Here is a 54,835-nt window from a genome sequence, read left to right as displayed (position 1 = left end):
ACGTTTCAGCCGGCGATCGACACCTCGGTGGCGATGCGCAACAGCTACGATTTCCGTATCATGGTGGAGCCCGCCGCTTTGATGCTCGACACGTTCGAGATCGACATGGTGGCGCTCGACCGCGCCCGCGCCCGGCATTTGTGGCTCCTGGAACAGGGGGAAATCCTGGCACCGAGCAGCCTGGAATTGTTCGCCATCGATGCGCAGTTCCACGAGATGATGGCCGGTTTCTCCAACAACAGCTTCTTCGTGCAGGCGATCCAGCATCAGAACCGGATGCGCCGGCTCCTGGAATATCAAGGCGTTCAGCCCGTTCAACGAATCGTGACCTGGGTGAAGGAGCATATGGAGATCATGGATGCGCTGTGCGCCAACGACCGCGAGCTTGCGGCGCGGAGGATGCGGTCGCATCTTGAAAACGCCTATGTGTCGACGATGAAACTAACCGCGGAAGCCCAGAAAGCCGCCGCTGCGCGCTCCAAGGCGAAGACCGGCGGGCGACAGAACGCGCCGAGGCGGCGCGAGCGGAACGACGTATCGGCGGAGAGCGATCTCGCCGGATAAGGCGCGCTCGCTCGCCGTCCGGCGATCTTTCTCCTGACCAACGGAGCGCGCGACAAAAGCGCGTTTCCTGCAACCTGGAGCGGAACCAGCCTCCGACTGCCGTGTTTCCTGCCACCGAATGCACTGACGCGCTTGAAGAAATCGGCGCGTCCCCGCGGAGGAGGGATCTGCTCTTGGTTCAGGACACACTGCTTTACAAACTCTCGCAGGCCGGCAAGGCCCAGCGCGTTTTCGTGGCGGCGAAATTGCGCGAAATCGATCTGCATCCGGGCCAGGACGGCGTCCTGATGCTGCTCAAGGAAAAAGGCGCGATGTGCCTTTCCGATGTCGGGCTGCTGCTCGCCATCCAGCCGCCGACGGTGACGAAGATGACGGTGCGTCTGGAGCGCAACGGCTATATCCGCCGGCGTACGGCCCCGCAGGATCAGCGCAAATGCATGATCGAGCTCACCGAGAAGGGTGAGGAAAAGGTCGCCGAGATCGAAGCGCTGTGGCAGCGCGCCGACGCGGACGTGATGCAGTCCGTATCGCCGACCATGCGGGCTTTCCTCGATGAAGCACTTGCCGATCTGGAGGCGAGCCTTTACCGCAAGGCCGGGCGCTGGAAGGCGCCGAGCAATCCGGTCCGCAAGACCGCCGCCTCGGCTTCCGGAGGTGCCGTCAACGGACGCGCGGAGGCCGTTTCCGTGCGTCAGTCTCCCGTTTGACAGAGAGGCCGACGCTCGCGCAACATCACGCGGCTAAGCGCTGGTTCAAGGCAATAGAGATGATCAGACCGCGAGCTCAATCCGGCGGCATTCCTATGGTATCTTCGGGGTTCCCCGTGTCGCAGGACGACGACTATCTGCAAAAGCAGCTCGCGAAGCTCGGCGAGGAGGTTCTCGCCGAGGACGTGCCCGAGCGTCTGCTTCAGGCGCTCACGGGCGGTAGGCCGCCTGAGGGCGAGGCCGCCCCAGAGAGTGGCGAAAAGACGGCGGAGGGAGCCGCTGGAACGCCGGGTGCCGGTTCTCGTTCCAGCAAGCCGAAAAGCGAAGACTAAGCCGCCGAGATCCGTGTGGCGACGGCCGCGGCCCCGTCATGCCCGCGGCGGCGAACGCCTGCGCCGCCCACCCGGCGCATACTCTGATGGTCAGTCGCTCTTCTGGAGATCGTCGATCTCGGCATCGCCGGCCGCTGCGGTCATGGCGTCCGCACCGCCGGGCTCTTGGAGGAGCTGCGTGAGGCGGGCGCGAGCGCGCGAGACGCGCGAGCGCACCGTGCCGATCGGAATATCGAGCATCTCGCCCGCTTCCTCGTAACCGACGCCTTCCACCGCCGTCAAAAGCAGGATCTCGCGATGCTCCGGCGAGAGGTGGGCGAAGGCATGGCGCACCTCCTGGAGAGCGACGGCGGATTCCTGGCCGGGCTTGCTGTGCGTGCTCGCCTCATGCGTCAGATCCTCTTCCACCCGACGCCGGTTGGCGCTCTTGCGCAGATCGTTCTTGTAGATGTTGCGCAGGATGGTGAAGAGCCAGGCTTTGAGATTGGTGCCGTCCTCGTAGCGGTCGAGGGACGCGACGGCGCGCACGAGGCATTCCTGCACGAGATCGTCCGCCCATTCCGGATTTTGGACGAGATATCTCGCAAAGCGGCGCAGATGCGGGATCAGCGCGGCGATCTCGCGACGGACGTTGCCTTTCCGGTCGTCACCGGTCGTCATTTCACCGTTTGCCTGCTCTCTTCCCCAACGCCCGGTTTCGCGCAAGAATCACCCGCGGCGGCAAAGCCTGCCATATTTTGCCGAGGTTTCACGTCTAAGGTCGTTAGACGGCTACGGACTTTCGGCGCCGGCAGCCGCGTTTGAACACTAAGTTCGCCCAGGTTAATGTGTCGGCGCAAGTTTGCCGATAGGCTGTCACCTCATGTCGGACGGCTCGGGGGTAGAGTATGAACACGCAGGTTTCCGACGACGTGAAACACGCGGTGGCTCGTCTTCGCCGCTATGCTTTCTGCCTGTTCGGCTCGCTGCCGCAGGCCGACGAGGTCATCGAACGCTGTCTACGGCGGTTCGATCCGGCGCGGCTCGACGGCAAGACCGATCCCCTCATCACCCTCTTTCGCCATTTCCATGAGGTCGGCGCGTCCGAGATTTCGCCGATGTGGGTCAGCAACGGCCGTGCCATCGGGCAGGAAGTGCTGCATGGCGGTCTCTTGCGTCTGCCGCTGAAAGAACGCGAAGCCATCGCTTTGCGCGCCGTATGCGGGTTCCGCGCCGACGAGGTGGCGACGATCCTCGGCGTGAGCGCGGAGAGAGCGCAAGGTCTCGTCGACGAGGGCTACCGGATGCTCGCCTCGCCGAGCCTGTCGGCGCTGATCATCGAAGATGAGCCGCTCGTTGCCAGCGATATCTCCAGCATCATCTCGAGCATGGGCATCGAGGTGATCGGCACGGCCAGCAAGGAGAGCGAGGCGGTTTTCAAGGCTGCAGAGAAGCGGCCGCATCTCATCCTCGCCGACGTGCGGCTCGCCGAAGGCAACGGGCTCAACGCCGTCAGCACCATCCGCCGCTTTCACGAAGCGCGGGTCATGTATCTGACGGCTTTCCCGAGCGAGGTGCTGCGCTCCGTCGGGGAGCGGGACGCCCTGATCGTCCGCAAGCCGTTCGAGCGGGTCGCCGTCGAAGCCGCCGTGCGCCAGCTCGCCGGCCTTGAAATGGTCTCCTGACGCCGCTGTCAGCGAGGGGATTCTGTCCTCAGCTGTCCGGTCGGGCGGTCCGGCGATCTCGACAAGGTACCGCCTCTCACACCGACGCGAAGCTTTCGAGCGGGCTCGACATCAACAGGCGCACGATTTCAACGAGCGCTCTCTGATCGATCGGTTTCGGCAGATAGGGGGCATCGGCCAAGTCCGGCTCCAGAAGATCCTGCGGGCGATAGGCGCTGGCGATGACATAGGGCACGCCCTTACGGCGCAGATCACGCGCCACTTCCGTTGAAATCTCGTCCTGCAGGTTGAGGTCGAGGAGGGCGACCGCGAAATTCTTCTCCGCCACCATGCGACGCGCTTCGGCGACGTCGGCAGCGAGGCCGACCACCGGCCATCCGGCCGATTCCACGGCTTCCTGCATGACGGAGGCGAGGAGAGGGGAATCCTCGACGATCAGGACCGAACCTTTCGGCAGAGGGGGCGCGGCGCCCTCACTGCCGCTTTGCCGGCCGCGCGCGACAGCCGGCAAATCATGCCGCGGCGCCTCCTTCATCTGCGGAATGCGGAAGGTGCAGAAAACGCCATGCGGGCGGAATTCCAGATGCACCTTTTCGTGAAGCTCGGTCTCCATCATGGAGCGGATGACGAACGTGCCGAAGCCCTCAGCGGCGGGAGGCTGCAGGGCCTCCGGCGCGGTCTCGTCCCAGAAAAAACGATGTCCGCCGTGCAGATCGTCGTATTCCCAGGTGATCCTGAGGCAGCCTCCCGGCGCCGAAAGCGCTCCGAAGCGGGCGGCGTTGGCGGCGAGTTCGTGCAGGCTCAAGGCGAGGCTCTGCGTCAGCCGCGGCGGCAGCATCAGATCGGGCCCCTCGATTGTGAGGCGGGCATTGGCGCGGCCGCCGGCGGTCCTCAAAGCCGCTTCGACCAGGTCGCGCAACAGCGCCCCGTCCCAGCCGGATCGGCTCAAAAGCTCATGCGCATCCGCAAGCGCCTGAATGCGCCCGCGCAGGGAGCGGATGAAGGAATCGATGGAATGCGTCTCGCTGCGGCTTTGCGTGGCGATGGCGCTGATATTGGCGAGCATGTTCTTCACACGGTGATCGAGCTCGGCCAGGAGCACCGTTTGACGCCGCTGGATGTCGAGAAGCTCGCTCACGTCGGACGCGAAGCCGAAGAGGCGGCTCGGGCGCCCTTCCTTGTCGAAGACGAGGTAGGCACGGTCCCAGACGTCGACCCAATGACCATCCGCATGGCGGACGCGGTAGGTCGCCTCAAAACTGTCGCGCTCGCCGCGTCTCAGCTCGGTGCCGAGCGTCCGGAGCCTGTCGCGGTCGTCGGGATGGACGCGCTCAATCCACCAGGGCAGGAACGAGGTGCCGCCATGGCTTTCGCCGATGAGCCTCTCCAGGCCTTCGCTTGCCGTGACGCGCCCCGTCGCCATGTCGCGTTCGTAGACGACGCCCGCCACGGCGCGTAGCGACAGGCGGTACCGGGCGGCGTTGTCGACGAGCTCGGCCTGCGCCTTCTTGGTGGCGCTGATGTCGTAATTGACGCCATAGGCGCGCGTGCACTGGTCGCTGCGATGGCATTCGGCGGCGGAGGCGATCCAACGGATTTCGCCGTCGGGCCGAGTGATGCGAAACTCGGTCGATAAGGGCCGGCCCTCCTCGGTGAGAGCTTTCAGCTCGCGTGAGACACGCTCGCGATCGGCGGGATGGACGAAGGCGAGGGCCTCCTCCTGGCTGAGTGGACCGCTTCGTTCCTGAACGCCGAAAATGTCGAAGGTGGTCTCGTCCCAATAGGAGAGGCCCTCTTCCTTGTGCCAGACCCAGGTGCCGATATGGGCGCTGTCGAGCGCCAGACGCAGGCGCCGTTCTTGCGCCTGCAATTTGGTTTCGGCGCGCTGCCGCTCGATCGCCACGGCCAGAATGTTGGCGACGGCCTGCACGAAGCCGATATCCTCGGCGACGAAGCGCTCGGTCTCACACGCATGCACGCCGAGGGCGCCCCAGGGGTTGTCCTTCTGGCCGATGAGGACGGTCACGCCGCTCTTCACGCCGTGTTCGAGAAAAATGTTGCTCTCTTCGAAGCGGGATTCGTGTGCGATATCGCTGGTGACGACGGGCTGTCCGGAACTCAACGCGAAGGACGCCTTGGAGCCCGTGCGCGCACTGACGAGATGCGTGCCGACGAGGCCCTTCCGCCAGCCGGAGCCGGCAGTCAGAAGGAAGTTCTCACCATCGGGAAGAAGCCGCAAGATTGCGGTGTAGTCGCAGCCGAGCGTCTTGCCGACACCGGAGACCGCCTCGTCTAACAGGTCATCGAGCGGAGCGCCGGCGAGCGCGAGATTGCCGAGGGCGGCGACGATCGCCTGCTGCTCTTCGCGCCGCAACAGGCGCGCCCGCGCATCTTCCTCTTTCGACGAGGAGAAAGGCTGGCGATCTGCCTCAAGAGCCGCGATGCGCGCCTTCAGGTCGGCGTTCTCGCGCTTCAGGTCTTCAAGGCGATCCGCCGCCAGGGGTCTCAGGTTTTCTTCGTGCATTCCCAACCGCTTCTGGCGGCGGAGCATCCGCTGCCTTCCTGCGGTGAACGGCCGATACCCGCCCCGGGTTGCGGTGGGCCGGCGGAGATCTTCGCCGGCCCGGAATTTTACGTCTGCGCCGTAGCGTCAGCCGCCGAGGCTTTCCTTGACGGCCGGCAGGCCTTCCTCACCGGAGAAGGTCTTTACGCCCTCAAGCCATGTGTCGAGTGTCTCGGGATGAGCCTGAAGCCATTCCTTGGCGGCCGCCCGGGCTTCTTTGTTGTCGTTCAGGATCGCGCCCATGATTTCGTTTTCCATCGGCAGCGTGAACTTCAGGTTCTTGAGGAACTGGCCGACATTCGGGCATTCGTCGAGATAGCCTTCGCGGACATTCGTATAAATCGTCGCGCCGCCGTAATCGGGGCCGAAGACATCATCGCCGCCGGAGAGATATTTCAGCTCGAAACTGGCGTTCATCGGATGCGGCTCCCAGCCGAGAAAGACGATCGGCTTGTCGCGCCGCACAGCCCTGCTGACCTGGGCGAGCATGCCCTGCTCGGAAGATTCCACGAGCTCGAAATCGCCAAGGCCGAACTGATCGTCCTCGATCATGCCGAGGATGAGGCGGTTGCCGTCATTGCCGGGTTCGATGCCGTAGATCTTGCCGTCGAGCTCGTCCTTGAACTTGGCGATATCCTCGAAGCTCTTCAGGCCCTTCTCGTAGGTGTAGGCGGGCACGGCGAGCGTGTATTTGGCTCCGGTGAGGTTGGCGGGCTCCAGCGTCTCAACCGAACCCTCCTCGCGGTAGGGCGCGAGGTCGGCCTCCATCGTCGGCAGCCAGGTGCCGAGGAAGACGTCGAGATCGTTGTTCTTTAGCGACGCATAAGTGACCGGCAAGGACAGGACTTTCACGTCCGGCTTGTAGCCGAGGCCTTCCAGCACCACGGAGGCAAGCGCCGTCGTCGTCGTGATGTCGGTCCAGCCGACATCGGAAAAGCGCACCGTCTTGCAGCTATCGGGGGCGCTCTGCGACAGCGCCGGGCCGGCAAGCGACAGGGCGAAGATGCCGCCGGAGAGGGCGGCAAGAAGCTGTCGGGCGATGGGCGTCATTCGGTGTCTCCGTCTTGGTTCTCAAATTGCGTGCCGCGCGGCTCAAGGCGCCAGGCCCGCCGGTGCGGCGGGGTCGTCAGGCGGCCTCCGACGCGGCGGCGGCATCGAAACACCATCGCCGCGGAATGGCAATGTTTGCTTGATTGACTGATCAATCAAAAAAAAGCAGAAGAGCGGCAGGAGACGACAATGCCCCGCATCGGAATGGAACCCGTGCGCCGCAAGGCGCTCATCGACGCCGCCATCGAGGCCATCCACCAGGAAGGCATGGCGCATATCACCATGGGCACGATCGCCAAGCGGGCCGGCGTGTCGGCCGGGCTCGCGCATCATTATTTCGGCGGCAAGGACAAGCTCCTGCTCGCCACCATGCGCCATCTTCTCTCCGAACTCGGCGAGGAGATGCAGCGATGCCTGAAGACCGCGTCGACGCCGCGGGCCCGCATCAGCGCCATCATCGCCGGGAATTTTTCGGAAGCTCAGTTTCGTCCGGCCGTCATCTCCGCCTGGCTCGCCTTCTACGAGGCGGCACAGACGGAGCCCGAAGCGCGGCGGCTTTTGCGCGTCTATACGCGGCGGCTCGAAAGCAATCTCCTGCACGCGCTGCAGGATCTGGTGGCGCGCGAGGAGGCGGTGCGGATTGCCGAAACGCTGGCCGCGCTCATCGATGGCGTGTGGATCCGCCGTTCGCTTGCCGGACCCGCCGATCCCGACGGTGCGGCCGCTCTCCTCGAACATGCCGTCGATGCTCTCCTCAATCGGAAACCTGCTCATGCGTGACGTCGATTTCATCATCATCGGCGCCGGCTCCGCCGGCTGCGTGCTCGCCAACCGGCTGTCCGAGGACGGGCAGAACAGCGTGCTCGTCGTGGAATATGGCGGCAGCGACGTCTCGCCCTTCATCCAGATGCCGGCGGCCTTCTCGATCCCGATGAATACGAGCCGCTACGATTGGGGCTATCGCAGCGAGCCGGAGCCGCATCTCGGCGGCCGGTCGCTCGCCTGCCCGCGTGGCAAGGTGATCGGCGGCTCCTCGTCGATCAACGGCATGGTCTATGTGCGCGGCCATCCGCAGGATTTCGACACCTGGCAGGAGATGGGCGCCGACGGCTGGGGCTATGCCGACGTCGCGCCTTATTTCCAGCGGCTGGAGACGAGCCATGGCGGCGAGGACGGCTGGCGCGGCAGCGATGGGCCGATGCATGTAACGCGCGGCATGATGCGCAATCCGCTTTATTCGGCCTTCATCCGTGCGGGCGCGGAGGCGGGTTATCCGCTGACCTTCGATTACAACGGCTCGGCCCAGGAAGGTTTCGGGCCGATGGAGATGACGGTGTGGCGCGGTCAGCGCTGGTCGTCGGCCCAGGCCTATCTGCGCCCGGCGTTGAAGCGGGCGAACGTCGAGCTCATGAGCAATACGCTGGCGGAGCGCATCGTGTTTGAGGATCGCCGCGCCGTCGGGCTCGTCGTCTCCCGCGGCGGCGCCCGCGAGACGATCCGGGCGCGGCGGGAAATCATCGTCTCCGCCTCGTCGATCAATTCGCCAAAGCTTCTGATGCTTTCGGGGATCGGTCCGGCGGAGCATTTGCGCGAAGAGGGCATCGACGTCGTTGCCGACAGGCCGGGCGTCGGCGCCAATCTCCAGGACCATCTCGAAGTCTATGTGCAGCAGGAATGCCGCAAGCCGGTGACGCTCAACCCGCATCTCGGGCTCGTCGGCCGCGGGCGGATCGGCACGCGCTGGCTTTTGACGCGCACCGGTTTCGGCGCCACCAACCATTTCGAGGCCTGCGCCTTCATCCGCTCCGCGCCGGGCGTCGCATATCCCGACCTGCAGATGCATTTCCTGCCGGCGGCGGTGCGCTATGACGGCAGCGCGGCGGCGAGCGCGCATGGCTACCAGATCCATATCGGGCCGATGCGTTCCCCCTCGCGCGGCTCTGTGCGGTTGAATGGGCCGGATGCTGCGACGGCGCCTGCGATCCGCTTCAACTATATGAGCCACGAGCAGGACTGGCGCGATTTTCGGGCGGCGATCCGGCTGGCGCGCGAGATTTTTGCGCAGCCGGCCTTCGGAGAATTTTCCGGCGCCGAGCTCGCGCCTGGGCCAGGGGTGGTGAGCGACGCAGCTCTCGACGATTTCGTGCGCAGTGAAGTCGAAAGCGCCTATCACCCGTGCGGCACCTGTCGCATGGGGGCGGCCGACGATATTGGCGCCGTCATCGATCCGCAATGCCGGGTGATCGGTGTCGACGGGCTCAGAGTGGCCGATTCCTCCGTCTTCCCGCAGATCACCAACGGCAATCTCAACGCGCCCTCGCTGATGGTGGGCGAGAAGGCGGCCGATCATATTCTGGGGCGCAGCCTTCTGCCGCGCTTCGAGCGCGAGCCGGTTATCGTCTCCGGCTGGGCCGTGAGACAGCGCAGCAAGCTGCCGCATCACGATCTCGCCGCCTGACGGGTGCGGTCATAGGCGCTTCATGGGCGTGTCATGGGCAGGGCCAGTCTGCGGGCCCGGTATGCGCGAGGGAATGGCTGGCCTGCATGTCGGGGCACGGCCGGCGCAAGCTTGAGCCGCTAAAAGGGGGCCGCGCGGGCGCTTTCCACAGGCGAGACCGCGCCCGTTGCGCGGCAGCGTAACCAACGGTTAAGCATAACGCGCACTTACTGTCGCGGAGTTGAAACGCTTTTGAATCAAAGGGCGTTGTCATCTGCGAAGGAGGGACTTTGCCATGGGCGAAGATGCCAAGATCATACTCCTGATGCAGGAAGTCTATCAGCCGGGAGATCCGGCACGCAGCTGCGCCGCCAACGCCCTCATCCGCGCCCTGCGCGCCAAGCGCGACCTGCGCTGCGAGGAAGACCGGATCGCCCGCGAAGTGGCCCTCAGCTCCGGCGCCCATGGGGCCGAAGAGGTGCGGCGGCTCTGCCGGCTCGTCGCGTAAGATCGACGCCTGTGTGTTGAAGGGCGCGCTTCGACGGCCGGGGCGCGGCGGGATCACGCCTTGTAAGGCGCCGGCTTGGCAGCTACATGGGCGAGCGTCCTGCCACCACAGACACCTCGGACCTCCATGCGCGCCATTCTCGACGTTATCCTTCTGATCCTCAATCTTTATACCTGGGTGATCATCGCCAGCGCGATCTTCTCGTGGCTTTACGCCTTCAACGTCGTCAATCCGCGCAATCAGGTGGTCTCGACGATCGGGCGCATGCTGTATCAGCTGACGGAGCCGGTGCTGCGGCCGATCCGGCGCTTCGTGCCGGCCTTCGGCGGTCTCGACATCTCGCCGATCATCGCGATCCTTCTCATCTTTCTGCTGCAGCGGATCATCGTCTATTACATCTATCCCGCCGTCTTTTGAGCGAGCCCTTTAAGGCGACCTCCGAGGGGCTCCTGCTTTCGGTGCGTCTGACGCCGAAGGCCGCCAAGGATGCGCTCGAAGGGGTGGAAGAGCTTGCCGACGGGCGCGCCGTCATCAAGGCGCGCGTGCGGGCCGTGCCGGAAAAGGGCGCGGCCAACAAGGCGCTCGAAAATCTGGTGGCGAAGACGCTCGGTGTGCCGAAGAGTTCGGTGTCGCTTGCAAGCGGCGGAACGAGCCGCGTGAAGGTGCTGTTTCTCGCCGGCGATGCGGACGAACTCACGAAGAAGCTTCAGAGCGTCGTTTGAGCGTTCCGGTGAGCGCTCTGGGCAGCGTTCCGGCAGTTTTCAGAGTTTGAACGAAAAAACCGCGACGGGCATGCGCCGCTCGCCGAACAGCGTCTGCGCCATGGAGCGGATTTCGCCGCCGCGGTGCTCGTAGAATTCGAGGGCGCGGGCGTTTTCCGTCAAGGCGCGGACGATGAGGCGGGTGAAGCCCCGCTCCTTCAAGGTGCGGCACGTCTCTTCGAAGAGCAGGCGTCCGCCGCCGATGCCCTGATATTCCGGCAGGAGATAGAGCTCGTAGATCTCGGCGGTGCGGGCATGGGAGCGCTGTCTGGCAACGCCGAAGGTGGCATAGCCGGCGATCACGCCACCCACTTCCAGAACGAGGACATTGCGCCTGCGGCCGATCACCTCCACCCAGTGGCGGGGTCCGTGGCGGGCGACCATCTGACGGAGCGCCACGGCCGGCAGGATGCCGGCATAGGCCTCGCTCCAGGAACGCTCATGCACATCCGCGATGGCGGTTGCATCGGAATGTTCCGCATAGCGGATATCGATAACGACAGCGCTCATGGGCGAAGCGTAAGCCGCTTCGCCCCTTTCGAGCAATCACTGTCGATACGTCAAGCGGCATCTTTTTTGCTGCGCTCGGCCCGTTTGCGATCGTTCGGATCGAGGATCGCCTTGCGCAGACGGATGGATTGCGGCGTGATTTCAACGAGTTCGTCTTCGGCGATGTAGGACAGCGCCTGCTCCAGGCTGAGCTTCAAAGGCGGCGTCAAAAGCACGGCATCGTCCTTGCCCGCAGAGCGGATATTGGTGAGCTGCTTGCCTTTGAGGACGTTCACCTCGAGATCGTTGCCGCGCGAATGTTCGCCGACGATCATGCCGGGATAGACGGCTTCGCCCGGCCCGATCATCATCGAACCGCGATCCTGCAGGTTGAACAGCGCGTAAGGCACGGCCGCGCCGGTGCCGTTGGAGATCAGGACGCCGCGCTGGCGGCTCGGAATCTCGCCGCGCCAGGGCTGCCATTCGTGGAAGACGCGGTTCATGATCGCCGTGCCGCGCGTGTCGGATAAAAGCTCCGGCTGATAGCCGATGAGGCCGCGGGTCGGGACATAGAAGACGATGCGCGTGCGTCCGCCGCCCGAGGGCTGCATCTGCACCATCTCGCCGCGACGGGTGGACAATTTGTCGATGACGACGCCGGAGAATTCGTCGTCGACGTCGACCGTGACCTCTTCGATCGGTTCCAGCGCCTCGCCGTTCTCGTCCGTTCTGGTGACGACGCGCGGCTTGCCGATGGTCAATTCGAAGCCTTCGCGGCGCATGGTCTCGATCAGGATGGCGAGCTGCAATTCGCCGCGACCGGCGACCTCGAAGGCGTCCTTGTCGGTGGATTCCGTGATCTTCAGCGCGACGTTGCCTTCCGCTTCACGCAAAAGGCGCTCGCGGATCACGCGGCTCTGCACCTTGGAGCCCTCGCGCCCGGCAAGCGGCCCGTCATTGATGCGAAACGACATGGAGAGCGTCGGGGGATCGATCGGATGGGCGGCGATCGGCGTCGTCACCTCCGGATCGGCGAGCGTATCGGCGACGGTCGCCTCGCTCATGCCGGCGAGAGCGACGATGTCGCCGGCCTCGCCCTTGTCGATCGGCTGACGTTCCAGGCCGCGGAAGGCGAGAACCTTGGAGACGCGGAAATTTTCGACCAGGTCGCCCTTGCGCGACAGCGCCTTCACCGTCTGGCCGGGCTTGATCTCGCCGGAACGCACGCGGCCCGTAAGGATGCGGCCGAGGAAGGGATCGGCTTCGAGCGTCGTCGCCAGCATGCGGAACGGGCCTTCCTCGGTGGTCGGCGCGTTGACGTGGCGCACGACGAGATCGAGGAGCGCATTGATGCCCTGATGCTGGCCTTGCGGTGTGTCCGCCATCCAGCCCTGCTTGGCGGAGCCGTAAAGCACGGGGAAGTCGAGCTGCTCTTCGGAGGCGCCGAGAGCGGCGAAGAGATCGAAGACCTCGTTGAGGACATAGTCGGGGCGGGCATCGCCCTTGTCGACCTTGTTGATGACGACGATCGGCTTCAGCCCGGCGGCGAGCGCCTTGGTGAGCACGAATTTCGTCTGCGGCATCGGGCCTTCGGCCGCGTCCACCAGGAGGAGGGCGCCGTCGACCATATTGAGGATGCGCTCCACCTCGCCGCCGAAATCGGCATGGCCTGGCGTATCCACAATGTTGATGCGCGCGTCGTTCCAGACGAGCGACGTCACCTTGGCGAGAATGGTGATGCCACGCTCGCGCTCCAGCGCGTTGGAATCCATGGCGCGCTCGGCGACACGCAGCCCCTCGCGAAAGGAGCCCGAGCTCTTGAGGAGCACGTCGATGAGCGTCGTCTTGCCATGATCGACATGCGCGATGATGGCGATGTTACGTAGAGTCTTTGTCATGAGGGCCTTTATATGTGCGCCGCCCATACTCCATTCCAGTCATGGAAGACAGGGGTTGTGGCGCAAACATGGTCCGAAGCGCGGAAAAGGCGCCTCAGAAGGGCCCTTTGACACATTTTTTCGGATTTTTCACGCGCCCCTTAACGCCTCATTGAGGCTTCTTGCAGGTTTCTCGCGAAATGCAGCGCATTTTAATCGCTTCCTGGCTTTTTGGGTCGAAGATGCAAGCCACATGACGGCTCGAAGAGACAAAAGAAAACGTCATCGTAAGGCGTTAACTATGCTCGGACGATATCGAACAAGGTGTTCGCGCTGGCGTAGCGACGAAGACGGCGCGACGGCGGTGGAATTCGCGCTGATTTCGCCCCTCCTGATCTTCATGATGATGGGGGTCGTCGAGCTCGGGCTTTATCTTTCCGCCGAAAGCGTGCTGGAGCATGCGAGCTATACCGCGACCCGGCTCGGGCGCACGGGCTATACCGATAAAGACAACAAGCTCACGCGCGAACAGACGATCCGCGCGGCCCTCGAGGGCGATGCGAGCGTTCTGATCGACCCGGCCAAGGTCAAGATCAGCAGCCGCTCTTTTACCGATTTCGACGAAATGACCGCAGGCCCAGAGCCGTTCATCGACGCCAACGGCAATGGCGTGCGCGACGATGGCGAGAACTACACCGACCTCAACGGCAACGGAAAATACGACGATAATTCCGGCACTGCCGGCTATGGCGGGAAGAACACCGTCGTCGTCTACACCATCACCTATCCCTGGAAGTTCATCACGCCGATGATCGGCTCAATTCTCGGCGGCAGCGACAACACTCTCGATATCACCGTGCATGCGGTGGTGAAGAACGAGCCTTTCTGATGCGACCGATCCTGAACCTGGCCTGGGGGATATCACGGCGCGTAGCACGCCGGGTATCTGCGCGACTGCGCGCCTTGCGGCGCAACGAGGCGGGTGTGGCCGCGCTCGAATTCGCGCTTTCGGCGCCCTTCCTCGTGATCCTGACGCTCGGCGGCTTTGAAATGAGCCGCTATATCCTGGTGCAGCAGAAGGCCGACAAGATGGCCTTCACCGTCGCCGACGCCGTGGCCCGCGACAAGACCCTCACCTATTCGATGGCCGACCAGCTGTTCCAGGCGTCGACCGAGTTGATGAAGCCGCTCGATTTCAGCGACCACGGCCTCGTCATCCTGAGCGCCGTCGCCCGCGACAGCGAGGAGACCAAGATCCGGGTCAAATGGCAGTGCAAGGGCGGCGGGACACTCGATGTGGCGAGCCGCGTCGGCGATATCGGCGACATCGCCGACGTGCCGGGCGACCTCGAGCTCGATCCCAAGGATTATCTCATCATCACCGAGGTGTTCTACGAGTGGACGCCGACATTCGGCAGCTACTTCTTCGGTGACCACGGTATCTACAAATACGCCATGTTCCGCCCCCGTCTGGGGCAGCTGACGACGACAGCGGGATGTTCGTGATGTTGTGTTCTCTCCGTCGCCACTTTCACCGCTATCTGCGCCGGGAAGACGGTTCCGTCACGCCGCTGATCGGGTTCTCGGCGCTCGGGCTGATCGTCCTGATGGGCTTTGCCGTCGATGTCGGGCGCGCGCAGTTCGTTCAGGCGAAGCTCCTGAATGCGGCCGATGCCGGCGGGCTTGCGGCCGGATCGCGGATCAACTCGACCAATGTGCAGGAAGAGGTGGAGCAGTTCGTCCGGGCGAACTTTCCTGACGGCTATGCGGATGCCCATATCACCGACGTCAAGGCCACGGTGAATGCGGCGCAGACCACGATCACCGTGAATGCCTCGGCGAAGGTGCCGACCACGTTCATGCGCCTCCTCGGCTTCAAGTCGCTGACGGTGAGCGCCCATTCGGAGGTCACGCGCGAGATGGGCGGTCTCGAAGTCGTGATGGTGCTCGACAATACGGGGTCGATGCGATCGAGCCTCGGGTCGTTGAAAACGGCGGCGAAGACGCTGGTCGATATCCTGTTCGGAGACGATGCCGTCGCTGAGAACCTCTATGTGGGCCTGGTGCCGTTCTCGCAGGGCGTAAATATCGGGGGAGCAAACACGGGCTGGATCATAGAGAATGTCACAGATCCAAGTGACCCTTATTACCGCGACTACGGTCAGTCAGCAGGCGGAGCGTGGGGCGGCTGCGTGGAGGCGCGCACCGGTGGCCAGGACGTGACGGATACGCCGCCCATGCACGACGACACGGTCAAGCCTCCTATCGAATCCCGTTTTCATGTGTATCTCTGGCCTGACTCTACCAAAAATGACTGGAATAATTCAACTAGATACTGCACGGGTTATGAGGTTTGGGACGAATGCTATTGGGGTGAGTGGAAGGTTACTAAGCCGACTGCGTATTATACGCCGTATAATAATTCTTGGCGGAGCCCAAACAAATATTGCCCTGAGGCCGTGACACCAATGACGCCCGTCAAGTCGACGATCGAGGCCGGTATCAACAGGATGACGACAGACGGCAATACCCACATCAATCTCGGTGCGGTCTGGGGCTGGCGGATGTTGTCACCGCGTTGGCGCGGCTACTGGGGCGGAGATATGGGCACAAACGGCTTGCCACTCGACTACAACAATGAACTGATGGATAAGGCCGCCATCATTATGACAGATGGTGAAAACACTTGGGGCGAAGAATATTCTGCTTATGGCCCAGAGTCCGAACAACGTCTGGGGTACAGCAATCCCAAGGGCGAGTTGAACAAACGTCTCGAGCAGGTTTGCACCTCGATGAAAAATGCCGGGATTCTCGTCTACACGATCGCCTTCAACAAGCCGGGTTATTCGACCGAGCAGATGATGCGACGCTGTGCGTCGCAGGACAGCTTCTACTTCGATTCCCCGGATACCTCGGCCTTGCAGACGGCGTTCAAACAGATCGGCGATTCGCTTTCCAATCTGCGCGTCAGTCGCTGATCGGGGTTTGTTCGGCTCCGCCCGCGGGATTGCGGAGCGCTGCTGCCGGGGCGGTTGGGCGCGCCCGGTGACCGGGTTCGCAACGACCTATTGCGGTACGACGGGGCCGGTGCCGCGGCTTGGTGGTGAGGCGGTGTCGGTGGCGCCGCGGATCATCATCAGCTCGTCGATGTTGTCGGCGGTGATGTAGCCGATGAAGCGGCCACCTTCGGTGCGGCCGGCCAGGCTGATGCCGCCCTCTACGACGCCGACCGCCGGCGCCATGCCGGCCTGGAGGCGCTTCAGCGCATCGCTGAGGCGGGCGCGCGCGGCAATCACCGGAATATCGGTCGTCATGACATGCAGGACGGGGGCGTCCGGCCCTTCCGTTGCGAGCTTTTCGATCAGCGTCGCGCGGGTGAGGATGCCGCGCAGACGACCGCCGCCATCGACGACCGGGAATTCATGCTGTGTGGTGCGCAGAAGAAGCTCGGCCGCCTCGCCCAAGGTCGCGGAGGGGGCGAGGGATTCGAACTCGCTGATCATGGCATCGCGCACCCTGAGACCGCGCGCGGCATCTTCGAGGCCGACGGAGCGCGCCTCCGCATTGCCGGCGAGGAAGATGAAGGCGGCGATGAGGAGAAGGATCGGATTGCCGTAAAGGGCGAGAAAGCCGAAGCCGACCGCAATGCCCTGGCCGATGCGCGCCGCCATCGTGGTGGCGGCCGGGCGGCTCAGCTTGAAGGAGAGGGCCGCGCGCAGGACGCGCCCGCCATCCATCGGGAAGGCCGGGATGAGGTTGAAGAGGGCGAGGAAGAGATTGACGCCGGCAAGGCGGGCCAAAAAGCTCACCTGCGGATTGTCGAGCGAGGCGAGCGAGGCCGTATCGACGGCGCCGCCGAGGGCGAGGATCAAGACGGCGGCGATGACGATGTTGACGGCCGGGCCGGCGAGCGCGACGAGGATCTCCTCGCGCGGATTTTCCGGCATGCGTTCGAGACGGGCGAGCCCGCCGATCGGCAGAAGCGTGATGTCGGGCGTCTTGATGCCGTAGCGCCGCGCCGTCAGCGCGTGACCGAATTCATGCGCGACGACGCAGGCGAATATCGCCAGGATGAAGAGAACGCCGTCAATGGCGGCCGCGGCCCCGCCCATCTGGTAATGCGCGAACCCGATCCACGCCAACAAGAGAAAGAAGGTTGCGTGGATGCGGATTTCCGAGCCGAAGAGCCGGCCGATGGGAAAGGACCAGGACATAGGAAATAAATGGCCCTGGTCCTCTCAAATTGCAAAGATATGCGGACTTGCCGTCAGCCTTTCGTTAGCTTTTCAGACGGTCGCGCATGCCGAGCGTCCGAAGGCGCAGGGCGTTCAGGCGGATGAAGCCCGCCGCATCGCGCTGGTCGTAGGCGCCGCGATCGTCCTCGAAGGTGACGAGTTCGTCATTGTAGAGCGATTGCGCGCTCGCCCGGCCGATGACGATGACATTGCCCTTGTAGAGCTTCAGGCGGACGGTGCCTTCGACCTTCTCCTGGCTCTTGTCGGCGAGCGCCTGGATCATCTCGCGCTCCGGCGCATACCAGAAGCCGTTGTAGACGAGCTCGGCGTATTTCGGCATCAGCTCGTCTTTGAGATGGGCCGCGCCGCGGTCGAGCGTGATCGATTCCATCGCCCGGTGAGCCTGCAGCAGGATGGTGCCGCCCGGCGTCTCGTAGATGCCGCGGCTCTTCATGCCGACGAAGCGGTTTTCGACGAGATCGACGCGGCCGATGCCGTTGTCGCGGCCGAGATCGTTGAGGGCCGCCAGAAGCTCATGCGGCTTCATCGCCTTGCCGTCGATCGACACGGGGTCGCCGTTCTTGAAGGCGATCTCGATGATCGTCGCCTTGTCGGGCGCTTCTTCCGGTGAGACGGAGCGCTGGAAGACATAGGCCGGCGGCTCTTCGTTCGGGTCTTCCAGGACTTTGCCTTCCGAAGACGAATGCAGGAGGTTCGCATCGACGGAGAAGGGCGCCTCGCCGCGCTTGTCCTTCGGCACGGGGATCTGGTTCTTTTCGGCGAAGTCGATCAAGTCGGTGCGCGACTTGAAGTCCCATTCGCGCCAGGGGGCGATCACCTTGATGTCGGGATCGAGCGCATAGGCGCTGAGCTCGAAACGGACCTGGTCGTTGCCCTTGCCGGTGGCGCCATGGGCGATCGCATCGGCGCCGGTCTCGTGGGCGATCTCGACGAGGCGCTTGGAGATGAGCGGGCGCGCGATCGAGGTGCCGAGAAGGTAGACGCCTTCATAGACGGCGTTCATGCGGAACATCGGGAAAACGAAGTCGCGGACGAATTCCTCGCGCAGATCCTCGATGTAGATTTCCTTGATGCCGAGCATCTCCGCCTTCTTGCGGGCCGGCTCGAGCTCGTCGCCCTGACCGAGATCGGCGGTGAAGGTCACCACCTCGCAGTCATAGGTGACTTTCAGCCATTTCAGGATGATGGAGGTGTCGAGGCCGCCGGAATAGGCGAGCACCACTTTCTTGACGTCGGAAGCCATGGAAATCCGCTTGTTGCGCAGGGTTATAATCGGCCGCGCACTATAGGCCGGGTGCGGTGCGGTGCAAGACGTGAGGCCCGGCTTGATGGCGACGAACGGGGGCCTGTGGCCTTATGCGCGGGTCGAGAAGACAAACCGCCCGGCCGCGCGCAGTCGGCGCCCGAGAATGGTGAGGGCGGCGGTGACGCCGCGATCGATCTCGGGCTGGAACCGGTAGAGCACCGGCAAGCGCAGAACGATCATGACGAGGAAGGTGACGAGCCAGGCGACGAGAACGTCGCTCAAAAAATGCCCGCCCATGGCGAGGCGCGTCCACGAGACGATGAGGAGGAGCCCGAAAGTCGCGAGAAAGACGGGCAGACGCCAGGCCCTCGGCACAACGAAGACGAGCGCGATCAGCCAGAAGGCGGAGGCCGCCTCGCCGGAGGCGAACGAGCAGTTGGAATGGCAGGTGCCGGAGAGATCGCCGACGCGGGCGAAGACCTCTTCGCCGCCGAATTCGAAGAGATGACGGGGGCGCGGGCGCGCCGAGAACGTCTTGAGAAGGCCGTTGATGAGAAGCCCCGGCCCGATCGCCAGAACGAGATAGAGGAAGACCGGCTTGTGCGGGCGCACGAGCATCGGCCTGTCCGGCCATAGGAGTTTGGCGAGGAAGGGCAGGCCGATGGCGATGGCGATAAAGATTTCGAGGCCGCGGCCGACATTGCGCCAGAAGGGCGGTGCGCCCGTCGCCGTGAATCCATGGCTGCTATCGAAGAAGAGCCTGGCGACCGCGAGATCGATGGCGGGAAAGGCCGCGAAGACGAGGAGGATCGCAAGAAGTGCGGAGAGCGCCGTCATCGTCGGGCGCCGCTTCACGAAGTCTACTGCGTCGGCCACACGGCGACCGCGGCGCGCGGGCGGTGGCAGAAGCACGGGAAGATCCGGCAAAGGCCGCGATCCGGCCGTGCGGACGGCGGGCATCAGCCGCAAAACCGGCGCAAAAAACGGGTGGCGCGTGACATCGGCAAGAGGCATGAATGCGGTCCTCAGGAGACGCGTATGGACTTTCTTCCTTCGCTGGCGGTCATCGCCACCTTCACCTTCGCGGCCGGCGTGCTCATCATTACGCCCGGGCCCGATATGACGCTGTTTCTCAGCCGAACGCTGACGCAGGGACGTGCGGCCGGACTTGCCGCCATGCTGGGCGCGACCTCGGGCCTCGTGGTGCACACGATGCTCGCGGCCTTCGGCCTGTCGGCGCTCCTCGCCGCCTCGCCCAAGGCTTTCCTCGCGGTGAAGATTGTCGGAGCGCTCTATCTTCTCTACCTCGCGTTCCAGGCAATCCGCCGTGGTTCGGCTTTGACACTCGATACGAGCCTGCGCTCCAGACAGCCGCTCGTGAAGAGCTGGCTTGCAGGTTTCGGCATCAATCTCCTCAATCCGAAGATCGTTCTGTTCTTCGTGACCTTCCTGCCGCAGTTCATTTCGGTAAACGACCCGCACGCCTGTGCCAAGCTCGCGTTTCTCGGATCTTATTTTATCTGTCTCGGCGTCCCCTCCTGCGCAGCAATGGTGCTTGCCGCCGACCGCGTTTCTGCCACTTTGCGCCGTTCGCGCAAGATTTCGCGTGCGATCGACTGGCTTTGTGCCAGCATTTTCGGCGCCTTCGCCTTCCGCATCCTTTTGGCGCGCGGTCAATAAGGCGGTCGGGTCTGCGGCCATGCGAAAAATTCCGGAGATTTTCACGCCGCGCCTAACCTTGCGACCATTGCGGATCGATGACGCACCCGCGATCCAGAGCAGATTTCCGCAGTTTGAGATCGTCCGCTATCTGAACGCGGTGGTGCCGTGGCCCTATCCCGAGGACGGGGCGCTCACCTACATCCGCGACGTGGCGCTGCCGGCGATCGAGGCCGGGCGCGAATGGCACTGGACGCTCCGCCCCAAGGCGGGGCCGGACGAGGCGATCGGCGTGATCAGCCTGAGGCGGGACAGCGACGACGATCATCGCGGCTTCTGGCTGGCGCCCGAATGGCAGGGGCAGGGCCTGATGAGCGAGGCGACCGAGGCCGTCGGCGCATTCTGGTTCGAGACGCTCGGCGAGCCTTTGCTGCGTGTTTCCAAGGCGGTTGCGAACGAGCGCTCCAGGCGTGTCTCCGAGCGCGGCGGCATGCGCCTCGTCGCGGTGACGGAGCGCAATTTTGTCAGCGGCCGCCTGCCCTCGGAGATCTGGGAAATCACGCGCGGGGAATGGCGTGCGGAGCGCCACAAGGCGATGCGCGAAGAAGGCCGAGAGAGAGGCTAGTCCTTCCTGCCGGCATCCTTTGCCGCGAGCGCGCCCATCGCCGACCAGTCGAGATTTTCCCCGCCATGGGCGAGAAGCCGCAGGAAGCGGTCGTGCAAGAGGCTTGCGATCGGCAGCGGCACGTTGAGGGCATCGCCCGCCTGCATGGCGAGATCGACGTCCTTCTTGCCGAGGGGTGCCGGGAAGCCGGCCGGCTCGAAGTTCTCCTCCACGATGAGGCCGCCATAGGTCTTGTAGACGGGGGCGCCGAAAATCGTCGAGGTGAGAAGCTCCAGATAGGCTTTCTTGTCGACGCCGCCTTTGTCGACGAGGGCAATCGCTTCGCCGAGGGATTCAATCACCGAGGCGATGAGGAAATTGCCGGAGAGTTTCACGAGGCTCGCGCCCTTCGGCTCCTCCGATATGGCGAAGGTGCGCTGGCCGATCGCCTCGAAGAGCGGTTTCGCCGTCTCGATGGCGGCCGCGGCGCCGCCGGCGACGACGAAGAGCTTGCCGGCGGCGGCCATGTCCGGACGCCCGAAGACAGGGGCTGAAAGAAACGCCTGGCCTTTTTCGGCATGGGATGCGGCGAGCCGCTCCGCCATCGCGACGCTGATCGTGCTCGAGGAGATGTGGAGCGCGCCCTTGGGCAGGTTTTCCAGGATGCCGTCGGGGCCGTCGACGATTCCTGCGAGCGCCTTGTCGTCCGGCAGCATGGTGAAGACGGCCTCGCCGCGGCAGGCGTCGGCGATCGTGTCAGCGACTGTTGCACCGTCTCCGGCAAGGGCTTCCGCCTTGGAACGCGTGCGGTTGTAGAGTGTGACCTGGTGACCGGCGGCGATGAGGTTTTTCGCCATGCCGGTGCCCATCTGGCCCAATCCGATGAAGCCGATGTCCATATCGAAACCTTTCCGTATTTGTGAGGTGCCGTATCGGGATGCCGCGAGGGCGCGGGCGACGGCACGGTCCGTGTGCCTTCATCTGGAGCGGGGCCTTGGGGCGCCAATGGTTCGGCTCGCGGCAAATTCGCGGAGCTGCCCTTACGCTTCGTCAGAGAGAATGGCGCCTGGCGGGGTTGCCGCCTCCTCGCGCAGCCGCGTGATGATCCAATCGCAGAAGACGCGCACCTTGCGCGGCGGGCGCCGGGTCTCGGGATAGACGACGTAATAGCCCCAATCGGATGACGCGAGGAGCGGGAAGGGCTGGACGAGGCGTCCGTCTGCCATCTCCTCGCGGAAAAAGGCCGGTTCGAGAATCGCGACGCCCTGTCCGGCAATGGCCGCGCGGGCGGCGAGATGCTGGGACAGAAGATGCAGGCCTGAGCGTTCCTCGATGTCGCCGGCCTCGATGCCGGCGAGGCGGAACCAGTCCGTCCACCAGGAATCCGATGGATCGATCAAGGGAAGCTCGAGAAGGTCGGCGGGTTTTGGCGCCGGGCCGAGGCGCGCGGCAAGTGCGGGGCTCATCATCGGCGAGAAGGCGATGTCGCGCAGCTTATGGGTCGTAAGCCCCGGCCAGCCGCCACGGCCTGCCCGCAGCCCGAGATCGACGGAATCGCGCGCGAAATCCGTCAATTGGTTGCTGGTGTCGAGACGCACGGCGATTTCCGGATGGGCAAGCTGAAAGAAGCCGAGCCTTGGAACGAGCCAGGTGGTCGCGAAGGTGGGGACGGCGCTCACCGAGAGGATGTGTTCGCTGGTGACGGCAAAGGCGGCGAAGCTCTCCCGCAACCCTTCAAAGGCGCGCAGCACGGCCGGGGCAAGGCGGGCGCCCGCCTCCGTCAGCTCGACGCCGCGCGCCCGGCGCACGAAGAGGCGCGTGCCGAGGCGCTCTTCCAGAAGCTTGATCTGATAGCTGACGGCCGCCTGCGTCATGGCGAGCTCTTCGGCGGCCGCCGTGAAGTTCAGATGCCGCGCGGCGGCCTCGAAAACACGGATTGCGGTCACCGGAGGAAGGGAAGAAGGCATAAATACACCTTATTGCAAGGCGCGGATTATTGGTTGGATTGGAGGCCTCTGCAAGGCTTAGGAACGACCATCACTCAGGAGAGACCTGTTCAGGAGATGGGCGATGTTCGCAGAAACATGCGCGTCCGGACGCCCAGTCCGGCGCATCCAATGGTTTGCGGCTCTCATGGCGCAATTTATGGCTTGGCGGGCGAGGCCGCGACGGCTCGATCTCGACGAGATGCCGGAAGCGCGGTTGCGCGATATCGGCTTTCTCGACGGGCGGCCGCATGCGCCGCGCGATCCGATGCGCGATTGAGAGGGATGATTGGGGTAGGGTCCGCCCTGTCCGTCCGGGCGGGGTCAGGCCGCGAGGGGATAGGCTTCTTCCATGATGTAGGGGCCGCCGCCTCTGGAATCGCGCGAGGAGAGAAGCACGAAGCGACCGACCTCGAAGGGGGGCGTGCGGAAATCGCCGCGGAGCGCCAGATAGGCCGCGACATCGCCCTGGCTCGCCGTCTTGAGGCGGGCGAGCGTCACATGCGGGCTGAATTTGCGCCGGTCGGGCTCGAGGCCGAGACGCTGCAGGCGGCGTTCCAGATCGGCCTGCAGTTCGCGCAGCTTGTCGCCGGCGGAGACGCCCGCCCAGACCGAATGGGGTTTGCGTCCGCCAAAGGTGCCGAGCCCCGACAAGGAGAGTTCGAAACCCTGCCGGCTCACCTGCGCCAGCGTGCCGGCGACCTCGTTCGCCGTGCGGTGGTCGACATCACCGATGAAGCGGAGGGTGATGTGGTAGTTCTCCGGGTCGATCCAGCGCGCTCCCGGCAGGCCGCCGCGCAACAGGGAGAGCGAGAAGGCGATGTCGGAGGGAAGCTCGAGCGCCGTGAAGAGGCGGGGCATGACGGTCTCCCATGCGGGGCCTTCGGGCCGGTTCGGCTGTGCCTTGCGAATCACGCATGGGCACCGCGACTGCTCCCTATTCTAGGGCCAGATGGGGAAAGGAAAGAAGGGGACCAAAAAGACCAGACGTGACGCCGTGCCCGATCCGGGCGGCGAACACGATGAAAGTCTGGACAAGAAAAAGGCCGGGCAAGAAAAAGGCCGGGCAAGAAAAAGGCCGGACTGACCGGCCTTTAAGGTGTTACCTCTGGGGGATTGAACCTACTCGGAACAATATTCGGCGGAACCGGAGTTCGGGGGCTGGGGGCGAACCGTCGCCCCGGCTCCGACGAATTATATATGAGGCAGTCTCAATCTCGCTTTCCAGAGTGGCGTGCGAAGGGCTGAATTCCGGCGACAATATGAAATTTCTTTCCCGCGACGGGACGTTCAACCAATCTAGCCTTGCCTGCCTGCCGCGATTGCCGCTTTAATGAACGGCTATCAGGAGGCTTGCTTGAGCGAGACAGAAGACGGGTCTAGGGCCGCGCTGCGGACAGGTTTCGCAGCGCATTCGAGCGAGAAAACGAGCGGGCATTCGTCGGTGCATCCCGGGGGGCATCCGTCGACGCATTCTGGGACGCATTCCGGTGGAAAGTCGGGCGCCAACAAGGCGCTGGTCGCCTTCCACCGCACCGAACTCGACGTCATCCTCAGAGTTTACGGGCGGCGCGTGGCGGAAGGCGAATGGCGCGATTACGCCATCGACCATCTGGCGGATCGGGCGATTTTCTCGATCTTCCGGCGCGCCAGCGAAATGCCGCTCTACAAGGTGGAGAAGGTGCCCGCTCTCGCTCGCAAACAGGGCGCCTACCGGGTGGTGGCGACCGGCGGCACGATCCTGAAGCGCGGCCACGATCTGGCGCAGGTTTTGAAGATTCTCGACAAGCCGAAGCTGAAGCTCGTTTCGGGCTGAGCTGCCGGCGCTGCCTGGCGGCCGATCCTAAGACACCGGAAGCCCGGGATCGCGATCGGGCAGGGTGCTGCCGCCCTCGCCGAGTTCCTTTTGCATCCACACCGTGTCGAGCCAGCGGCCGAACTTGAAGCCCGAGGCGGTGATGGTGCCGGCATTGCGGAAGCCCAAGGCCGCGTGCAGGCCGACGGAGGCGACATGGCGGCTGCCGTCGCCGATGACGGCGACCATCTGACGAAAGCCGCGCCGTTCCGATTCCTGAATGAGCGCTTCGAGCAGGCGCCGGCCTATCCCCTGACGGTGCGCCTCGGGATGAATGTAGATCGCGTCTTCGACCATGTAGCGATAGGCGCGGCGGGCGCGAAAGGCGCCGGCATAGGCGTAGCCCAGGATCTCATCGCCACGAAGCGCCACGAGGTAGGGATGGCCGCCCGCCAGGATCGTCTCGAAACGCGACAGCATCTCGGCTTCGTCGGGGGCATCGAGCTCGTAGCTCGCCGTGCCGTGAAGGACGGCATGGGCGTAGATCTTGGTGATGGCCGGGATATCGGCCGCTTCGGCGGCACGAATGGTGAGAGAGGCTGGCGTGTCCATCGTTTCGCCATAGCGCTTTGCGCGATCAGCGTCGATGGGAGAAAGCGCACACAAAAACGGCGCCCGAAGGCGCCGTTCGAAGCTTTTTCAAAAACCTCTTTCCGCTTAGTTGCGGTTGCCCATGAACTGAAGCAGGAACATGAAGAGGTTGATGAAGTCGAGGTAGAGCTGCAGGGCGCCCATGATGGAGGCACGGCCCGCGGCCACCGTATCGCCGGACACGTAATCATACGTGTTCTTCAGCCGCTGCGTGTCGTAGGCGGTGAGGCCTGCGAAGAGCAGGACACCGATCGCCGAGACGGCAAACTGCAGCGCCGACGAGGCGAGGAAGATGTTCACGATCGAGGCGATGATGATGCCGATCAGGCCCATCACCAGGAACGAGCCCCAGCCCGACAGATCCTTCTTGGTGGTGTAACCCCACAAAGAGAGGCCACCGAAGGCCGCCGCCGTGACGAAGAACGTCTGCACGATCGACTGGCCGGTGAAGACCAGGAAGATCGTCGACAGGGACAGACCCATCACCGCCGCGAAGGCGAGGAACACCATCCGCGCCGTTCCCGGCTGCATGCGGTTGATGCCGGCCGAAAAGCCGAACACGAAGAGAAGCGGGGCGAACATGATCACCCACTTCAGCGGGCTCGCATAAACGGCCTGGCCGAAGGGCGTCAGCATCGCGCCACCCGCCGTCTGCTCGACGGCGAAATAGAACGTGGCGAAGGCGGCAACGCCGGTGACGGCAAGGCCCATCGCCATGTTGTTGTAGATGCCGAGCATGAAGGCACGCAGGCCCTCGTCGATGCCAGCGCGGGCGCCGGCCCGGGATACTGTGCTCGAGCGATCGACAGTCTGGTACTGCCGGTCGAATTCAGCCATCGAATTCCTCCTGTTGGGGTGCTCCGCCTAAGCTAAAAACGGGCGTCGCTCCGCATATGGCAATGGGACAAGTCCATCACAAGACCTGTCCGTCCTGGAAGAAATTAACATCACGCAAGGTTAAGCGAAACATTCTCCCCGATCACAGATTGCGGAGGAAGGGCGCGGGGCGCACCGAGAGGATGCGCCAGGTGCCGGCAAGGCCGAGCCCGATCGTCACGACGAGCGCGATGATGGCGGCAAGTGCGGCCACCCAGGGGAAGAGCGTGAAGCGGAAATCCATGAGCACCGAGACGACGAGCCAAGCGGCGCCGGCGCCGGCCAGGAGCGCGAAAAAGCCGGTTGCGAGGCCGAGGAGCCCGTATTCCACGGCAAAGGCCGTCATCAGCTGACGCCTCGTGGCACCGAGCGCTTTCAGGATGACGGCGTCCTGGCGGCGCTGGCGGTGGCCGGCGGCGAGCGCGCCGGCGAGCACCAGCATGGAGACGACGAGGGCGAGCGAGGCGGCGATGCGGACGGCGAGCGCCAATTGCCGCACGACGGAATTGACGGCCTCGATCGCATCCTTCACCCGCACGGAGGTGACGCCCGGAAAGGCGCTCGTGACCTCGCGCAGCACGTCTCCCGAAAGCTCTTCGGGGCCTCCGTCCGGCAAAGTGAGGGTTGCCAGATGCGTGTGCGGCGCGCCGGCGAAGGTGTTGGGCGAAAACACCATGACGAAGTTGATGGCGAGCGATTCCCATTCCACGGAGCGGAAATTGGCGATCTTCGCGGTGATGGAGCGGCCGAGGACGTTGACGGTGACGGTATCGCCGAGCTCAAGGCCGAGGCCGCGGGCAAGCTCGCCGTCGAAGGAGACGAGGGGCTCTCCCGCATAATCTTCAGGCCACCATTCGCCCTCTTCGATGCGCGAATTCTCGGGAAGGTCGCTCGAATAGGTGATGCCGCGGTCGCCGCGCAGCACCCAGCCGGAGCCTTCTTCGGGCTCGATCTCCGAAGCCGGGGTGCCGTGAAGCTCGGTGATGCGGCCGCGCAGCATCGGCACGGTCTGGATGGCGCCGTCGGGCGCCGCCTTGCGCAGGAGGGTGATGAACGGTTCGCGCTCGGCGTTCTGGATGTCGACGAAGAAGAAATCCGGCGCCTCGTCGGCGATGCGCCCGGTCAGTTGGGCGCGCATATTGGTGTCGATCAAAGCGAGCGTGACGAGGAGCGTGAGGCCGAGACCGAGCGAGAGAACGACGCTGCCGGTCAAGGCGCCCGGGCGCTGGATGTTGCGAATGGCGAGCCGCAAGGTGGTGTTGCGGATGGTGCCGGCATGAGCGGCCGCCCAGACGATGGCGAAGGCGATGAGGCGCAGGACGAAGAAGACGACGATGACGCCCGCCACGAACCAGGCGGCGATATGCCAGTCGGCTGACAGGAGGATGGCGATCGCCGCGAGGCCGGCGAGAAGGCCGAGCTGCAGGAGGCGGATCGACAGAGCCGGTTTTGCGGCAAAATGCGCGGAACGGTCGGCAAACAGGCTGGACGCTTTGAGATCGCGGGCCCGGCCGAGCGGCCAGAGCGAGAAGGAAAGAGCGACGAGAAGCCCGTAGAGGGCGGCGAGCGCCAGCTCGCGCGGGTAGAGCGCGGGGACGGCCGAGAGCGGCAGAATGTTGGAGAGGGCGGCAAGGGCCACGAAGGGAAGGATGGCGCCGACCGCGAGGCCGATCGCGATGCCGAGGGCGGCGAGAATGAGGATCTGCGTCAGATAGGTGCGGAAGACGAAGCTGCGCGAGGCGCCGAGGCATTTGAGCGTGGCGATCGCAGGCCGCTTCAGATCGACGAAGCTTGCGACCGCATTGCCGACGCCGACACCGCCGACGACGAGGGCCGTGAGGCCGACGAGGGTCAGAAACTGGGCGAACCGGTCGATGTTGTCGGAAAGCCGCGGCGAGGCGTTGTCGCGCGAGCGCATGCGCCAGCCGGCTTCGGGGAAGCGCTCGTCGGCTCTGTCGCGGATCGCGGCGAGGCGTTCATCCGAGGCGCCGGGCAGGATCAGGCGGTATTCGTAGGTGATCAGGCTGCCCGGCCGCACGAGGCCTGTGGCCTCCAGCGTTTTTTCGGAGACGAGAAGGCGGGGGCCGAAGCCGATGCCGTCGGAGAGGCGGTCGGGCTCCGTCTCGGCGACGCCGCGGATCGCGACTTTCGTGGCGCCGAGCGCCACCTCGTCGCCCACGCTGAGGCTGAGCCGCTCCATCAGCTCCGGCGCGGCGACGGCGCCCGCGACGCCGTTCTGAGTGGAGAGTGCGTCTTGAACATCGCCGCCGCCGGCAAGCGCAAAGGTGCCGAGCTGCGGATAGCCCGGCCCGACCGCTTTCAGCTCGACGAGCGTCTGGTCGGAGCCGTCGAGACGGCGGGCCATCGCCCGCATATTGGAGACGAGCGCGAGCGTGCCGCCGGCATCGTCGGCCGCCTTCGTGAGGAAGGCATATTCGTCCGGGTTCGCCTGACGGTGGATGAGCGAGAAGGAGATGTCGCCGCCGAGGATGGTGCGGCCCTCATGGGCGATGCCTTCCGTCAGGGCGCGCGAGACAGAATTGACGCCGGCGATCGCCGCGACGCCGAGCGCGATGCAGGCGAGGAAGACGTAGAAGCCGGCAAGACCGCCTCTCAGCTCGCGCAGCGCAAAGCGCAGCGAGGTGGTTGCGGGGGCGCGGCGAGGGTCGGGGGAGGAAGAGGCTGTCATCGGCCGCTCAGGCCGGGCTCGCTACGGCGCGTTCGCGCGCCGGCACTGCCTTGTCGCCGCTGACCGGCTCGATATGGCCGCTCGCGATCCTCACGGTCCGGTCGCAGCGCTCGGCGAGCGCCCGGTCATGGGTGACGAGGAGAAGGGTGGTGGCATGCTCGCGCACTGTCTCGAAAAGAAGATCGGCGATTTCGCGGCCGGTGTCTTCGTCGAGATTGCCGGTCGGCTCGTCGGCGATCAGGATCGCAGGCTCGGTGACGAGGGCGCGGGCGATCGCCACGCGCTGCTGCTCGCCGCCCGACAGCGCCGCCGGATAATGGGAGAGGCGCTCGCCGAGGCCGACGCGCGCCAGCATTTTTTCGGCGCGGGCGAAGGCGTCCGATTTTCCGGCGAGTTCGAGCGGCACGGCGACGTTTTCCAGCGCCGTCATCGTCTGCATCAGATGAAAAGCCTGAAAGACGAAGCCGATCTTGTCGCCGCGGAAGGCGGCGAGTGCGTCTTCGTCCATCTCGGCATAATCGCGCCCGGCCACGGCGACACGGCCGCGGTCGACGCGCTCGAGCCCCGCGACCACCATCAGAAGCGTCGATTTGCCGGAGCCCGACGGGCCGATGAGGCCGATCATCTCGCCAGGGGCGGCGACGAGGCTCGCCTGCCTCAGAACATGGACTTGGGAGCGGCCGGTGCCGAGCGTCAGCTCTGCACCGTCGATCAGAATGGCCGGTTCACGCACGCTTATGAAAACCTATATCCGCCTTCGGGCACGGCTGCGCATATGGGGCTTCGCATATGACATTCAAAATTTTCGGGGGCGTTTCTGGGGGCCAGGGTGGCCCGGGTCACGTTCCTTTGAGCAAAGGTGGTGCGAGGACAGGTGGTGCGGGCCGGATCTGGCCGGCGCTCGGGCTCGCTCTCATCATGGGAGGGATCTTGGGCGGCGGACTTGTGGGCACGCGGGCGCAGGCGGCCGAGCCCGTGGAGATCGTCGCCTTCGGCGACAGCCTGACGGCGGGCTATGGCCTTGCCTCCGGTGCGGGCTTTGCCGATCAGCTGCAGGCGCGTCTCGACGAAGAGGGGATCGCGGCCAAGGTGATCAATGCCGGCGTTTCCGGCGATACGGCGACCGGCGGGCAGCAGCGTCTCGAATGGTCGGTGCCGGAGACGGCCGATGCCGTCATCGTCGAACTCGGCGCCAATGATGCGCTCCGGGGGGTCGACCCGAAGGTGACGCGCGAGGCGCTGACCAAGATCGTCACGCGCTTACAAGAGCGCGGCCAGAAGGTGCTTCTCGCCGGCATGTACGCCCCGCCCAATCTCGGCGACGAATATGGCGAGGCTTTCAACGCGATCTATCCCGATCTCGCGAAAGAGACGGGCGTTCTCTTCTATCCGTTCTTCCTCGACGGCGTGGCGCTCGACGACAGCCTGAAACAGCCGGACGGGCTGCATCCGACGAAAGAGGGTGTGACGGTCATCGTCGACCATATTCTGCCGAAGGTGAAGGAGCTGATCGAAGAGGTGCGCCAGGAGAAGGCGCCGGAGTGAGGGCGGGCTCTCTCTTGGAAGATGTGAGGAGGTACAAAGCGAGCAACCACAAAACGTGGTGTGGTGCACATTTTGTGGATGACATTTCTGTTTCCACAATATATTGAATCAATTGCTGTTGACGAAGGTGCGACAGGTCTGGTTGTCGCATCAACGAATCAGTTAAAAAGAGCGTGCGCTGCGTTACGGAATGCAATCGTGAGACGAGCAAGCGGACCAATCGCCGCTGGGACACGGGCAACCAAGACGCCGTCGTATTCGGCCCAGGCGAGTGCCTTTAGCCTCGCTTTGGCTTCGTCGGCATCCTTTGCGACAATGTCCACGGTGTAGGATCTGCTCTGGAAACGGTAGCTGAACAGATGCGTGGCGTATTCTGAAACTGCCATGAAGGAGGTTCCTATATGGCGAATATCCCTGGTTACTACGAAGTGTACCAGTCCGGTGGTCAATGGCGTTGGCGCTTTAAGGCCAACAATCACGAGATCATCGCGCAAGGAGAGTCATACTGGAATAAGTCCGACTGCCTGAACGCAGTCGGATTGATGAAGGGCTCTTACAACGCCCCTGTCTACGACGCGTAGTAGAGACCCTTCACCCATCCCGTAAGATGGAGAGGCGGCTAGCCCGCCTCTCTTTTTTTATCCAAGCAAATGGAAGTTACCCTGTCCACTCGCTTGATTCGCATTTATTTGTACATTGATGTACATTCAGGGTCAATGGGACGTAAGCGGACCACCGGTGCACGTTTCCAGCTTGGCGCCGCATGGGATGAAAAGCTGGACGACTTTTGTGAGGCTGCTTGGGGCGCGTCAGCTACAGATATTGTGAGACACGCAGTCGATCGGTTTATCGAGCAAGAGCTTGAGCGGAATGAGGGAATTCGGAAAAGCTATGAAGGTATCCGGAGGCGCCGCCGCTTAAAGGAAACTCTGTCTATTGAGCCTTCTACCAGGACCTCGACTACAGCCCGGACAGGGGATGATTGAGGCTGCTGCCGAAACAGGTGGGAGCGATCCTGCGGATTGTCGTATGCTAACGGATAAGCCGCGAGGCTCATATGAGTGGCCTCAGCCCTGCGCCTCGGCGTGCAGCGTGCCGGCGCCGAGGATGCGGCCGGGGCCTTTGTCGCTTTCGATCTGCAGGATGATGGCGCAGCCTTTGCCGGGCCCTTCCATGACGGCTTCTGTCGGAAGAACGAGCTTCATCGCGTTGCCGTCCCACATGCCGATCGGCTCGTTGTCGAGGACGACATTGCGGTAGGTGAGGGTGCGGCCGCGGTTTTCGCCGGAGCGGATCGGCACATCGACCTTCTTCAGGAAGGTGACGAGGCGCACGGTCACCATGCCGTCCTGCGGAGGCGTGCCGGCGCCGATGTCGACGTTGAGGCGCTCATGGCTGCGGGAGAGAGAGACCGAGACCGGGAGATGCGCCGTGGCGAGCAGCGAGGTGATCTTGTGGCGGTTGCTGCCGACATAATGGCCGTGGCCGTTGACGACCATCTGCGGGGTGTAGACCTTGCCGTCGCCGCGTACCGCCGCATAGGCGCGCTGACGGGCGGTGTTTTCGGGCTGGGCGAGCGTGTCCTTCCAGCCGAGATAGTCCCAGTAATCGACCGGCAGCGACAGGATGATGAGATCGTCGTGGGTCGACAATTCGTTGAGAAAGGCGTCGGCCGGCGGACAGGCGGAACAGCCCTGGCTCGTGAAGAGCTCGATGACGGCCTTCGTCCCTGATCCGGGTGTGGCGGCTTGCGCGCTTTCGGCCTTGGCCGGCGCGGCTGCGATCGCAACGCCGAGCATGACAGCGAGCGTGGCGGGCAGGGCGAAAGGAAGCAGGCGGAAATAGCGATGCATGACGCGGCGCACTATGCCCGCTCCTCCCCCAAAAGAGTGTCACAAGGGGGTGAGCGCACACCCTTGTGACATGTCTTGAACCGTCGAGACCAGAAGATCCCTATGCGGCTTCTTTGTCGCTCACGAGGTTGCGCAGCACATAGTGCAGAATTCCCCCGTGGCGGTAGTAGTCGAGCTCGTCTTCCGTGTCGATGCGCACCATGAGCGGCACCTCCTCGGTGCGGCCGTCGGCGAAGGTGATCCTGGCCGTCACCTCGCTGCGCGGACGGATATCCGTGAGGCCCGCGATCGACACTTCCTCGTCGCCCTTGATGCCGAGCGACTGCCAGGAGGTGTCGTCCTTGAAGACGAGCGGCAGGACGCCCATGCCGATCAGGTTCGAGCGGTGGATGCGCTCGAAGCTCTCCGCGATCACGGCGCGCACGCCGAGAAGACGGGTGCCCTTCGCCGCCCAGTCGCGCGACGAGCCGGTGCCGTATTCCTTGCCGGCGAAGATGACGAGCGGCACGCCCTCTTCCTCGTAGCGCATCGCGGCCGTGTAGATCGGCAGCTCCTCGCCGGAGGGATAGTGACGCGTCATGCCGCCTTCGATGCCGTCCAGCATCTGGTTCTTGATGCGGATGTTGGCGAAGGTGCCGCGCATCATCACTTCGTGGTTGCCGCGCCGCGAGCCATAGGAGTTGAACTCGATCGGCCGCACCTGATGTGACACCAGATAGTCGCCGGCGGGGCTGTCGCGCTTGATGGCGCCCGCGGGCGAGATGTGGTCGGTCGTGATGGAATCGAGGAAGAGGCCCAGAATGCGCGCCTTTTCCACGTCCTCCACCGGCTTCGGCGTCTTGTCCATGCCTTCGAAGAAGGGCGGGTTCTGGACGTAGGTCGACGATGATGGCCAGGTGTAGGTCATGCCGCCTTCGACCTTGATCCCCTGCCAGCGCTTGTCGCCGCGGAAGACGTCGCCGTAGCGGGTGCGGAACATCTCCTCCGAGATCACCTGGCGAACGATCTCGGCGACCTCCTTCGAGCTCGGCCAGATGTCCTTCAGGTAGACGGGGTTGCCCTCTCTGTCCTCGCCGAGCGGTTCCTCGGTGACGTTGAGGCGGAGCGAGCCGGCCAGCGCATAGGCGACGACGAGCGGCGGCGAGGCGAGATAATTCGCCCGCACATCCGGATTGACGCGACCTTCGAAGTTGCGGTTGCCCGAGAGGACCGAGCAGGCGACGAGATCGTTTTCGGCAATGGTTGCGGAAATCGCCTCCGGCAGCGGCCCGGAATTGCCGATGCAGGTGGTGCAGCCATAGCCGACGAGATCGAAGCCGAGCGCGTCGAGATCTTCCTGCAGACCCGATTTCGCCAGATAGTCGGTGACGACCTGCGAACCCGGGGCGAGCGAGGTTTTCACCCACGGCTTCACCTCCAGGCCCTTCTCGCGCGCCTTGCGGGCGAGAAGCCCGGCGGCGATCAGAACGCTCGGATTGGAGGTGTTGGTGCACGAGGTGATCGCGGCAATGACCACGTCGCCGTCGCGCAGATGATATTCCATCCCCTCGACCGGATAGGACGGCACGTCCATGACGCCTTCGGCGCCCTCGTCCATGTAACGGGCCTCGCCGGTGCTTTCCGGCGGCTCCTGCGAGCTCTTCTTGCCGCCGCGCAATTCGCCGAGGGCGCTTTCGAAGGCGCCTGCGGCGTCCGTCAGAGGCACCCGGTCCTGCGGCCGCTTCGGACCGGCAAGCGAGGGAACCACCGTGGAGAGGTCGAGCGTCAAGGTGTCGGTGAAATGGGGATCGGGCGTGTCGTCGAAGCGGAACATGCCCTGCGCCTTGGCATAGGCCTCCACCAGCTCGACGCGATGCGGATCGCGCCCGGTCGCCTTCAGGTATTTGAGCGTGTCGTTGTCGATCGGGAAGAAACCGCAGGTGGCACCATATTCCGGCGCCATATTGCTGATCGTGGCCTGATCTTCGAGCGAGAGGTTGGACAGGCCCTCACCGAAGAATTCCACGAACTTGCCGACGACGCCCTTCTTTCTGAGCATCTGGGTGACGGTCAGAACGAGGTCGGTCGCGGTCGTGCCTTCCGGCAGGCGGCCGGTGAGGCCGAAGCCGATGACTTCCGGGATGAGCATGGAGATCGGCTGGCCGAGCATGGCGGCCTCCGCCTCGATGCCGCCGACGCCCCAGCCGAGAACGGAGAGGCCGTTGACCATCGTCGTATGGGAATCGGTGCCGACGAGGGTATCCGGGAAGGCAAACGTTTCGCCGTCTTCCTCACGCGTCCACACCGTCTGGGCGAGATATTCGAGGTTCACCTGGTGGCAGATGCCGGTGCCCGGAGGAACGACGCGGAAATTCTCGAACGCGCCCTGGCCCCAGCGCAGGAACTGATAGCGCTCGCCGTTGCGCTCGTATTCCATCTCGACGTTTTTCTCGAAGGATTCCGGCGTGCCGAAATAATCGACCATCACGGAATGGTCGATGACGAGGTCGACCGGGACGAGCGGGTTGATGACGTTCGGGTCGCCGCCGAGATGCGTCGTGGCGTCGCGCATGGCAGCGAGATCGACGACGGCGGGCACGCCGGTGAAGTCCTGCATGAGGACGCGCGCCGGACGATAGGCGATCTCACGCGAGGAGCGGCGCTCCTTCAGCCATTCGGCGACGGCCTTGATGTCGTCGGCGGTGACGCTGCGCCCGTCTTCGAAGCGCAGGAGGTTTTCCAAGAGGACTTTGAGCGAGAAGGGCAGGCGGGAAACGCCGTCGAGCCCGTTCTTTTCCGCTTCAGTCAGAGAGAAATAGGTATAGGTCCGCCCATCGACTTCGAGCTGTTTTCGGGCCTTGAAACTGTCGAGAGATTTGGTCACGCGAGGCTCCTTTGATCGCACAATGAGGCCGGCCGCTCTTGGGCCAATGCCTCTCCTCCGGTGCGGTTCCGGCTGATTTTTTGGAGGCCGGCGGAGAGGAGCGCCTGCCGCCGCCGGTTGCCGGGGATATAGAATATTCTTAAAGCGGAGACCAGCCGCGCAAGCGGCCGATGCCGCAGAGAACGACACTTGGTCCAAAATTCCTTTCCCAGCCCGATTTCCGTGAACGCCGAAGAGCTCGCCTGCGAACGCGGGGGGCGGCCGATTTTCGAAGGCGTCAGCTTTTCGCTGTCAGGCGGCGAAGTGCTCGCCATCATCGGCCCGAACGGCACCGGCAAATCGAGCCTGTTGCGCATGATCGCAGGGCTTCTGTTCCCGGTCGCCGGTTCCGTGACGATCACGGCCGGCACGCTGGAGGAGGGGTTTTTGCACTTCCTCGCCTATGGCGACGGGCTCAGAAGCGTCTTCACGGTGGAAGAAAACCTGAAGCTCTGGTCGCGCATCTATGGGGGCGAGACGGGCGGCGAGGCGATCTACGACGCGCTCGAAGAAGTGGGCCTCGCGCATGCCATGCATCTGCCGGCGCGGGCGCTCTCGACCGGACAGCGGCGACGCGCCGGGCTTGCGCGGCTCGTCTTGTCGAAGCGGCCCGTCTGGCTTCTCGACGAGCCGACCTCGGGCCTCGACCGCGACGGCGAGGCGGTGCTCGGCGGGCTGATGCGGACGCATCTCGATGCCGGCGGCGCCATCATCGCGGCGACCCATCTCACCCTTCCCGTGCCGCCGACCCGCACGCTCGAGCTGCAATGAGAAAGCCTTCATGAGCGCCTTTTCCGCCATCATCGGACAGACGGTCAAAGCGAGCTTCCGCGCCGGCGGCGGCGCGCTCACCGGCCTCCTCTTCTTTCTGACCGTCGTCACCGTGTTTCCGTTCGGCGTCGGCCCGGATCTCAATCTTCTTGCCCGCATCGGGCCGGCGGTTCTGTGGATCGGGGTGCTGCTGTCGCTGCTTCTCGGGCTCGACCGGCTCTTCGGCCAGGACCGCGAGGACGGGGCGCTCGAACTCATCATGGTGTCGGGCGAGCCCCTGGCGCTCTTCGTCTTCGCGCGCGCGGCCGGCTACTGGCTGGCGCACGGTTTGCCGATCGTGGTCGTGGCGCCGATCCTCGGCCTCATCCTCAATCTCAACGCGCTGTCGCTTGCGGCCGTCACGGCGACGCTCGTCGTCGGCTCGCCGGCCCTTGCCATGATCGGCGCGGTGGGCGGGGCGCTGACGGCGGGGCTTGCCCGCGGCGGCATGCTGGCGGCGATCCTGGTTTTGCCGCTCTCGATCCCGGTGCTGATCTTCGGGGTCGCGGCCGTCAACGGGGCAATCGCCGACCCGGACCCGTTCCTCGCGCCCTTCCTGATTTTGTGCGCGTTCACGATGTTTTCAGCGGTTCTGGCGCCGATTGCGGGCGCAGCGGCACTTCGTCTCGGTCTCGATTGATCTAGCTCATGGCTGGTTGAGCCTGGACGTGAAAGCAAGTGGTGTTTGCTGTCACTCTAGAATGGTCCTAAAGTCTTCTCATGGGTACCATCTCCAGCCTCGCCAATCCGACACGCTTCCTGTCGTGGTCGGCACGTATCCTGCCCTTCGTCACCGTTCTCGCGGTGGTGACGCTGGCCATCGGCCTCTACCTGTCGCTGGTGGCTTCGCCGCCGGATTATCAGCAGGGCGACAGCGTGCGCATCATGTATGTGCATGTGCCGGCCTCCTGGCTTGCGATGTTCTGTTACCTGGTGATGGCGGGCGCGGCTCTCGGCACGCTCGTCTGGCGCCATCCGCTGGCCGATGTGTCGGCGCGGGCGGCAGCCCCGATCGGGGCGGCGTTCACCTTCCTCGCGCTCTTTACCGGCTCCGTCTGGGGCAAGCCGATGTGGGGCACCTGGTGGGTGTGGGACGCGCGGCTCACCTCGGTTCTCGTGCTCTTCATCATGTATCTCGGGCTTTTGGCCCTGTGGCGCGCCTTCGATGATCCGACGCGGGCGGCGAAGGTCGCGGCCGTCCTCATCCTCGTCGGTTTCGTCAACATCCCGATCATCAAGTTCTCGGTCGATTGGTGGAACACGCTGCATCAATCGGCGAGCGTCATCCGCCTAGACGGGCCGTCGATCGCGCCGTCGATGCTGTGGCCGCTCGTGGTGATGGCCGTCGCCTACACACTTATTTTTGTCGCCCTGCATCTTGCGGCGATGCGTGCGGAGATCTATCGGCGCAGGGCGCGCACGACGGAGATCCTGATCGCGGCCCGCCGCCCGAGCACGGCCGTCAGGCCCGCCGCCGCGCATTAGAGGTCGCCATGACGCATCTGCCTTTCATCCTCGCAGCCTATGGTGCGAGCGCGCTCGTTCTTATCGGCCTCATCGTGTGGGTCGTGGCCGATACGCGCATTCAGAAGCGTCGGCTCAACGAATTGGAAAAGGCCGGCCCCAGGCGCCGCCGCTCGACGACACAAGGCCTATGAAACCTCCCATCAAGACGACGAGCAAACGAAGCAATTCGCCCGCGATGAAACGCGTCTGGCTCGTTTTGCTGCTCGTTCTGTTCATGGCTCTCGTGGCCATCTTCTGGAAACAGCTCGGCGAGGACGCCTCGCAGGTTCCCTCCGCCCTCATCGGCAAGGAAGTGCCCGATTTCGATCTTCCGCCGCTTTACGAAGACGGCAAGGGCCTCAAGACCGCCGATCTCGAAGAGGGCGTGCATCTCGTCAATATCTGGGCATCCTGGTGCGGCCCGTGCCGCGGCGAGCATCCGGTGCTGATGCAATTGTCGGAAGACGACCGCTTCGACGTCACCAGCATCAATTACAAGGACGAGGGCGAAAACGCCCGCCGCTTCCTCGGGACGCTCGGCAATCCCTTCGATCGCATCGCGACGGATTCGACCGGGCGCACGGCGATCGATTGGGGCGTCTACGGCGTGCCGGAGACGTTCATCGTGCGCGACGGCATCATCGTCTACAAGAATGTCGGCCCGCTCAACACCAAGGCCTTCCAGACGGATTTCATGCCGGCGTTGGAGAAGGCGATCTCCGAGGAAGAGGCCGAAAAAAGCGGCGGTCAGCAGCCGACGAGCTGAGTGCTCCTGAGCCGAGTTGGCCTGCGCTGAGTTGGCCTGCGCTGAGTTGGCATGGGCCGAGTTGGCTCGCGCTGAGCGGACGATAAGCTGAGCGGATGCGTGGAACCGAAGCCGGGGGTCAGCCCCGGCTTTCGTGTTTTATGCCTGCCGGCCGCTTATGCCGGCACTTCGTCTTCCTGCACCTCGTCGGTGGCGCGGCGGACTTCGTGCGTCAGGGCTTCCGGCAGGCCGAGCCTTGCCGCCAGCATGTCGAGATAGGCTTTCTCCGCCGGATGGTCGGGATCGATGGCGAGCAGCGAGGCGGCGTAGACTTCGGTGGCCACTTCCTGGTTTGGCGTTCGCTCGACGAGATCGTCGATGGAGAGCGGGCGGCGCATCTCGTCGAAGAGAAGGCCCTTGTCCTCGCTGTCGAGATCGAGCGCCTCGATGCGCCCGTAGATGGCTTCCTGCTCGTCCTGGTCGATATAGCCGTCGGCCTTCGCCGCGGCGATCATGGCAGACAGGATCAGGCGGGCGCGGTCTTCCGCCTCGCGACCTTCCGGTTGAAAGGCGGTGCCTTCGGGCGAGGGGAGCTCCTGGGCCGGCTGATGGGCGATTTGCGGCTGTTGCTGCTGCGGGGGCAGGCTGCCGTCGTTTTTCGCCTGGTGGCTCTGCCAGGCCTTGTAGGCGAGGCCCGCAACGAGGGCCATGCCGCCATATTTCACGGCCTTGCCGCCGAGTTTCCGGCCGCGCTTGGAGCCGAGAAGATAGGTCGCGAGACCGCCGGCGAGCGCACCCTTCAGAGCCGAATTGCCCTGGCCGCCGAGAAACCCGCCGATCTGATCCTGGATCGAACCGCCGGACGTCTGCCGCTGGCTTGCCGGCGTGCCGGCGCCCTGTTGTGCACTCCCGCCCGTGCCGAGAAACTGGTCGAGAAGCTTCTGCGCGTCGATCATCAACGGTCCCTTTCGTTCTGGTGTCGGCGAAGGCCGACCGAGACCGATATCGTCATCGCCTTTCCGCGTCGCAACGGCGATGACGTATGCGTGATCTCGAGGCTTGCTGCAGCCGCGCGAGGGGCGGCCTACTTGTCGCCGCCGAGCGGCTCCAGCGAGTGCCGGGTGATGAGCGGCATCTGCGTCAGCGTGAAGACGATGGTGAGCGGCATGATGCCGAAGACCTTGAAGCTCACCCAGAAGTCGGTGGAGAAATTGCGCCACACCACCTCGTTCAGGATGGCGAGGGCGAAGAAGAAGAGGCCCCAGCGGAAGGTCAATTTGCGCCAGCCCTCGGCATCGAGCCGGAAGACGCTGTCGAAGACATAGCCGAGGAAGGAGCGGCCGAAGGCGAGGCCGCCCAGAAGGATGGTGCCGAAGAGCGCGTTGACGATCGTCGGCTTCATTTTGATGAAGACCTCGTCATGCAGGATGAGCGTCAAGGTGCCGAAGACGAGGACGACGATGCCGGTGACGAGCGGCATGATGGCGAGCTTCTTCGTCAGCCAATAGGAGACGCCGAGCGAGATGGCGATCGCCACCATGAAGGAGGCGGTGGCGACGAAAATGTCGAAGCGCGCATTGGCGAAAAAGAAGACGACCAGCGGGCCGAGCTCCAACAGGAGCTTGACGAGCGGCGGCAGGTGATCGCGGCCGGGATCGCCCGGTTCGCGCTCGAAGATCGACATGGCGGTCCTTCGTCAGCGTTGCGCTTCTATGTGCGGAGGGCGCCGCAAAGTGTCAATCGCGCCCTCCTTGCGGCGTTTACATGCCGGCAATGGCACGGGCGAAATCTTCCGCCTTGAAGGGCTGCAGATCGTCGATGCCTTCGCCGACGCCGATGAAATGCACCGGCAGAGCGTGTTTTGCGGCGATCGCGACGAGAATGCCGCCGCGGGCGGTGCCGTCGAGCTTGGTCATGACGAGGCCGGTGACGCCGGCGCGCTGGCCGAAAATCTCCACCTGCGAGAGGGCGTTCTGCCCGGTCGTCGCATCGAGCGTCAGAAGCGTCGTGTGCGGTGCGCTCGGATCGTGCTTCTTGATGACGCGCACGACCTTTTCGAGCTCGTCCATCAATTCGGCGCGGTTCTGCAGACGCCCGGCCGTGTCGATGATGAGGACATCGCTTCCCTCTTTCTTCGCCGCCTGCATGGCATCGAAGACGAGGCCGGCCGCATCGGCGCCCTGTTCGCGCGAAATGACGGTGCTCTTGGTGCGCTCGCCCCAGATCTTCAGCTGCTCGATGGCGGCGGCGCGAAACGTGTCGCCGGCGGCGAGCATGACGCTCCGCCCCTCGGCGCGGAGCTTCGCCGCGAGCTTGCCGATCGTTGTCGTCTTGCCGGAGCCGTTGACGCCCACGACCAGGATGACGAAGGGCTTTTTGGCGGCATCGATGGCAAGCGGCTCGGTGACCGGGCCCAGGACTTTTGCCACCTCCTCGGCGAGGATGTTGCGGATCTCGTCTTCGCCGACCGTCTTGTCGTAGCGCTCGCGGGCGAGGCGCTCGGTGATCGCGGTCGCGGTCGCCACGCCGAGATCGGCCTGGATCAGGATGTCTTCCAGATCCTCCAGCGTCTCGTCGTCGAGCCGGCGCTTGGTGAAGGTGCCGGTGATGCGCGAGGTGATGGTGCTCGAGGATTTCGACAGGCCGGCACGCAGGCGCTGCAGCCAGTTCTGACGCGGCAATTCGGTGGCGACGGGGAGGGTTTCGGATTTTGCGGGCTCTTCGGCCGGCTCGTGCTCGGCGGTCTCCGCCTCGCCGACGTCCTCGCCGGTCTCGGTCACAGGAGCTGCGGCGAGCCCGGCTTCCTCGTCGGCAGAGGTTTCGGCAGCGGCAGGGCGGTGCTTTTCGGCGGTGTCCTCGCCCTCCGGCGCGAGGCCGATATCGGTTTCCGTCGTCTGCGGGCCGCGATCCTTCGTTTCGAGCTGGTGGGCGGCGGGATGGGTTTCGTGCTCAGGTTCTGCGGCCGGCGTCTCAACGGGGGCGGGGGTTGAGGCTGCGGCTGCGGGCTGAAGGCCGCGCTCCTCGTCCTGCGCAGACGTGTCTTCTGCAGGTTCCTCCGCTGTGGTCGTCTCCTGAGACGCAGCGTTGTCGGCGGGGACTTCCTTTTCTGCCGGCTCTTCTGGCGCTTCGGGCTTGCGGGCGGCAGGCTCTTCCTCGTCTTCCGCTGGAGCCTCCGGCTCCTTGACCGGGTGTTCGGTGAAAGAGGCCGCTTCCGCGTCGGCATCGGCTGGCGCGGCCGCGGGGCGGTGGAGGTCGGCGTCCGGCGCCTCCGCCTCTTCGACGATGCCGATATCGGTGTCGGTCGTCTGCGGTCCGCGGTTCTCGGTTTCGAGCTGGTGGCTGGCGAGCCGCTCTTTGTCCTCGGGCCGGTCCTCCTCTGGGAGCGCCTCTTCTGGCAGGGCCCTTGCGGATCTCGCTTCGCTTTCTTCCGCGGCCTCCGCGTCCGTCAGCTGCGTCTCGTCGCGCTCGGCCTCCTTTTCGGGGATATCGTTGCCTTCGCCGAAAAGGATGCGCTTGAAGAAGCCACGCTTCTCTTTTGCCATTATGCGGCCTCCGCCAGCTGCTGGCCCTGCAACATGCCAGCCTCGATGCCGGCGATGCGCACGTTCAAAATGTCTCCGGCCGTGCCTGCGGATCCGAGGCGCACCGGCGCGAATTGTTCGGTGCGGGCGGAGCCTTCCTTCTCCACCAGCACGCGGCGCTCATGGCCGAGCTCGCTTTCGAGGAACCGCCGCTCGGCGACTTCGCCCGCTTCCCGGAGGCGGCGTGCGCGCTCTTTGATCTCCTGGCGCTCGAGCATCGGCATGCGTGCCGCCGGCGTGCCCTTGCGCGGCGAGAAGGGGAAGACGTGCAGGAAGGTGAGACCGCAATCCTCGATGAGGCGGAGAGAGTTCTGAAACATCTTCTCCGTCTCGGTCGGGAAGCCCGCGATGAGATCGGCGCCGAAGACGATGTCGGGACGCAGCCGGCGCGCTTCCTCGCAGAAGCGGATTGCATCGTCGCGCAGATGCCGGCGCTTCATGCGCTTTAAAATCATGTCGTCGCCGGCCTGCAGCGACAGATGCAGATGCGGCATCAGCCGCTCTTCCTCGGCGATCGCGCGCATGAGGTCGGGATCGGCCTCGATGGAATCGATGGAGGAGAGGCGCAGGCGGGCGAGCTCCGGCACATGGCGCAGGATGGTGCGCACGAGACGGCCGAGGCGCGGCGCGCCCGGCAGATCGGCGCCCCAGGAGGTGAGGTCGACGCCGGTCAGAACGATTTCGGGATAGCCCGCGGCGACGAGGCGGCGGACTTCCTCCACGACCGGGCCCATGGCGACAGAGCGGGAATTGCCGCGGCCATAGGGGATGATGCAGAAGGTGCAGCGATGGTCGCAGCCGTTCTGCACCTGCACGAAGGCGCGGGTGCGGCCCTCGAAGGCATCGACGAATTGCGGCGCGGTTTCGCGGATCGCCATGATGTCGGAGACGACGATCTTTTCCGGCGGCGGCAGATCCATGGGCGAACGCGCGACGCGGGCCCAGGCGGAGCGCTCGGTCTTTTCGGCATTGCCGAGAACGAGATCGACCTCGGCCATCTCGGCGAACATTTCCGGATCGGTCTGCGCGGCGCAGCCGGTGACGACGATGCGGCGGCCGGGATTCTCGCGCCGTGCCTTGCGGATCGCCTGACGCGCCTGGCGCACGGCCTCTGCCGTGACGGCGCAGGTGTTGACGATGATGGCGTCGGAAAGCTCTTCGCCCGCCTCGCGGCGCATCACCTCGGATTCGTAGGTGTTGAGCCGGCAGCCGAAGGTGAGGATGTCGAGGCTCATTCGGCCGCCTCCTCGGCGCGCTGCCAGGCGCCCGTCTCAGGATCGAAAGTTCCCGCAAATTCCGTCTCGGCGGGGCCGGTCATCCAGATGTGGTCGCGCTCGTCCCAGCGGATCGTGAGTTCGCCGCCCGGCATGGCGATCACCGCCTCGCGGGCCGAACGGCCGGTGCGGGCGGCGGTGACGAGCGTGGCGCAGGCGCCGGTGCCGCAGGCGCGCGTCAGGCCGGCGCCGCGCTCCCAGATGCGGATGCGGATGCGGTTCGGTGTCTCCACATGGGCGACGGTGATGTTGGCGCGCTCCGGGAAGATCGGATGGTTTTCGAGAAGCGGACCGAAACGCTCGATCTGATGCGCGTCCACATCGTCGACGAAGAAGACGGCGTGCGGGTTGCCGACATTGACGACGGCCGGCGAATGCAGAACCGGCGCATCGACCGGACCGATCTGCAGTTCGATCGCACGGGTGTCGTGGAATTCCTCGGCAAGCGGGATCGATTGCCAGTCGAATTTCGGCACGCCCATATCGACGGAAATCGCCTCGCCGGAGATCTGGCCGATGAGAAGGCCGGCGCGCGTCTCGATCGAGGCATGGGGCTTGCCTGTCTCCGCCATGACGAGGGAGGCGACGCAGCGCGTGGCATTGCCGCAGGCCGCAACCTCGCCGCCATCGGCATTGTCGATGCGCATGAAGACATCGGCACCTGAAGGCGAACGCTCCAAGGTGATGAACTGGTCGAAGCCGACCCCTGTTTTTCGATCGGCGAGTTTCCTGATGATTTCAGGCGCCGGACGCACGCCTCCCGCACGCGTGTCGACGACCATGAAGTCGTTGGCGAGACCGTTCATTTTCAAAAAGGGCGTGTTCATGGGCGCCTATATGGGCGAAACCGGGACAGAACGCCAGATGAGGCGAAAACTGGCAAAGCGCCATTTTGTCTTGGGTCTTCCTGGGATGCCGGCGCGTCCTCCGATTTGCGGCGCTGAGATGGCGCCCGCGGCGCATCCTGCGGCGCATTGGGCGGAACCAACGCCCCGGCCGCCGATTATTCGGCCAAGGGATTCATGAACAACGACAGACCACACAGCCAGCATGCCCGCGATCCGCGCGGCCGCGATGCCCGCCAGCCGACACAGATCCCGTTTCTGGGCTGGAAAGACATTTTCTGGCGCGTGAGCCAGGAGATCGGCGAGGACCGCGTTTCGCTCGTGGCGGGCGGCGTCACCTTCTATCTGCTTCTCGCCGCCTTTCCGGCGCTCGGCGCGCTCGTTTCCATCTACGGGATTTACAACGATCCGGCCAATCTCGCCTCGCAGCTGCAGGCGTTGCAGGCGGTGATGCCGCAGGCGGGCATGGACATTCTGCAGCAAGAGCTGTCGCGGCTCGTGACGGCGAAATCCTCCTCGCTCAGTTTCGCGTTTCTGACCACGCTCGCTCTGTCGCTGTGGAGTGCCAATAAGGGTGTGAAGTCGCTCTTTCAGGCGCTCAACGTCGCTTATGAGGAGAAGGAGAAGAGGAATTTCTTCGTCCTCAACGTCGTGTCGCTCGCCTTCACGCTCGGCTTTCTGATCCTCATCATCCTGTTCTTGAGTGCCACGATCGTGGTGCCGGCCGTGCTCGCCTATCTCGGCCTCCATCAGGGATGGCTGGTCGCCTCGATCCGGTGGCCGATCCTGCTTCTGGTCGCGGCCTTTTCGATCGGCATCCTCTATCGCTATGGGCCGAGCCGGCGGCCGTCGCGCTGGCGCTGGGTGACCTGGGGCGGGACGATCACCGCCGTGGTGTGGATCGCGGCCTCGATCATGTTCTCCTGGTACATCGCGAATTTCGCCGATTACAACGCCACCTACGGATCGCTCGGGGCGGTGATCGGCATCATGATGTGGATCTGGGTGTCGGTATTCGTGCTTCTGGCGGGCGCCGAACTCAACGCCGAGATGGAGCATCAGACCGCCCGCGATACGACCTTGTCGCCGGAAAAGCCGATCGGGCTCCGCGGCGCGCATATGGCCGATACGGTCGGCAAGGGGCTCGACGGGTCGGGCGGCGGTGCCGGCATCGACCTCTTCGGCACGCGTCAGCCGCTCGGACGAGACCGCCCGTTTAGCTTCGGCGAGTTGATCACGCTCGGGATTCCCTTCGTTTTGATCGCCATCCTTCTCACCCCGCCGAAACGACGGGCGACGAAGAGCGGACCGCATTCGGCGAAGCGGGACAGCGTGTCCGATAAGAAGCGCGGAAAGAGTGCCAAGGACAAAAGCGCCAAAGACGGGCGGCGGTCGGCGTCCGGGAGTGTTCTCGCGTCGGTTCTGCGTCTGGCCGCGGCGCAGGCCGCCAAGCGCTGAGCGAAGACGGATTTCTCGGAGGAAGAGAGCGGCGGCTGAGCCGCTCGGGGTTCCCGCCGGGGGAAGGCGAGAACCCGTCGAAAACGTGCCGCCGGGCGATGGCTGATGCCGGTTGCCGGCGACACGCGTCGTCAGGTTTGGACATACTTCGCCGCGGAGACGACGACCTCGATGAGGGTGTCCTTGCCGAGTTCGGCGACGCCGATCGTGGCGCGGGTCGGCAGATGCTCGGCCGGCAGCCAGGCGAGCCAGGCCTCGTTCATGCCGTCCTTCTGGGAAAAGTCGGAAATGTAGATCATCGCCGTCAGGAGCTTCTCCTTGGAGGAGCCGACCTTGGCCAGAAGATCGTCGATCTTCTTGCAGATCTCTTCCGTCTGCCCCTTCATGTCCTTGCTCATATCGTCGGCGACGAGGCCGCCGAAATAGAGAACGCCGTTATGCTCCACGACGCGATGGTTGATCTTCGTCTGGATGTGACGCTGGATCATTGTGTGTCCTTGCTTGGTTTTGGAGGGGGGTGAGGCCCGCTTCAGGACTTGGCGAAGCGGGTGATGGAGAACGGTGCGATCGGAGCGTTGGTGTGCCCGGTCGCGATCAGTTCCGCCATGATCTCGCCGACGGCCGGGCCCAGCTGGAAGCCATGGGCGGAAAAGCCGAAAGCGTGGAAGGCGTTTTCGTGGGTCGACGAGGGTCCGATGACCGGAATGTCGTCGGGCATGCGGCCTTCGATGCCGGCCCAGGAGCGGACGATGGTGGCGCTCTTCATGATCGGAAAAATGCCGATCGCCGTCTCCGCCGAATAGCGCAGCTGCGAGAAGCGCATCTCGGATTTGTTGGTCTTCGGATCGGGATAGCCGCGGCGTCCGCCGCCGATGATGACGGTGCCGTTTTCCGCCTGCTTGAACGACAGCGGGCGGCCACAGCCGCCGACGACGGCATCGCAGAAGCGCTTCATGCGCGCCGTCACGATCATCATCGGCGCAATCGCCTCGATGGGGGCATGCTCGCCGAGCTGTCTGGCGATTTCGCCCGCCCAGGCGCCGGCGCAGTTGAGGAGATTGCGCCCCGTAAAGGTGCCGGCCGAAGTGTCGACGTGCCAGTCCTTCCCGTCGCGGCGCACTTTCTCGACGCGCGTCTTCTCGAAGAACTGGACGCCGAGCGCGCGCGCCTTGCGCTGAAAGGCGAAGGTCGTGGTGTAGGGGATGGCGAAGCCGTCATCGAGGCTTGCGAGCCCGCCGACGCAATGCGGGGCGACGGCGGGGAGGAGACGCCGCAATTCCTGCTGATCGACGATGACCTCGTGGGTGAAGCCCAGTTCGCGGAGATCGGCAGTCCGCTTTTCGAGCGTCTCGAGCTCCGCTTCGGTCTCCGCCACCTTGATCTGCGGGCAACGCTGAAAGCCGCAATCGTCGTCGACGAGATCCCCGATCCGGTGCCAGATCTCCATCGCGCGCACCGAGATCGGCACCTCGGCATAATTCCGGCCGAGGCGGCGCACGCCGCCGGCATTGACGCCGGAGGCATGGCGGCCGGCATTGTCCTTTTCGATGACGATCACCGACAGGCCGCGTTTGGCGGCGTGCAGTGCGGCCGAGCAGCCGTGCAGGCCGCCGCCGACGACGATGAGATCCGCCATAGGCGTGCCGGTCACGGTCGTGTCCTCAGTGTACGGCTGCGGATTCATCAGCGAGATCGGCCGGAACGGCTTCCTCGCTTTCGAGGGCTGCGAGCTCCGACAGGAGGAGCGGCTTCAGGGGCGGTCGGATGCGGTAATAGCCGATCTCCGAGATCGGTTCGCCGCGCCGGCTGGCGATGATCTCGCTGACGGCGAGCCCGCACATGCGGCCCTGACAGGGGCCCATGCCGCTGCGCAGGAAAGACTTCACCTGGTTGGGGCCCGGCGCGCCGAGATCGACGGCCTTGCGGATGTCGCCGGCCGTCACCTCCTCGCAGCGGCAGACGAGGGTGTCGTCGGCGGGGGCGAGAATTTCCGGCGAGGGCGCGTAAAGGGTTTCCAGAAGCGGCCGGATCTTGGCCTCGCGCATGAGCGCATCGGTGACGGAGCGGCGCTCCTGGGCGTTGCCGCGACCGGCCTTTTCCGCGATCCTGAGGCCCGCGAGGCGGCCGCGCAGCCTGGCGGCAACCGCGCCGCCGATGCCCGCACCGTCGCCTGCCACATAGACGTCGGCCATGGTCGTCTCGAAATACTCGTCGACCTTCGGCACGAAGCAATGCTGGCTCTTGTTCCATTCGTGATCGCAGCGCAGAAGGCGCGTGACCTGCTGGTTCGGCACGATGCCCTGGTGGAGCGCGACGGAGGTGGTTTCGAGACGGTGGGATTTGCCGCCGCTCGTGAAGGTCACGGCCTCCGCCTTGCCATTGCCCTCGATGCGGATTCCGGTCGCATCGCGGTAGATCGGCACGCCGGCGCGGCGCAGCGACAGCATCATCGCCATGCCCTTCACGAGATAGGATGCGGCTCCGAGGGCTGCCGGAAGATGCTTGAGCGCTGCCACGTAGCGGCTCTGCGGCACGGTCTCCACGATGGCACGCGGCTTGACGCCGGCCTTCAGCATCTGCGCGGCAATCAGCGACAGGAGCGGACCTGAGCCGACGAAGACGACATCGTCGGAGACGACGCCGTTCGCCTTCAAGAGGATCTGCAGAGCGCCGGCCGTGGTGACGCCCGGAAGCGTCCAGCCCGGCATCGGCGTCGGCCGCTCGATGGCGCCCGTCGCCACCACGATGGCGCCGGCCTGGATGTGTTTGGAGCCTTGGCCGAGCGACACGTCGATGCCGAGGGCGCTGTCGATGTTCCAGACGGTGGCGCCGGGGAGATATTCGGCGCTGCACGCGCGGAAGGCTTTGGCGATGTCGCGGCCGGCGGCATAATCGGCGCCGAGGACCTTTGTGCGCTTCTCGTCGCTCGTCTCGATGCCGCGATAGATCTGGCCGCCGGGTGCCGGCTGTTCGTCGAGAACGATCGCGGAGAGCCCGGCCTTGGTGACTTCGACAGCGGCGGCAATGCCGGCCGGACCGGCGCCGATGATGGCGACGTCGTAGCGGTTTTTCGTCGTTGCGCTCATCAGGAGATCACCTCCGCGCTGCCCGACTGGCGGCGCACCTGCATGCCCTCTTCGACCTGCACCATGCAGGCCTGGCGGTTCGGCACGCCGTCGATCTCGACGAGGCAGTCGAAGCACACACCCATCAGGCAGAAGGGGCCGCGGGGCGTCTCGGTGACCGGCGTGGTGCGGAAAATGCGTTCGTCGGCCGCGAGAAGAGCCGCCGCGATCGTGTCGCCGGTGCGGGCCTTCAGGGCCTTGCCTTCGAAAGTGAAGGAGAGGGAGGGAGCGCCCGTCTCCTCAGCGCGCTTGAACATTGAATCTCCTTGCTGAAAAGGCGGCCATCTCATCGTCGAGCCGGCCGCGGGCGATCATCGGCGCGAGCGCCATCGCATGGGCGCCGGCGAGCGTGACGCCGGAATGGCAATTGACGCTGAAGGCGCCGGGGTGGGTTTCGGATTGCTGATAGATCGGATGGCCGTCGGGGCTCATCACCCGCAGCGCTGCCCATGAGCGCACGACGCGCAGATCTTTCAGAAACGGGAAGGCGCGCAGCGCGCGGGCGGCGATGTCCGCCATGATGCGCGGCTTCGAAGTGGTGTCGAAGCCTTCATCCTCGTGGCTGTCGCCGATCATGATGGAGCCTTCGTCGGTCTGGCGCACGACATGCGTCGGCTTGGTGAAGAGAGGCGCAGTGCGCTCCGTCACCAGGATCTGGCCCTTGAGCGGTTCGACGGGAATATCGAGGCCGACCATTTCGCCCAGATCGCGATTTCCGAGGCCGGCGGCGAGGACGACCTTGGCGCCGGTGAAGGTGCCGGCCGGCGTGCGCACGGCAAAGTGGCCGCCGTCGCGCTCGATCTCAATGCCGCGGGCGTTCGGATGATAGCGGCCGCCGTGCTTCAGGAGGCCGGCATGCAGAGCGCGCATCAGATAGAGCGGGCTCGCGTGGCCGTCATGCGGCGAATAGGTGCCGCCGACGACATCGGGGCCGAGGCCCGGCAGCATGTCGTCGAGCTCGGCGCGGCTCAAAACCCGGCCGCCGTAATATTCCGCACCATGCTCCTGGTTCATGCGGTTGAGGATCTTAACCTGTTCCTCAAGCTCTTCCTCGTCGACGCAGACATGCACGCCGCCGGGCTTGTGATAGGCGGTGGAGACGCCCGTCTCCTCCAGGAGGTTGTCGGAAAATTCCGGCCACACATCCGCCGAACGGCGCGTCCAGCGCGCATATTCAGGCATTTTGAGACCCTTCGTCTGTACCCAGACGAGGCCGAAATTGCCGCGTGAAGCGCGAAAGGCGACGTCGCCCTCGTCGAGGAGATCGACCTTTTCGCCCTCGCGGGCGAGGCCATAGGCGATGGCGGCGCCGACGAGGCCGCCGCCGATGACGATGGTGTCTGCCTTCATCGTGCGCCCTCGCCGATGAGGAGGCGATCGAGGCCGTAGATGCGGTCGACGAGGAACATGAGACCCACGGTAAACAGGATGGCGACCGTGGAGATTGAGGCGACGAGGGGGTCCGTCGTCTGCGTGATGTGGGAGAAGAGACGCACTGGCAATGTCGTTGTGGTGGGGCTGACGATGAACACCGTCACGGTGAGTTCGTCGAAGCTGGTGATGAAGGCAAGGACCCAGCCGCCGATCACGCCCGGCATGATGGCCGGAAGCGTGACGCGGCGAAAGACGGTCCAGTCGGAGGCGCCGAGCGACACCGCCGCCTGTTCCTGCGACCGGTCGAGGCCGGTCACCGAGGCGAGAACGAGGCGCAGGATGAAGGGCATGATGATGATCGCATGACAGAGCATCAGCCCGACGAAGGTGCCGTTGACGTTGAGGAAGCTGAGAAAGCGCAGGAAGGCGATGCCGAGAACCACGGTCGGCACCGTCAAAGGCGACAGGAAGAAGGCCTGAAGCACGTCACGGCCTGGAAAGCGGCCGCGGCCGATGGCGAGCGCCGCCGGCACGGCGAAGATGGAGGAGACGGTCGCGGAGGCGACACCGAGCTGGAGGCTGATCCAGGCCGCTTCGATGAAGTCGGGATTGTCGAGGATCGCCCGGAACCAGCGCAGCGACAGGCCGCTCGGGGGAAACTCCAGAAAGCCTTCCGGCGTGAAGGAGACGCCGATGACGACGACGAGCGGCGCCAGCATGAAGGTTGCGAAAAGAACGCTGAAGCCTTTGGCGAAGAGGCCGTTGTGTCTCATTCGAAGACCCCCGCAAAACGGCGTTCGACGAGCCGGTTCCAGCCGACCATGATGGCGAGCACCGAGACCAGAAGAAGGATCGCGATCGCCGCGCCGAGCGGCCAGTTCAAGGTGTTCAGGAACTCGTCATAGACGGTGGTGGAAACGACCTTGACGCGGCGGCCGCCAAGGATGGCCGGCGTGGCGAAGGCGCTCGCCGACAGCGAAAAGACGATGAGGGAGCCCGACAGGATGCCCGGCATCGCCTGCGGCAGGACGATCCTGCGAAAGATGGTCCAGGGCCGGGCGCCGAGCGATTCCGCGGCACTTTCCGTCGCCGGATCGGTGCGCTGGAGGGCGGCCCAGATGGCGAGGATCATGAACGGCACCATGACATGGACGAGGGCGAGGACGATGCCGCCCGAGGTGTACATCATGCGGATCGGCGAGGTGATGAGGCCGAGGTCACGCAGCGTGTCGTTGATGACGCCCTTGTTGCCGAGAAGGATCGCCCAGCCGAGCGTCCTCACCACGACGGAGATGAGGAGCGGGCCGAGCACGACGAGGAGCATCACGGAGCGCCAGAACGGGTGCATGCGCGACAGGAAATAGGCCTGCGGCAGACCGATCGCGGCACAGATGAGCGTGGTGGCGAGCGCGATCGCGAAGGTGCGCCCGAAAATCTCGTAGAAATAGCCGTCGCTCAGGACCTCGACGTAATTCTCCAGCGAGAAGGTCGGGGCGATGCCGCCATAAAATGAGAAGCTGTGAAAGCTGAGGATGAAGGTCATCACCAGCGGCACCAGCAGCAAAACGAGAAAGAGCAGGAGCGCCGGGGCGCTCAGGATCCAGGGCCTGGATTTCGCTTGACGTGTCATGCCGCGCCATCCTCCTTCGGCAGGAGGCGCAGATGATGGGGCGTCCAGGCGAGATGCACGGTCTCGCCGTGTTCCGGCTCGCGCTGGCCGCGGTTGCGGCGCACGACGAGGAGAGGTCCGAGCGGCGTCTCGATGCGGAAGAGCCACTGGTCGCCGAGGAAGATGCGCTCGATCACCGGGCCTGAGACGACGGCCTCGCCCGCCTCGACGATTTCGATGCGTTCCGGGCGCAGGGAGACGGTGATCGGGCCGGGCCTCAGATGGGCGGGCGGACCGGCAAGCTCCATGCCGTTGCAGTCGAGCGCGGAGCCTTCGTCATTCGTCGTCTTCAGCGTGGCGGCAAGGCTGTTGGTCTTGCCGAGGAAGGTCGAGATGAAGGAGGATTTCGGGTTTTCGTAGACGTGGAAGGGCGTTTCTTGCTGCATCAGCCGGCCGTGATGCATGACCGCGACACGGTCTGAGAGCGCCATCGCCTCGTTCTGGTCGTGGGTGACGAGAAGCGTCGTCACGCCCGCTTCCTGCTGGATGCGGCGGAGTTCGAGCTGCATTTCCTCGCGCAGCTTGGCGTCGAGATTGGAGAGCGGCTCGTCGAGGAGAAGGAGCTCCGGCTCGATGACGAGGGCACGGGCGAGCGCCACGCGCTGGCGCTGGCCGCCGGACATCGCCCGGGGATAGCGCTTGGCGAGATGGGCAAGCTGCACGAGCTCCAGCGCTCCGGCGACCTTGCGCGCACGCTCCTTCTTGTCGATGCCGCGCATCTCCAGGCCAAAGGCGACGTTTTCTTCCACCGTCATATGCGGGAAGAGCGCATAGGTCTGGAAGACGATGCCGAGACCGCGGTTGCGCGCCGGCACCTCTTCCAGGTGGCGGCCGTTGAGCATGATGTGTCCGGAGGTCGGCTTTTCGAAGCCGGCGATCATCTGCAGCGTCGTGGTCTTGCCGCAGCCGGAGGGACCGAGGAGGGAGACGAACTCGCCTTTCTCGACGGCGAGCGAAAAATCTTCGACGGCCACGACTTCGCCGAAGCGTTTGGTCAGACCGCTAAGCTGAAGGAAAGGCATCTGTGAACTCGCAAAGCCGGCAGTACAGGGGCGAAGGCGGGAGTGCCGAGCACTCCCGCAATGCCGTTCAACTCAGCGCTCGACCTCGCGCGCCCAGCGTTTGGTCCACTCTTCGCGGTTCGGGTTGATCGTATCCCAGTCGACGGCGACGAGGTTTTCGATCTGCTCGGGCCCATAGGGCAGGAAGGAGGCCTGCTCTTCGGTCAGTTCCGCTTTCCGGTTGACCGGGCCGGAGCCCATGACGTCGGCGAGCTTCACCTGAACTTCCGGCGTCAGGAGATATTGGATGAACTCGTTGGCGACTTCAGGAACGTTGCTTTCCACCACCGGGCAGGCCGCGAGCATGAGGGCGACGGCGCCTTCCTTCGGATAGGCGAATTTCGCCGGGAAGCCCGTATCGGCGAGCGACTTGGTGCGGCCCGAACCCCAGATCGACAGAGCGATTTCCTGCGACTGGAAGAGCTCCGACATCTTGCCGGAGGACGGCTCGAAGACGAGGACGTTCGGCGCGACGTCATCGGCCATCACCTCAAAGCCCGGATCGATGTCCTTCTCACCGCCGCCGCTGAGCCGCGCCATCATGATGAGGGTGTGCAGACCGTAGGTGTTGTTGATCGGCGGGATCGACAGGATGCCTTCGTATTTCGGATCCTTCAGGTCTTCCCAGCTTGCGGGGGGATCCCAGCCTTCGCGCTCGAACCATTCGGTGTTGTAGGTGAAACCGGTCGCGACGAAGCCGATGCCGATGGAATTGGGGCCGAGCTTGGCGAGATCGTAGACGTCGTCGAAGGCCGCCGCCTTGCTCATCGGGGCGCAGAAGCCGAGGGCGTCCGCCTGATACATCGGGCCGTCGTCGAGAATGACGACGTCGAGCTCCTGATTGCCCTTCTGCGCCTGCAGGCGCGCAAGGTTTTCGGTGGAATTGCCGGCGACGAACTGGATCGTCACGTCATGCGTCTTCTCAAATTCGGGGAAGACGACTTCCTTCATCAAGGTTTCGAAAGAGCCGCCATAGCCGCCGACGACGAGGGTATCCTGCGCCTGGGCGGTCTGAACGGCTAGGAGGGAGCTTGCGGCCGCAAGCGCCATGATGACCGGTTTCATTGAGAACCCCTCTGTATTCTTTTGAGACATGATCATTGAATGGGCGTTTTCCGGGTGTTTCAAATGAGATTATATGTACACCTCATTCCCAAAGGTTATGAGGTGCGCCTTGGCGAAGCCCAATATCCGGCAGGTCGAAGCCTTCAACGCCGTCATGAAGGCCGGGTCCGTGACCAAAGCGGCGGAAGGATTGTTCGTCAGCCAGCCGGCCGTGAGCAAGTTGCTGCACGCCTTCGAAGTGGCCTGCGATCTGCCGCTCTTCACCCGCACCAAGGGCCGTGTCGTGCCGACGCCGGAGGCCCGGCAATTGTTCGTCGAGACCTCCAAGCTCGAGCAGGGGCTGACGCGCGTGCACGAGGCGGCGCGCGCCATCCGCGAATTGCAGCGCGGCGAGATCTCCATCGTCGCCTTTCCGGCGATGAGCATGCGGCTCATTCCGCGCAAGGTGGGCGAGCTTTTGTGCGACCGCCCCGACGTGCTTCTCTCCCTCTTCACGCGCACCTCGCGCAGCGTCGAGAATTCGATGATCACGCGTGCGGCGGATTTCGGCATCTCGCTCGTGCCGACGAGCAATCCGGCGCTGCATTGCGAGCCGTTCTCCAACATCTCCATGATCTGCGCGCTGCGCCGCGAGCATCCTCTGGCGCGCAAGGCGGCGATCTCGCTTGAAAGCATCGCCGGGGAGCGTCTCGTGGCGCTCGGGCGGGACGATCTTTCCTATCCGCTCATCGACGAGGCGTTTCAGCGTGCGGGGCTGGCGATGCGGCCGGCAGCCGAAGTGCAGATGGCGGATGCGGCCTGCAGCATGGTGGCGTCCGGCTGCGGGGTGGCGATCGTGCCCTCACTCGTGTCTTTCGAGGCGGACTTTCCGGATGTCGTGTTCCGCCCGCTCACCGAGCCGATCGCCATGACGACCTGGCTTTTGACGTCCACCTATCAGGAGCTGTCGCAGCTGGCGCTCGAGCTGATGGACGAGATCCGGGGTGCGGTGGAGGAGCTGGAGGCGGAGCTGCACGGCACGCTCGGCTGCGACCCGGCCGCCGATTCGCGGTTTGCGGGCGCGGCGCATCCTTGACTTGTGGCGCGCTGCCGCTTAGGTGAGCGACACTCTATAAAAGGGCCAGATTTACGACCCGCCGACCGGAACGGGATTCCGGAGGTCACCATCCGCCAGCGAAGGTTCGCCCGCGGATGCAATTTGCATTGAACGCTCGAGACGCGCCATGTTCGATACCCTATCAGATCGCCTTTCAGGCATCTTCGACAAGATCACCGGCCGCGGAGCACTTTCCGAGAAGGACGTCTCGGA

Annotated in this window: 58 protein-coding genes (2 of these 58 only partly in view); 26 read left to right on the top strand and 32 right to left on the bottom strand. The window is 64.5% G+C overall.

The genetic code is table 11. The annotated features are described in order from the left end of the window. The 3 genes from NYQ83_RS14635 to NYQ83_RS14625 form a co-directional block, all read left to right on the top strand. Positions 1–564, top strand: partial view of a GntR family transcriptional regulator gene (locus tag NYQ83_RS14635; protein ID WP_261215561.1) — the 3' portion only. 462 nt of this gene lie to the left of the window's left edge; the window shows 564 of its 1,026 coding nt (coding positions 463–1,026); the start codon falls outside the window, past its left edge; its stop codon occupies positions 562–564. Positions 565–737: 173 nt separating this feature from the next. Next, a complete protein-coding gene (locus NYQ83_RS14630) occupies positions 738–1,271 on the top strand; it encodes a MarR family winged helix-turn-helix transcriptional regulator (RefSeq protein ID WP_128290638.1) in 534 nt (177 codons plus the stop codon). 116 nt (positions 1,272–1,387) lie between these two features. Next, entirely contained in the window at positions 1,388–1,603 is a 216-nt protein-coding gene (locus tag NYQ83_RS14625; RefSeq protein ID WP_261215559.1) for a hypothetical protein, read from the top strand. Between the two features lie 90 nt (positions 1,604–1,693). Here NYQ83_RS14625 and NYQ83_RS14620 read toward each other — a convergent pair whose 3' ends face one another. Further along, on the bottom strand, positions 1,694–2,263 hold the full coding sequence (locus tag NYQ83_RS14620; RefSeq protein ID WP_205649799.1) for a sigma-70 family RNA polymerase sigma factor: 570 nt from the start codon (positions 2,261–2,263) through the stop codon (positions 1,694–1,696). A 227-nt stretch (positions 2,264–2,490) separates the two neighbouring features. Between NYQ83_RS14620 and NYQ83_RS14615 the strand changes: the two genes are divergently transcribed. Next, on the top strand, positions 2,491–3,267 hold the full coding sequence (locus NYQ83_RS14615) for a response regulator (protein WP_128290640.1): 777 nt from the start codon (positions 2,491–2,493) through the stop codon (positions 3,265–3,267). A gap of 76 nt (positions 3,268–3,343) precedes the next feature. On the opposite strand, the gene NYQ83_RS14610 is transcribed toward NYQ83_RS14615, so the two are convergent. Next, positions 3,344–5,791, bottom strand: a complete 2,448-nt coding sequence (locus NYQ83_RS14610) for a PAS domain-containing protein (RefSeq protein WP_261215555.1) — start codon at positions 5,789–5,791, stop codon at positions 3,344–3,346. Between the two features lie 126 nt (positions 5,792–5,917). Next, complete coding sequence (locus NYQ83_RS14605; protein WP_261215554.1) at positions 5,918–6,880, bottom strand: choline ABC transporter substrate-binding protein; 963 nt, start codon at positions 6,878–6,880, stop codon at positions 5,918–5,920. Positions 6,881–7,069: 189 nt separating this feature from the next. Between NYQ83_RS14605 and betI the strand changes: the two genes are divergently transcribed. The 5 genes from betI (at position 7,070) to NYQ83_RS14580 (ending at position 10,547) form a co-directional block, all read left to right on the top strand. Further along, positions 7,070–7,660 (top strand): transcriptional regulator BetI, encoded by a 591-nt coding sequence (gene betI / locus NYQ83_RS14600; protein WP_128290643.1) that lies wholly within the window; start codon positions 7,070–7,072, stop codon positions 7,658–7,660. Next, on the top strand, positions 7,653–9,338 hold the full coding sequence (betA, locus tag NYQ83_RS14595; RefSeq protein ID WP_261215553.1) for a choline dehydrogenase: 1,686 nt from the start codon (positions 7,653–7,655) through the stop codon (positions 9,336–9,338). Before betI ends, betA begins: the two co-directional genes overlap by 8 nt. A gap of 274 nt (positions 9,339–9,612) precedes the next feature. Further along, on the top strand, positions 9,613–9,825 hold the full coding sequence (locus NYQ83_RS14590) for a hypothetical protein (protein WP_261215552.1): 213 nt from the start codon (positions 9,613–9,615) through the stop codon (positions 9,823–9,825). 126 nt (positions 9,826–9,951) lie between these two features. Beyond that, positions 9,952–10,242, top strand: coding sequence for a YggT family protein (locus NYQ83_RS14585; protein ID WP_261216195.1), 291 nt, complete (start codon positions 9,952–9,954; stop codon positions 10,240–10,242). Then, the gene (locus tag NYQ83_RS14580) at positions 10,239–10,547 is read left to right on the top strand and encodes a DUF167 family protein (protein ID WP_261215551.1); all 309 of its coding nucleotides are present in this window, start codon (positions 10,239–10,241) and stop codon (positions 10,545–10,547) included. Before NYQ83_RS14585 ends, NYQ83_RS14580 begins: the two co-directional genes overlap by 4 nt. Before the next feature lie 39 nt (positions 10,548–10,586). Here NYQ83_RS14580 and NYQ83_RS14575 read toward each other — a convergent pair whose 3' ends face one another. Together NYQ83_RS14575 and typA are read right to left on the bottom strand one after the other, a co-directional pair. Next, positions 10,587–11,096, bottom strand: a complete 510-nt coding sequence (locus tag NYQ83_RS14575) for a GNAT family N-acetyltransferase (protein ID WP_261215550.1) — start codon at positions 11,094–11,096, stop codon at positions 10,587–10,589. Between the two features lie 50 nt (positions 11,097–11,146). Then, the gene (typA, locus tag NYQ83_RS14570; RefSeq protein ID WP_261215549.1) at positions 11,147–12,973 is read right to left on the bottom strand and encodes a translational GTPase TypA; all 1,827 of its coding nucleotides are present in this window, start codon (positions 12,971–12,973) and stop codon (positions 11,147–11,149) included. 280 nt (positions 12,974–13,253) lie between these two features. Here typA and NYQ83_RS14565 point away from each other — a divergent pair, with 280 nt between their 5' ends. The 3 genes from NYQ83_RS14565 to NYQ83_RS14555 are packed head-to-tail and all read left to right on the top strand — an operon-like array spanning position 13,254 to position 15,930. Then, on the top strand, positions 13,254–13,841 hold the full coding sequence (locus NYQ83_RS14565) for a TadE/TadG family type IV pilus assembly protein (RefSeq protein ID WP_261215547.1): 588 nt from the start codon (positions 13,254–13,256) through the stop codon (positions 13,839–13,841). Further along, entirely contained in the window at positions 13,841–14,458 is a 618-nt protein-coding gene (locus NYQ83_RS14560; protein WP_261215545.1) for a TadE/TadG family type IV pilus assembly protein, read from the top strand. The genes NYQ83_RS14565 and NYQ83_RS14560 overlap by 1 nt, the downstream gene beginning before the upstream one ends. Further along, positions 14,449–15,930, top strand: a complete 1,482-nt coding sequence (locus NYQ83_RS14555) for a Tad domain-containing protein (protein ID WP_261215544.1) — start codon at positions 14,449–14,451, stop codon at positions 15,928–15,930. The genes NYQ83_RS14560 and NYQ83_RS14555 overlap by 10 nt, the downstream gene beginning before the upstream one ends. 87 nt (positions 15,931–16,017) lie before the next feature. Here the strand turns inward: NYQ83_RS14555 and NYQ83_RS14550 are convergent, their stop codons facing one another. The 3 genes from NYQ83_RS14550 to NYQ83_RS14540 form a co-directional block, all read right to left on the bottom strand. Further along, positions 16,018–17,166, bottom strand: a complete 1,149-nt coding sequence (locus tag NYQ83_RS14550) for a site-2 protease family protein (protein ID WP_261215543.1) — start codon at positions 17,164–17,166, stop codon at positions 16,018–16,020. Between the two features lie 64 nt (positions 17,167–17,230). After that, on the bottom strand, positions 17,231–18,451 hold the full coding sequence (locus NYQ83_RS14545) for an argininosuccinate synthase (RefSeq protein WP_261215542.1): 1,221 nt from the start codon (positions 18,449–18,451) through the stop codon (positions 17,231–17,233). 111 nt (positions 18,452–18,562) lie between these two features. Continuing rightward, a complete protein-coding gene (locus tag NYQ83_RS14540) occupies positions 18,563–19,468 on the bottom strand; it encodes a phosphatase PAP2 family protein (RefSeq protein WP_261215541.1) in 906 nt (301 codons plus the stop codon). A gap of 24 nt (positions 19,469–19,492) precedes the next feature. On the opposite strand from NYQ83_RS14540, the gene NYQ83_RS14535 reads away from it, so the two are divergent. Continuing rightward, on the top strand, positions 19,493–20,134 hold the full coding sequence (locus NYQ83_RS14535; protein ID WP_261215540.1) for a LysE family translocator: 642 nt from the start codon (positions 19,493–19,495) through the stop codon (positions 20,132–20,134). A gap of 19 nt (positions 20,135–20,153) precedes the next feature. Then, on the top strand, positions 20,154–20,738 hold the full coding sequence (locus NYQ83_RS14530; protein WP_261215539.1) for a GNAT family N-acetyltransferase: 585 nt from the start codon (positions 20,154–20,156) through the stop codon (positions 20,736–20,738). Here the strand turns inward: NYQ83_RS14530 and NYQ83_RS14525 are convergent. Both NYQ83_RS14525 and gcvA read right to left on the bottom strand, forming a co-directional pair. Further along, on the bottom strand, positions 20,735–21,616 hold the full coding sequence (locus tag NYQ83_RS14525; protein ID WP_261215538.1) for an NAD(P)-dependent oxidoreductase: 882 nt from the start codon (positions 21,614–21,616) through the stop codon (positions 20,735–20,737). The genes NYQ83_RS14530 and NYQ83_RS14525 overlap by 4 nt on opposite strands. 141 nt (positions 21,617–21,757) lie before the next feature. Continuing rightward, on the bottom strand, positions 21,758–22,684 hold the full coding sequence (gene gcvA, locus NYQ83_RS14520) for a transcriptional regulator GcvA (protein ID WP_261215537.1): 927 nt from the start codon (positions 22,682–22,684) through the stop codon (positions 21,758–21,760). 103 nt (positions 22,685–22,787) lie between these two features. On the opposite strand from gcvA, the gene NYQ83_RS14515 reads away from it, so the two are divergent. After that, positions 22,788–22,982, top strand: coding sequence for a hypothetical protein (locus NYQ83_RS14515; RefSeq protein WP_261215536.1), 195 nt, complete (start codon positions 22,788–22,790; stop codon positions 22,980–22,982). A gap of 44 nt (positions 22,983–23,026) precedes the next feature. Here NYQ83_RS14515 and thpR read toward each other — a convergent pair whose 3' ends face one another. Further along, positions 23,027–23,563 carry an RNA 2',3'-cyclic phosphodiesterase gene (thpR, locus tag NYQ83_RS14510; RefSeq protein WP_261215534.1) on the bottom strand — a complete coding sequence of 179 codons (537 nt, stop codon included), beginning with the start codon at positions 23,561–23,563 and terminating at the stop codon, positions 23,027–23,029. Between the two features lie 496 nt (positions 23,564–24,059). On the opposite strand from thpR, the gene NYQ83_RS14505 reads away from it, so the two are divergent. Beyond that, positions 24,060–24,518 (top strand): DUF2794 domain-containing protein, encoded by a 459-nt coding sequence (locus tag NYQ83_RS14505; RefSeq protein WP_261215532.1) that lies wholly within the window; start codon positions 24,060–24,062, stop codon positions 24,516–24,518. A gap of 27 nt (positions 24,519–24,545) precedes the next feature. On the opposite strand, the gene NYQ83_RS14500 is transcribed toward NYQ83_RS14505, so the two are convergent. The 4 genes from NYQ83_RS14500 to NYQ83_RS14485 all read right to left on the bottom strand — a co-directional run bounded on the left by NYQ83_RS14500 (position 24,546) and on the right by NYQ83_RS14485 (position 29,446). Beyond that, positions 24,546–25,109: a GNAT family N-acetyltransferase gene (locus NYQ83_RS14500; protein ID WP_261215530.1), complete on the bottom strand. Its 564-nt coding sequence runs from the start codon at positions 25,107–25,109 to the stop codon at positions 24,546–24,548. Between the two features lie 105 nt (positions 25,110–25,214). Next, positions 25,215–25,985: a Bax inhibitor-1/YccA family protein gene (locus NYQ83_RS14495; RefSeq protein ID WP_234630245.1), complete on the bottom strand. Its 771-nt coding sequence runs from the start codon at positions 25,983–25,985 to the stop codon at positions 25,215–25,217. 142 nt (positions 25,986–26,127) lie between these two features. Next, positions 26,128–28,713, bottom strand: a complete 2,586-nt coding sequence (locus tag NYQ83_RS14490; protein ID WP_261215529.1) for an ABC transporter permease — start codon at positions 28,711–28,713, stop codon at positions 26,128–26,130. A gap of 7 nt (positions 28,714–28,720) precedes the next feature. Continuing rightward, on the bottom strand, positions 28,721–29,446 hold the full coding sequence (locus NYQ83_RS14485) for an ABC transporter ATP-binding protein (RefSeq protein ID WP_261215528.1): 726 nt from the start codon (positions 29,444–29,446) through the stop codon (positions 28,721–28,723). A gap of 185 nt (positions 29,447–29,631) precedes the next feature. On the opposite strand from NYQ83_RS14485, the gene NYQ83_RS14480 reads away from it, so the two are divergent. Then, positions 29,632–30,258, top strand: a complete 627-nt coding sequence (locus NYQ83_RS14480; RefSeq protein WP_409977025.1) for an arylesterase — start codon at positions 29,632–29,634, stop codon at positions 30,256–30,258. A 158-nt stretch (positions 30,259–30,416) separates the two neighbouring features. Here the strand turns inward: NYQ83_RS14480 and NYQ83_RS14475 are convergent, their stop codons facing one another. Continuing rightward, entirely contained in the window at positions 30,417–30,644 is a 228-nt protein-coding gene (locus NYQ83_RS14475; protein ID WP_261215526.1) for a hypothetical protein, read from the bottom strand. A 15-nt stretch (positions 30,645–30,659) separates the two neighbouring features. On the opposite strand from NYQ83_RS14475, the gene NYQ83_RS14470 reads away from it, so the two are divergent. Next, on the top strand, positions 30,660–30,839 hold the full coding sequence (locus NYQ83_RS14470; RefSeq protein WP_261215525.1) for a YegP family protein: 180 nt from the start codon (positions 30,660–30,662) through the stop codon (positions 30,837–30,839). Between the two features lie 486 nt (positions 30,840–31,325). On the opposite strand, the gene NYQ83_RS14465 is transcribed toward NYQ83_RS14470, so the two are convergent. Beyond that, positions 31,326–32,123, bottom strand: a complete 798-nt coding sequence (locus tag NYQ83_RS14465; protein ID WP_261215524.1) for a DUF1223 domain-containing protein — start codon at positions 32,121–32,123, stop codon at positions 31,326–31,328. Between the two features lie 88 nt (positions 32,124–32,211). Continuing rightward, positions 32,212–34,974, bottom strand: coding sequence for an aconitate hydratase AcnA (gene acnA / locus NYQ83_RS14460; RefSeq protein WP_261215523.1), 2,763 nt, complete (start codon positions 34,972–34,974; stop codon positions 32,212–32,214). 216 nt (positions 34,975–35,190) lie between these two features. On the opposite strand from acnA, the gene ccmA reads away from it, so the two are divergent. The 5 genes from ccmA (at position 35,191) to NYQ83_RS14435 (ending at position 38,095) form a co-directional block, all read left to right on the top strand. Continuing rightward, positions 35,191–35,784, top strand: coding sequence for a heme ABC exporter ATP-binding protein CcmA (gene ccmA, locus NYQ83_RS14455; protein WP_409977024.1), 594 nt, complete (start codon positions 35,191–35,193; stop codon positions 35,782–35,784). A 10-nt stretch (positions 35,785–35,794) separates the two neighbouring features. Next, a complete protein-coding gene (gene ccmB / locus NYQ83_RS14450; RefSeq protein WP_261215521.1) occupies positions 35,795–36,463 on the top strand; it encodes a heme exporter protein CcmB in 669 nt (222 codons plus the stop codon). A gap of 80 nt (positions 36,464–36,543) precedes the next feature. After that, the gene (locus tag NYQ83_RS14445) at positions 36,544–37,308 is read left to right on the top strand and encodes a heme ABC transporter permease (RefSeq protein ID WP_234630251.1); all 765 of its coding nucleotides are present in this window, start codon (positions 36,544–36,546) and stop codon (positions 37,306–37,308) included. An 8-nt stretch (positions 37,309–37,316) separates the two neighbouring features. Next, on the top strand, positions 37,317–37,481 hold the full coding sequence (ccmD, locus tag NYQ83_RS14440) for a heme exporter protein CcmD (protein WP_092813432.1): 165 nt from the start codon (positions 37,317–37,319) through the stop codon (positions 37,479–37,481). Beyond that, on the top strand, positions 37,478–38,095 hold the full coding sequence (locus NYQ83_RS14435) for a DsbE family thiol:disulfide interchange protein (RefSeq protein ID WP_205649800.1): 618 nt from the start codon (positions 37,478–37,480) through the stop codon (positions 38,093–38,095). The genes ccmD and NYQ83_RS14435 overlap by 4 nt, the downstream gene beginning before the upstream one ends. A 155-nt stretch (positions 38,096–38,250) precedes the next feature. Here the strand turns inward: NYQ83_RS14435 and NYQ83_RS14430 are convergent, their stop codons facing one another. The 5 genes from NYQ83_RS14430 to dapF all read right to left on the bottom strand — a co-directional run bounded on the left by NYQ83_RS14430 (position 38,251) and on the right by dapF (position 43,756). After that, positions 38,251–39,030 (bottom strand): tellurite resistance TerB family protein, encoded by a 780-nt coding sequence (locus NYQ83_RS14430; protein WP_261215520.1) that lies wholly within the window; start codon positions 39,028–39,030, stop codon positions 38,251–38,253. A gap of 128 nt (positions 39,031–39,158) precedes the next feature. Beyond that, positions 39,159–39,758, bottom strand: coding sequence for a septation protein A (locus NYQ83_RS14425; RefSeq protein WP_261215518.1), 600 nt, complete (start codon positions 39,756–39,758; stop codon positions 39,159–39,161). Positions 39,759–39,834: 76 nt separating this feature from the next. Next, the gene (ftsY, locus tag NYQ83_RS14420; protein ID WP_261215517.1) at positions 39,835–41,616 is read right to left on the bottom strand and encodes a signal recognition particle-docking protein FtsY; all 1,782 of its coding nucleotides are present in this window, start codon (positions 41,614–41,616) and stop codon (positions 39,835–39,837) included. Next, complete coding sequence (gene mtaB, locus NYQ83_RS14415) at positions 41,616–42,890, bottom strand: tRNA (N(6)-L-threonylcarbamoyladenosine(37)-C(2))-methylthiotransferase MtaB (protein ID WP_261215515.1); 1,275 nt, start codon at positions 42,888–42,890, stop codon at positions 41,616–41,618. Before mtaB ends, ftsY begins: the two co-directional genes overlap by 1 nt. After that, a complete protein-coding gene (dapF, locus tag NYQ83_RS14410; RefSeq protein ID WP_261215513.1) occupies positions 42,887–43,756 on the bottom strand; it encodes a diaminopimelate epimerase in 870 nt (289 codons plus the stop codon). Before dapF ends, mtaB begins: the two co-directional genes overlap by 4 nt. A 195-nt stretch (positions 43,757–43,951) precedes the next feature. Between dapF and NYQ83_RS14405 the strand changes: the two genes are divergently transcribed. After that, positions 43,952–45,232, top strand: coding sequence for a YihY/virulence factor BrkB family protein (locus tag NYQ83_RS14405; RefSeq protein ID WP_261215511.1), 1,281 nt, complete (start codon positions 43,952–43,954; stop codon positions 45,230–45,232). A 131-nt stretch (positions 45,233–45,363) separates the two neighbouring features. Here NYQ83_RS14405 and NYQ83_RS14400 read toward each other — a convergent pair whose 3' ends face one another. From NYQ83_RS14400 to NYQ83_RS14360, 9 genes are all read right to left on the bottom strand, one after another. Beyond that, positions 45,364–45,720, bottom strand: a complete 357-nt coding sequence (locus NYQ83_RS14400; RefSeq protein WP_261215509.1) for a RidA family protein — start codon at positions 45,718–45,720, stop codon at positions 45,364–45,366. Positions 45,721–45,761: 41 nt separating this feature from the next. Further along, positions 45,762–46,883: an FAD-binding oxidoreductase gene (locus tag NYQ83_RS14395; RefSeq protein ID WP_314733310.1), complete on the bottom strand. Its 1,122-nt coding sequence runs from the start codon at positions 46,881–46,883 to the stop codon at positions 45,762–45,764. Positions 46,884–46,893: 10 nt separating this feature from the next. Then, positions 46,894–48,318 carry an NAD(P)/FAD-dependent oxidoreductase gene (locus tag NYQ83_RS14390; protein WP_261215507.1) on the bottom strand — a complete coding sequence of 475 codons (1,425 nt, stop codon included), beginning with the start codon at positions 48,316–48,318 and terminating at the stop codon, positions 46,894–46,896. Continuing rightward, positions 48,318–48,614 (bottom strand): (2Fe-2S)-binding protein, encoded by a 297-nt coding sequence (locus NYQ83_RS14385; RefSeq protein ID WP_128290676.1) that lies wholly within the window; start codon positions 48,612–48,614, stop codon positions 48,318–48,320. The genes NYQ83_RS14390 and NYQ83_RS14385 overlap by 1 nt, the downstream gene beginning before the upstream one ends. Continuing rightward, positions 48,598–49,707: an NAD(P)/FAD-dependent oxidoreductase gene (locus NYQ83_RS14380; RefSeq protein ID WP_261215505.1), complete on the bottom strand. Its 1,110-nt coding sequence runs from the start codon at positions 49,705–49,707 to the stop codon at positions 48,598–48,600. Before NYQ83_RS14380 ends, NYQ83_RS14385 begins: the two co-directional genes overlap by 17 nt. Beyond that, on the bottom strand, positions 49,704–50,504 hold the full coding sequence (locus NYQ83_RS14375) for an ABC transporter permease (RefSeq protein WP_261215503.1): 801 nt from the start codon (positions 50,502–50,504) through the stop codon (positions 49,704–49,706). The genes NYQ83_RS14380 and NYQ83_RS14375 overlap by 4 nt, the downstream gene beginning before the upstream one ends. After that, positions 50,501–51,361: an ABC transporter permease gene (locus tag NYQ83_RS14370; RefSeq protein WP_261215501.1), complete on the bottom strand. Its 861-nt coding sequence runs from the start codon at positions 51,359–51,361 to the stop codon at positions 50,501–50,503. The genes NYQ83_RS14375 and NYQ83_RS14370 overlap by 4 nt, the downstream gene beginning before the upstream one ends. Then, positions 51,358–52,422, bottom strand: a complete 1,065-nt coding sequence (locus NYQ83_RS14365; protein ID WP_261215500.1) for an ABC transporter ATP-binding protein — start codon at positions 52,420–52,422, stop codon at positions 51,358–51,360. The genes NYQ83_RS14370 and NYQ83_RS14365 overlap by 4 nt, the downstream gene beginning before the upstream one ends. Positions 52,423–52,494: 72 nt before the next feature. Next, positions 52,495–53,526 carry an ABC transporter substrate-binding protein gene (locus tag NYQ83_RS14360; protein WP_261215499.1) on the bottom strand — a complete coding sequence of 344 codons (1,032 nt, stop codon included), beginning with the start codon at positions 53,524–53,526 and terminating at the stop codon, positions 52,495–52,497. 109 nt (positions 53,527–53,635) lie between these two features. Here NYQ83_RS14360 and NYQ83_RS14355 point away from each other — a divergent pair, with 109 nt between their 5' ends. Together NYQ83_RS14355 and ffh are read left to right on the top strand one after the other, a co-directional pair. After that, entirely contained in the window at positions 53,636–54,601 is a 966-nt protein-coding gene (locus tag NYQ83_RS14355) for a LysR substrate-binding domain-containing protein (RefSeq protein WP_261215498.1), read from the top strand. 148 nt (positions 54,602–54,749) lie between these two features. Then, on the top strand, positions 54,750–54,835 hold the 5' end (the start) of the coding sequence (gene ffh / locus NYQ83_RS14350) for a signal recognition particle protein (protein ID WP_261215497.1). The gene runs 1,435 nt beyond the window's last position; only the first 86 of its 1,521 coding nucleotides appear in the window; it begins with the start codon at positions 54,750–54,752; its stop codon lies off the right edge, out of view.

This window comes from Afifella sp. JA880 (assembly GCF_025379905.1).
In the GTDB taxonomy this organism is placed as follows: domain Bacteria; phylum Pseudomonadota; class Alphaproteobacteria; order Rhizobiales; family Afifellaceae; genus Afifella; species Afifella aestuarii.
The sequence above is the reverse complement of the archived record's forward strand: the minus strand, read 5'-3'. Positions and strand labels throughout refer to the sequence as shown.

Coding starts and splice junctions, on each gene's coding strand:
- NYQ83_RS14495 (WP_234630245.1), bottom strand. CDS start 25,985: ATGGCTGAATTCGACCGGCAGTACCAGACTGTCGATCGCTCGAGCACA.
- NYQ83_RS14590 (WP_261215552.1), top strand. CDS start 9,613: ATGGGCGAAGATGCCAAGATCATACTCCTGATGCAGGAAGTCTATCAG.
- NYQ83_RS14360 (WP_261215499.1), bottom strand. CDS start 53,526: ATGAAACCGGTCATCATGGCGCTTGCGGCCGCAAGCTCCCTCCTAGCC.
- betI (WP_128290643.1), top strand. CDS start 7,070: ATGCCCCGCATCGGAATGGAACCCGTGCGCCGCAAGGCGCTCATCGAC.
- NYQ83_RS14610 (WP_261215555.1), bottom strand. CDS start 5,791: ATGCACGAAGAAAACCTGAGACCCCTGGCGGCGGATCGCCTTGAAGAC.
- mtaB (WP_261215515.1), bottom strand. CDS start 42,890: ATGAGCCTCGACATCCTCACCTTCGGCTGCCGGCTCAACACCTACGAA.
- ftsY (WP_261215517.1), bottom strand. CDS start 41,616: ATGGCAAAAGAGAAGCGTGGCTTCTTCAAGCGCATCCTTTTCGGCGAA.
- NYQ83_RS14530 (WP_261215539.1), top strand. CDS start 20,154: ATGCGAAAAATTCCGGAGATTTTCACGCCGCGCCTAACCTTGCGACCA.
- NYQ83_RS14525 (WP_261215538.1), bottom strand. CDS start 21,616: ATGGACATCGGCTTCATCGGATTGGGCCAGATGGGCACCGGCATGGCG.
- NYQ83_RS14375 (WP_261215503.1), bottom strand. CDS start 50,504: ATGAGACACAACGGCCTCTTCGCCAAAGGCTTCAGCGTTCTTTTCGCA.
- NYQ83_RS14540 (WP_261215541.1), bottom strand. CDS start 19,468: ATGCCTCTTGCCGATGTCACGCGCCACCCGTTTTTTGCGCCGGTTTTG.
- NYQ83_RS14535 (WP_261215540.1), top strand. CDS start 19,493: ATGGACTTTCTTCCTTCGCTGGCGGTCATCGCCACCTTCACCTTCGCG.
- NYQ83_RS14545 (WP_261215542.1), bottom strand. CDS start 18,451: ATGGCTTCCGACGTCAAGAAAGTGGTGCTCGCCTATTCCGGCGGCCTC.
- NYQ83_RS14400 (WP_261215509.1), bottom strand. CDS start 45,720: ATGATCCAGCGTCACATCCAGACGAAGATCAACCATCGCGTCGTGGAG.
- NYQ83_RS14500 (WP_261215530.1), bottom strand. CDS start 25,109: ATGGACACGCCAGCCTCTCTCACCATTCGTGCCGCCGAAGCGGCCGAT.
- NYQ83_RS14620 (WP_205649799.1), bottom strand. CDS start 2,263: ATGACGACCGGTGACGACCGGAAAGGCAACGTCCGTCGCGAGATCGCC.
- NYQ83_RS14475 (WP_261215526.1), bottom strand. CDS start 30,644: ATGGCAGTTTCAGAATACGCCACGCATCTGTTCAGCTACCGTTTCCAG.
- NYQ83_RS14560 (WP_261215545.1), top strand. CDS start 13,841: ATGCGACCGATCCTGAACCTGGCCTGGGGGATATCACGGCGCGTAGCA.
- betA (WP_261215553.1), top strand. CDS start 7,653: ATGCGTGACGTCGATTTCATCATCATCGGCGCCGGCTCCGCCGGCTGC.
- NYQ83_RS14550 (WP_261215543.1), bottom strand. CDS start 17,166: ATGTCCTGGTCCTTTCCCATCGGCCGGCTCTTCGGCTCGGAAATCCGC.
- NYQ83_RS14615 (WP_128290640.1), top strand. CDS start 2,491: ATGAACACGCAGGTTTCCGACGACGTGAAACACGCGGTGGCTCGTCTT.
- NYQ83_RS14445 (WP_234630251.1), top strand. CDS start 36,544: ATGGGTACCATCTCCAGCCTCGCCAATCCGACACGCTTCCTGTCGTGG.
- NYQ83_RS14425 (WP_261215518.1), bottom strand. CDS start 39,758: ATGTCGATCTTCGAGCGCGAACCGGGCGATCCCGGCCGCGATCACCTG.
- NYQ83_RS14490 (WP_261215529.1), bottom strand. CDS start 28,713: ATGACAGCCTCTTCCTCCCCCGACCCTCGCCGCGCCCCCGCAACCACC.
- NYQ83_RS14365 (WP_261215500.1), bottom strand. CDS start 52,422: ATGCCTTTCCTTCAGCTTAGCGGTCTGACCAAACGCTTCGGCGAAGTC.
- NYQ83_RS14385 (WP_128290676.1), bottom strand. CDS start 48,614: ATGTTCAAGCGCGCTGAGGAGACGGGCGCTCCCTCCCTCTCCTTCACT.
- NYQ83_RS14565 (WP_261215547.1), top strand. CDS start 13,254: ATGCTCGGACGATATCGAACAAGGTGTTCGCGCTGGCGTAGCGACGAA.
- NYQ83_RS14390 (WP_261215507.1), bottom strand. CDS start 48,318: ATGAGCGCAACGACGAAAAACCGCTACGACGTCGCCATCATCGGCGCC.
- dapF (WP_261215513.1), bottom strand. CDS start 43,756: ATGAACACGCCCTTTTTGAAAATGAACGGTCTCGCCAACGACTTCATG.
- NYQ83_RS14585 (WP_261216195.1), top strand. CDS start 9,952: ATGCGCGCCATTCTCGACGTTATCCTTCTGATCCTCAATCTTTATACC.
- thpR (WP_261215534.1), bottom strand. CDS start 23,563: ATGCCCCGCCTCTTCACGGCGCTCGAGCTTCCCTCCGACATCGCCTTC.
- NYQ83_RS14430 (WP_261215520.1), bottom strand. CDS start 39,030: ATGATCGACGCGCAGAAGCTTCTCGACCAGTTTCTCGGCACGGGCGGG.
- ccmB (WP_261215521.1), top strand. CDS start 35,795: ATGAGCGCCTTTTCCGCCATCATCGGACAGACGGTCAAAGCGAGCTTC.
- NYQ83_RS14555 (WP_261215544.1), top strand. CDS start 14,449: ATGTTCGTGATGTTGTGTTCTCTCCGTCGCCACTTTCACCGCTATCTG.
- gcvA (WP_261215537.1), bottom strand. CDS start 22,684: ATGCCTTCTTCCCTTCCTCCGGTGACCGCAATCCGTGTTTTCGAGGCC.
- ccmD (WP_092813432.1), top strand. CDS start 37,317: ATGACGCATCTGCCTTTCATCCTCGCAGCCTATGGTGCGAGCGCGCTC.
- NYQ83_RS14405 (WP_261215511.1), top strand. CDS start 43,952: ATGAACAACGACAGACCACACAGCCAGCATGCCCGCGATCCGCGCGGC.
- NYQ83_RS14470 (WP_261215525.1), top strand. CDS start 30,660: ATGGCGAATATCCCTGGTTACTACGAAGTGTACCAGTCCGGTGGTCAA.
- typA (WP_261215549.1), bottom strand. CDS start 12,973: ATGACAAAGACTCTACGTAACATCGCCATCATCGCGCATGTCGATCAT.
- NYQ83_RS14515 (WP_261215536.1), top strand. CDS start 22,788: ATGTTCGCAGAAACATGCGCGTCCGGACGCCCAGTCCGGCGCATCCAA.
- NYQ83_RS14575 (WP_261215550.1), bottom strand. CDS start 11,096: ATGAGCGCTGTCGTTATCGATATCCGCTATGCGGAACATTCCGATGCA.
- NYQ83_RS14605 (WP_261215554.1), bottom strand. CDS start 6,880: ATGACGCCCATCGCCCGACAGCTTCTTGCCGCCCTCTCCGGCGGCATC.
- NYQ83_RS14370 (WP_261215501.1), bottom strand. CDS start 51,361: ATGACACGTCAAGCGAAATCCAGGCCCTGGATCCTGAGCGCCCCGGCG.
- NYQ83_RS14480 (WP_409977025.1), top strand. CDS start 29,632: ATGGGAGGGATCTTGGGCGGCGGACTTGTGGGCACGCGGGCGCAGGCG.
- NYQ83_RS14435 (WP_205649800.1), top strand. CDS start 37,478: ATGAAACCTCCCATCAAGACGACGAGCAAACGAAGCAATTCGCCCGCG.
- NYQ83_RS14380 (WP_261215505.1), bottom strand. CDS start 49,707: ATGAAGGCAGACACCATCGTCATCGGCGGCGGCCTCGTCGGCGCCGCC.